49 protein-coding genes, 1 tRNA gene and 2 riboswitches (1 of these 52 cut by a window edge) are annotated in these 57,671 nt (G+C 63.4%); of the genes, 24 read left to right on the forward strand and 26 right to left on the reverse strand.

Features of this window, described 5'->3' with window-relative positions:
• Positions 1-78 precede the first annotated feature (78 nt).
• The 9 genes from gcvT to ABCV34_RS08885 form a co-directional block, all read right to left on the reverse strand.
• Positions 79-1,161, reverse strand: coding sequence for a glycine cleavage system aminomethyltransferase GcvT (gene gcvT, locus ABCV34_RS08845; RefSeq protein ID WP_345795861.1), 1,083 nt, complete (start codon positions 1,159-1,161; stop codon positions 79-81).
• A 41-nt stretch (positions 1,162-1,202) separates the two neighbouring features.
• A riboswitch (glycine riboswitch) is annotated at positions 1,203-1,307 on the reverse strand.
• A gap of 12 nt (positions 1,308-1,319) precedes the next feature.
• A riboswitch (glycine riboswitch) is annotated at positions 1,320-1,415 on the reverse strand.
• A gap of 85 nt (positions 1,416-1,500) precedes the next feature.
• Positions 1,501-2,433: a hydroxymethylglutaryl-CoA lyase gene (locus tag ABCV34_RS08850; protein WP_345795862.1), complete on the reverse strand. Its 933-nt coding sequence runs from the start codon at positions 2,431-2,433 to the stop codon at positions 1,501-1,503.
• 38 nt (positions 2,434-2,471) lie between these two features.
• Complete coding sequence (locus ABCV34_RS08855; protein WP_345795863.1) at positions 2,472-3,662, reverse strand: CoA transferase; 1,191 nt, start codon at positions 3,660-3,662, stop codon at positions 2,472-2,474.
• 11 nt (positions 3,663-3,673) lie between these two features.
• Positions 3,674-4,396, reverse strand: coding sequence for an ABC transporter ATP-binding protein (locus ABCV34_RS08860; RefSeq protein ID WP_345795864.1), 723 nt, complete (start codon positions 4,394-4,396; stop codon positions 3,674-3,676).
• 9 nt (positions 4,397-4,405) lie between these two features.
• Positions 4,406-6,175, reverse strand: a complete 1,770-nt coding sequence (locus tag ABCV34_RS08865) for a branched-chain amino acid ABC transporter ATP-binding protein/permease (RefSeq protein ID WP_345798745.1) — start codon at positions 6,173-6,175, stop codon at positions 4,406-4,408.
• Positions 6,172-7,050 carry a branched-chain amino acid ABC transporter permease gene (locus ABCV34_RS08870; RefSeq protein ID WP_345798746.1) on the reverse strand — a complete coding sequence of 293 codons (879 nt, stop codon included), beginning with the start codon at positions 7,048-7,050 and terminating at the stop codon, positions 6,172-6,174. The genes ABCV34_RS08865 and ABCV34_RS08870 overlap by 4 nt, the downstream gene beginning before the upstream one ends.
• A 113-nt stretch (positions 7,051-7,163) precedes the next feature.
• Positions 7,164-8,372: an ABC transporter substrate-binding protein gene (locus tag ABCV34_RS08875; protein ID WP_345795865.1), complete on the reverse strand. Its 1,209-nt coding sequence runs from the start codon at positions 8,370-8,372 to the stop codon at positions 7,164-7,166.
• 59 nt (positions 8,373-8,431) lie between these two features.
• Positions 8,432-10,036: a GMC family oxidoreductase N-terminal domain-containing protein gene (locus ABCV34_RS08880; RefSeq protein WP_345795866.1), complete on the reverse strand. Its 1,605-nt coding sequence runs from the start codon at positions 10,034-10,036 to the stop codon at positions 8,432-8,434.
• The gene (locus ABCV34_RS08885; RefSeq protein ID WP_345795867.1) at positions 10,033-11,490 is read right to left on the reverse strand and encodes an NAD-dependent succinate-semialdehyde dehydrogenase; all 1,458 of its coding nucleotides are present in this window, start codon (positions 11,488-11,490) and stop codon (positions 10,033-10,035) included. The genes ABCV34_RS08880 and ABCV34_RS08885 overlap by 4 nt, the downstream gene beginning before the upstream one ends.
• 161 nt (positions 11,491-11,651) lie before the next feature.
• On the opposite strand from ABCV34_RS08885, the gene ABCV34_RS08890 reads away from it, so the two are divergent.
• Positions 11,652-12,614: a LysR family transcriptional regulator gene (locus ABCV34_RS08890; protein ID WP_345795868.1), complete on the forward strand. Its 963-nt coding sequence runs from the start codon at positions 11,652-11,654 to the stop codon at positions 12,612-12,614.
• Here the strand turns inward: ABCV34_RS08890 and ABCV34_RS08895 are convergent.
• From ABCV34_RS08895 to apbC, 6 genes are all read right to left on the reverse strand, one after another.
• Positions 12,532-13,770, reverse strand: coding sequence for an NAD(P)/FAD-dependent oxidoreductase (locus tag ABCV34_RS08895; RefSeq protein ID WP_345795869.1), 1,239 nt, complete (start codon positions 13,768-13,770; stop codon positions 12,532-12,534). The genes ABCV34_RS08890 and ABCV34_RS08895 overlap by 83 nt on opposite strands.
• Positions 13,771-13,791: 21 nt before the next feature.
• The gene (locus tag ABCV34_RS08900) at positions 13,792-16,056 is read right to left on the reverse strand and encodes an arginine/lysine/ornithine decarboxylase (RefSeq protein WP_345795870.1); all 2,265 of its coding nucleotides are present in this window, start codon (positions 16,054-16,056) and stop codon (positions 13,792-13,794) included.
• A 113-nt stretch (positions 16,057-16,169) separates the two neighbouring features.
• Complete coding sequence (dcd, locus tag ABCV34_RS08905; protein ID WP_345795871.1) at positions 16,170-16,733, reverse strand: dCTP deaminase; 564 nt, start codon at positions 16,731-16,733, stop codon at positions 16,170-16,172.
• Between the two features lie 96 nt (positions 16,734-16,829).
• The gene (locus tag ABCV34_RS08910) at positions 16,830-20,387 is read right to left on the reverse strand and encodes a translocation/assembly module TamB domain-containing protein (RefSeq protein ID WP_345795872.1); all 3,558 of its coding nucleotides are present in this window, start codon (positions 20,385-20,387) and stop codon (positions 16,830-16,832) included.
• Positions 20,384-22,237 (reverse strand): BamA/TamA family outer membrane protein, encoded by a 1,854-nt coding sequence (locus tag ABCV34_RS08915; protein ID WP_345795873.1) that lies wholly within the window; start codon positions 22,235-22,237, stop codon positions 20,384-20,386. Before ABCV34_RS08915 ends, ABCV34_RS08910 begins: the two co-directional genes overlap by 4 nt.
• 89 nt (positions 22,238-22,326) lie before the next feature.
• Entirely contained in the window at positions 22,327-23,412 is a 1,086-nt protein-coding gene (gene apbC, locus ABCV34_RS08920; RefSeq protein WP_345795874.1) for an iron-sulfur cluster carrier protein ApbC, read from the reverse strand.
• A 168-nt stretch (positions 23,413-23,580) separates the two neighbouring features.
• Here apbC and ABCV34_RS08925 point away from each other — a divergent pair, with 168 nt between their 5' ends.
• The 3 genes from ABCV34_RS08925 (at position 23,581) to ABCV34_RS08935 (ending at position 27,028) form a co-directional block, all read left to right on the forward strand.
• Positions 23,581-23,856: a hypothetical protein gene (locus tag ABCV34_RS08925; protein ID WP_345795875.1), complete on the forward strand. Its 276-nt coding sequence runs from the start codon at positions 23,581-23,583 to the stop codon at positions 23,854-23,856.
• A gap of 165 nt (positions 23,857-24,021) precedes the next feature.
• Positions 24,022-26,091, forward strand: coding sequence for a methionine--tRNA ligase (gene metG / locus ABCV34_RS08930; protein WP_345795876.1), 2,070 nt, complete (start codon positions 24,022-24,024; stop codon positions 26,089-26,091).
• Positions 26,092-26,131: 40 nt separating this feature from the next.
• Positions 26,132-27,028 carry a cation diffusion facilitator family transporter gene (locus tag ABCV34_RS08935; protein WP_345795877.1) on the forward strand — a complete coding sequence of 299 codons (897 nt, stop codon included), beginning with the start codon at positions 26,132-26,134 and terminating at the stop codon, positions 27,026-27,028.
• A gap of 10 nt (positions 27,029-27,038) precedes the next feature.
• On the opposite strand, the gene cadR is transcribed toward ABCV34_RS08935, so the two are convergent.
• The gene (gene cadR / locus ABCV34_RS08940; protein WP_345795878.1) at positions 27,039-27,470 is read right to left on the reverse strand and encodes a Cd(II)/Pb(II)-responsive transcriptional regulator; all 432 of its coding nucleotides are present in this window, start codon (positions 27,468-27,470) and stop codon (positions 27,039-27,041) included.
• Between the two features lie 80 nt (positions 27,471-27,550).
• On the opposite strand from cadR, the gene ABCV34_RS08945 reads away from it, so the two are divergent.
• From ABCV34_RS08945 to ABCV34_RS08975, 7 genes are all read left to right on the forward strand, one after another.
• Positions 27,551-29,716 (forward strand): heavy metal translocating P-type ATPase, encoded by a 2,166-nt coding sequence (locus tag ABCV34_RS08945; RefSeq protein WP_345795879.1) that lies wholly within the window; start codon positions 27,551-27,553, stop codon positions 29,714-29,716.
• A gap of 123 nt (positions 29,717-29,839) precedes the next feature.
• Complete coding sequence (locus ABCV34_RS08950) at positions 29,840-30,268, forward strand: Hsp20/alpha crystallin family protein (RefSeq protein WP_345795880.1); 429 nt, start codon at positions 29,840-29,842, stop codon at positions 30,266-30,268.
• A 63-nt stretch (positions 30,269-30,331) separates the two neighbouring features.
• Positions 30,332-30,817 carry a CBS domain-containing protein gene (locus ABCV34_RS08955; RefSeq protein ID WP_345795881.1) on the forward strand — a complete coding sequence of 162 codons (486 nt, stop codon included), beginning with the start codon at positions 30,332-30,334 and terminating at the stop codon, positions 30,815-30,817.
• Entirely contained in the window at positions 30,814-31,332 is a 519-nt protein-coding gene (locus ABCV34_RS08960; protein ID WP_345795882.1) for a hypothetical protein, read from the forward strand. The genes ABCV34_RS08955 and ABCV34_RS08960 overlap by 4 nt, the downstream gene beginning before the upstream one ends.
• Before the next feature lie 118 nt (positions 31,333-31,450).
• Complete coding sequence (locus ABCV34_RS08965; protein WP_345795883.1) at positions 31,451-32,521, forward strand: PAS domain S-box protein; 1,071 nt, start codon at positions 31,451-31,453, stop codon at positions 32,519-32,521.
• Positions 32,522-32,530: 9 nt separating this feature from the next.
• On the forward strand, positions 32,531-33,175 hold the full coding sequence (locus ABCV34_RS08970; protein WP_345795884.1) for a response regulator transcription factor: 645 nt from the start codon (positions 32,531-32,533) through the stop codon (positions 33,173-33,175).
• Between the two features lie 164 nt (positions 33,176-33,339).
• Entirely contained in the window at positions 33,340-34,128 is a 789-nt protein-coding gene (locus ABCV34_RS08975; RefSeq protein WP_345795885.1) for a helix-turn-helix domain-containing protein, read from the forward strand.
• A 203-nt stretch (positions 34,129-34,331) separates the two neighbouring features.
• On the opposite strand, the gene ABCV34_RS08980 is transcribed toward ABCV34_RS08975, so the two are convergent.
• Complete coding sequence (locus tag ABCV34_RS08980; RefSeq protein ID WP_345795886.1) at positions 34,332-34,784, reverse strand: universal stress protein; 453 nt, start codon at positions 34,782-34,784, stop codon at positions 34,332-34,334.
• 183 nt (positions 34,785-34,967) lie between these two features.
• On the opposite strand from ABCV34_RS08980, the gene ABCV34_RS08985 reads away from it, so the two are divergent.
• Positions 34,968-36,674 carry a SulP family inorganic anion transporter gene (locus ABCV34_RS08985; RefSeq protein WP_345795887.1) on the forward strand — a complete coding sequence of 569 codons (1,707 nt, stop codon included), beginning with the start codon at positions 34,968-34,970 and terminating at the stop codon, positions 36,672-36,674.
• Between the two features lie 110 nt (positions 36,675-36,784).
• Here the strand turns inward: ABCV34_RS08985 and ABCV34_RS08990 are convergent.
• Positions 36,785-36,858: transfer RNA gene (locus ABCV34_RS08990), tRNA-Gly, on the reverse strand.
• Between the two features lie 86 nt (positions 36,859-36,944).
• Between ABCV34_RS08990 and trmB the strand changes: the two genes are divergently transcribed.
• The 3 genes from trmB to thiS are packed head-to-tail and all read left to right on the forward strand — an operon-like array spanning position 36,945 to position 38,843.
• The gene (trmB, locus tag ABCV34_RS08995) at positions 36,945-37,697 is read left to right on the forward strand and encodes a tRNA (guanosine(46)-N7)-methyltransferase TrmB (protein ID WP_345795888.1); all 753 of its coding nucleotides are present in this window, start codon (positions 36,945-36,947) and stop codon (positions 37,695-37,697) included.
• On the forward strand, positions 37,694-38,629 hold the full coding sequence (pip, locus tag ABCV34_RS09000; protein WP_345798747.1) for a prolyl aminopeptidase: 936 nt from the start codon (positions 37,694-37,696) through the stop codon (positions 38,627-38,629). Before trmB ends, pip begins: the two co-directional genes overlap by 4 nt.
• A gap of 7 nt (positions 38,630-38,636) precedes the next feature.
• Complete coding sequence (thiS, locus tag ABCV34_RS09005; protein ID WP_345795889.1) at positions 38,637-38,843, forward strand: sulfur carrier protein ThiS; 207 nt, start codon at positions 38,637-38,639, stop codon at positions 38,841-38,843.
• Position 38,844: 1 nt separating this feature from the next.
• Here thiS and ffh read toward each other — a convergent pair whose 3' ends face one another.
• The gene (ffh, locus tag ABCV34_RS09010; RefSeq protein ID WP_345795890.1) at positions 38,845-40,260 is read right to left on the reverse strand and encodes a signal recognition particle protein; all 1,416 of its coding nucleotides are present in this window, start codon (positions 40,258-40,260) and stop codon (positions 38,845-38,847) included.
• A gap of 95 nt (positions 40,261-40,355) precedes the next feature.
• Between ffh and ccsA the strand changes: the two genes are divergently transcribed.
• The 5 genes from ccsA to ABCV34_RS09035 all read left to right on the forward strand — a co-directional run bounded on the left by ccsA (position 40,356) and on the right by ABCV34_RS09035 (position 43,396).
• Positions 40,356-41,207 (forward strand): cytochrome c biogenesis protein CcsA, encoded by an 852-nt coding sequence (gene ccsA, locus ABCV34_RS09015; protein WP_345795891.1) that lies wholly within the window; start codon positions 40,356-40,358, stop codon positions 41,205-41,207.
• Positions 41,200-41,448, forward strand: a complete 249-nt coding sequence (locus ABCV34_RS09020) for a PP0621 family protein (RefSeq protein ID WP_345795892.1) — start codon at positions 41,200-41,202, stop codon at positions 41,446-41,448. The genes ccsA and ABCV34_RS09020 overlap by 8 nt, the downstream gene beginning before the upstream one ends.
• Complete coding sequence (gene ampD, locus ABCV34_RS09025; RefSeq protein WP_345795893.1) at positions 41,445-42,032, forward strand: 1,6-anhydro-N-acetylmuramyl-L-alanine amidase AmpD; 588 nt, start codon at positions 41,445-41,447, stop codon at positions 42,030-42,032. Before ABCV34_RS09020 ends, ampD begins: the two co-directional genes overlap by 4 nt.
• On the forward strand, positions 41,992-42,414 hold the full coding sequence (locus ABCV34_RS09030) for a VOC family protein (protein WP_345795894.1): 423 nt from the start codon (positions 41,992-41,994) through the stop codon (positions 42,412-42,414). Before ampD ends, ABCV34_RS09030 begins: the two co-directional genes overlap by 41 nt.
• Before the next feature lie 304 nt (positions 42,415-42,718).
• Positions 42,719-43,396: a type 1 glutamine amidotransferase domain-containing protein gene (locus ABCV34_RS09035; protein ID WP_345795895.1), complete on the forward strand. Its 678-nt coding sequence runs from the start codon at positions 42,719-42,721 to the stop codon at positions 43,394-43,396.
• A 294-nt stretch (positions 43,397-43,690) separates the two neighbouring features.
• Here ABCV34_RS09035 and fghA read toward each other — a convergent pair whose 3' ends face one another.
• From fghA to ABCV34_RS09055, 4 genes are all read right to left on the reverse strand, one after another.
• On the reverse strand, positions 43,691-44,533 hold the full coding sequence (gene fghA / locus ABCV34_RS09040) for an S-formylglutathione hydrolase (protein ID WP_345795896.1): 843 nt from the start codon (positions 44,531-44,533) through the stop codon (positions 43,691-43,693).
• Positions 44,520-45,638: an S-(hydroxymethyl)glutathione dehydrogenase/class III alcohol dehydrogenase gene (locus ABCV34_RS09045; protein ID WP_345795897.1), complete on the reverse strand. Its 1,119-nt coding sequence runs from the start codon at positions 45,636-45,638 to the stop codon at positions 44,520-44,522. Before ABCV34_RS09045 ends, fghA begins: the two co-directional genes overlap by 14 nt.
• 155 nt (positions 45,639-45,793) lie before the next feature.
• Positions 45,794-46,984 carry an acetyl-CoA C-acyltransferase gene (locus ABCV34_RS09050; RefSeq protein WP_345795898.1) on the reverse strand — a complete coding sequence of 397 codons (1,191 nt, stop codon included), beginning with the start codon at positions 46,982-46,984 and terminating at the stop codon, positions 45,794-45,796.
• 11 nt (positions 46,985-46,995) lie between these two features.
• Positions 46,996-49,134 carry a 3-hydroxyacyl-CoA dehydrogenase NAD-binding domain-containing protein gene (locus ABCV34_RS09055; RefSeq protein ID WP_345795899.1) on the reverse strand — a complete coding sequence of 713 codons (2,139 nt, stop codon included), beginning with the start codon at positions 49,132-49,134 and terminating at the stop codon, positions 46,996-46,998.
• A 182-nt stretch (positions 49,135-49,316) separates the two neighbouring features.
• On the opposite strand from ABCV34_RS09055, the gene ABCV34_RS09060 reads away from it, so the two are divergent.
• The gene (locus tag ABCV34_RS09060; RefSeq protein WP_345795900.1) at positions 49,317-50,234 is read left to right on the forward strand and encodes a LysR family transcriptional regulator; all 918 of its coding nucleotides are present in this window, start codon (positions 49,317-49,319) and stop codon (positions 50,232-50,234) included.
• Positions 50,235-50,239: 5 nt separating this feature from the next.
• Here the strand turns inward: ABCV34_RS09060 and htpG are convergent, their stop codons facing one another.
• Together htpG and ABCV34_RS09070 are read right to left on the reverse strand one after the other, a co-directional pair.
• Entirely contained in the window at positions 50,240-52,141 is a 1,902-nt protein-coding gene (gene htpG / locus ABCV34_RS09065; RefSeq protein WP_345795901.1) for a molecular chaperone HtpG, read from the reverse strand.
• Between the two features lie 75 nt (positions 52,142-52,216).
• Entirely contained in the window at positions 52,217-53,131 is a 915-nt protein-coding gene (locus ABCV34_RS09070) for a LysR family transcriptional regulator (RefSeq protein ID WP_345795902.1), read from the reverse strand.
• A 104-nt stretch (positions 53,132-53,235) separates the two neighbouring features.
• On the opposite strand from ABCV34_RS09070, the gene ABCV34_RS09075 reads away from it, so the two are divergent.
• From ABCV34_RS09075 to ABCV34_RS09085, 3 genes are all read left to right on the forward strand, one after another.
• The gene (locus ABCV34_RS09075) at positions 53,236-54,597 is read left to right on the forward strand and encodes a nucleobase:cation symporter-2 family protein (RefSeq protein WP_345795903.1); all 1,362 of its coding nucleotides are present in this window, start codon (positions 53,236-53,238) and stop codon (positions 54,595-54,597) included.
• Positions 54,598-54,657: 60 nt separating this feature from the next.
• A complete protein-coding gene (locus ABCV34_RS09080) occupies positions 54,658-55,185 on the forward strand; it encodes a nucleoside deaminase (protein WP_345795904.1) in 528 nt (175 codons plus the stop codon).
• Between the two features lie 230 nt (positions 55,186-55,415).
• Positions 55,416-57,461, forward strand: a complete 2,046-nt coding sequence (locus ABCV34_RS09085; protein WP_345795905.1) for a methyl-accepting chemotaxis protein — start codon at positions 55,416-55,418, stop codon at positions 57,459-57,461.
• Here ABCV34_RS09085 and ABCV34_RS09090 read toward each other — a convergent pair.
• A protein-coding gene (locus tag ABCV34_RS09090) for a thiamine pyrophosphate-binding protein (protein ID WP_345798748.1) crosses the window boundary here: on the reverse strand, positions 57,436-57,671 show its end. It continues 1,426 nt past the right edge of the window; the window shows 236 of its 1,662 coding nt (coding positions 1,427-1,662); its start codon lies beyond the right edge, outside the window — the gene reads right to left on this strand; its stop codon occupies positions 57,436-57,438. The genes ABCV34_RS09085 and ABCV34_RS09090 overlap by 26 nt on opposite strands.

A 57,671-nucleotide genomic window follows, 5' to 3' on the forward strand; every position in this document is an offset into this window, starting at 1 on the left:
GCGGAACCACGCGGGAATCACTATAAAGGATGATGCATGAATGACGCCCGGGAACGGCGGGCGTCATGATCCAATTCGTTACACCAGCGCCTTGCCGTTGCGCACGAACGGCGGGCGCACGATTTCCGCCGGCAGCCACTTGCCGCGGATCTCGACTTCGACGCGGTCGCCCGGCGCGGCGCCGGCCGGCACGCGGGCCAGGCCGATGGAAAAACCCAGCGTAGGGGCCATGGAGCCGCTGGTGAGTTCGCCCTCGCCCTGAGCTGTGCGCACCTTCATGTGGCCCCGCATGATGCCGCGATCCAGCAGCTTCAGACCGACCAATTCGCGAGCATGGGACGCCGATTGCAGCGCTGCGCGACCGATGAAGTCGCGCGCGTCGTCCTTCAGGGACACGGTCCAGGCCAGGCCGGATTCCAGCGGGTGGACGGTTTCGTCCATATCCTGGCCGTACAGATTCATGCCGGCTTCCAGGCGCAGCGTGTCGCGGGCACCCAGGCCACAAGGATGAGCGCCAGCGGCGGCCAATGCATCCCAGAAAGCCTTGACGGCCGTGGCCGGCAGGACGATCTCGAAACCGTCCTCGCCGGTATAGCCCGTGCGCGCCACCAGGGTGTTTTCATCGATCAGCGTACCGGTAAAGGGCTTCAGGTCCTGGGTCGCGGGTTTCCAGTCGGGATGCACGGACCAGACGGTTTCGCGGGCCTTCGGGCCCTGGACGGCCACCATGGCCAGGTCGCGCCGGGGAGTGACCGTGACGCCGAAAGGCTGGGCCTGCTGGCGCATCCAGTCCAGGTCCTTGTCGGCCGTACCGGCATTGACGATGACACGCCAGCGGTCCAGCGCGAAAAAGTAGACGATCAGATCATCGATCACGCCGCCCTCGGGGCGCAGCATGCAGGAATACAGGGCCTTGCCGGGGGTACCGACGATGCGGCCGACGTCGTTGGCCAGCAGATGGCGCAGGAAGTCCTGCGCGCGGGCCCCCAGGACGTCGACGTTGAGCATGTGGGAAACGTCGAACATGCCGACGGACTGCCGCACGGCATGGTGTTCCTCGAGTTGGGAACCATAGGCCAGGGGCATGTCCCAGCCACCGAAATCGACGATTTTCGCGCCGAGGGCGACATGGGTATCAAACAAAGGGGTCTGGGCGGGCATGGAGGGCTCCGGACAAGGAAACAGGGTGGCACGCGTGCCAGTAGCGCCCTTCTGTCCTTTTGCCTGAGAGTTGCCCCACGTAGCGAGGGTTCACCTTCGGCGCCCGCGTCCCCGATTGGGGGGCGGATCTCTCCAGAATGCTGCGATGCGCACGCGGCATCATGCGGATGGTACAGGGTGCCTGAGCGATTCTGGGCGAATTGCGCCTTCGGCGGCCGCCTGATCGTCAAGCGGCGCTCTCCCACCCGCATCGAGTGACAGCAAGGGCAAAATATACCCTGAAATTGGGGTGGACAACAATCGGCTGAGTGTGTCCGTCAAAACTCAGGGGCCAGGCCTTCATGAAAAGCTGGGTGCGGGATGCCGCTTCGAGCGCAACCCTGCTTTCTGGATCTGGCTAGGCGTTTCGTGACCCACCAGCCCCGGGAGCAAGGCGCCTGCGGAGAGGATGCCCTCCATGGAAATACCGGTGTCATAACCCATCAGGTCCAGCATATGCACCAGTTCCTCTGTGCATGCGTTTCCGCTGGCTCCAGGAGCGTACGGGCACCCGCCCAAGCCGCCCAAAGAGGCGTCGAACCGCTCGATCCCCGCATCCAGCGACGCCAGCGTATTGGCCAACGCCATGCCACGCGTGTTATGGAAATGCATCACCAGCTCGAGACCGTCGAACCGCTGCCGGGCACGCGCTGCGATCGAACCGACCTGCGAGGGGTACGCCATCCCGGTGGTATCACACAGGGTGAGGCTTGCAACCCCCTGCGTGGCGAACCGGTCCATCAGGTCAAACATGAATGTCTCGTCGATGTCGCCTTCCATCGGGCAGCCAAAAGCCGTGGAAAGCGATACGTTCACGCGTGTACGCGTGCCACGCAGCATCCGGATTATCTCGCTGAGCTGACTGAAAGACTGCTCGCGGGTCATGCGCATATTGGCGCGATTATGGGTCTCGCTGACAGACATGACCAGATTGACTTCATCCACATCACACGCCGCCGCGCGCTCAGCGCCACGCACGTTCGGGACCAGCACCGTGTAGATGACGGCTGGATTGCGCCGGATGCGACCCATGACCTCTTCCGCATCACGCAAGGCGGGGATAGCCCTGGGGGATGTGAAGGAGGTCGCCTCGATCTTGGCATAGCCGCAATCGGACAGGCGGTCGATCAAGGCGACCTTGTCGTCCGTTTCGATGAACCGGCTTTCGTTCTGAAACCCGTCACGCGGGGCCACTTCCTGTATGTACAGCCGCTTCCCATTACTGCTTTGCATCGTCAATTCCTTATTTGGCCGACCCTGATCCGTGTGTCTCAGATCAACCCTCGTGCACGCCAATCCGCCAGCATGGCGTCATCGAATCCCAGCGCCCCCAGCACCTCTTCGGTATGTTCGCCCAGGCGGGGCGCGGGGCTCCGGATCTCGCCCGGCGTAGCGCTGAGCTTGGGCACGATGCCCGGTACCTTGATGGGCGTGCCGTCGGCAAGGGCCGCATCCAGGATCATGCCCCGATCCAGGTAGTGGGGATCCTTGGCAATGTCACTGATGTCGTAGATTCTGCCCACCGGGATCTGGCTGGCATTGAGGCGGGCGATCACCTCGTCACGCGGCAATTTGGCGGTCCAGGCCGAAATGGCGCTATCGATCTGATCGACCTGCGCGACACGCCCGTCATTGCTCTCAAGTTCAGGGTCGCCGGCCAAATCCTCGCGTCCGATGGCCTGCATCAGACGCTTGAAAATGCTGTCCCCATTACCGGCGATCAGCACATATCGGCCATCCTGGCAGAGATATGCGTTGCTGGGTGCGATCCCCGGCAGGCTGCTGCCGGACGGCTGCCGGACCGCATCGAAGGCGGAATATTCCGGCAACAGGCTTTCCATCATATTGAAGACGGATTCGTACAGAGCCACATCAATCATCTGCCCCGTGCCACCCGGCAAATCCCGCGCACGCAATGCCAGCAACACGCCAATAACCCCGTGCAGGGCCGACAAGGAATCACCGATGGAAACCCCCACCCGGACTGGCGGGCGGCCTGCTTCCCCGCTCAAATGACGCAACCCCCCCATGGCCTCGCCGATCACGCCAAAACCCGGCAGATCGCGATACGGCCCCGTCTGTCCGTAGCCGGATACGCGCAGCATCACCAGGCGGGGATTGACGCCGGAAAGCTCTTCCCACCCCAGGCCCCAACGCTCCAGCGTGCCGGGCTTGAAGTTTTCGACGACGACATCCGCATCCTGCACGAGGCGGCGCACGACGTCCTGGGCTTCGGGCTGACGCAAATCGAGCGTGATGGACTTCTTGTTGCGCGACTGGACTTCCCACCAGACCGAGGTCCCCTGGTGCAACAAGCGCCACTTGCGCAGGGGGTCTCCCTTGACGGGCGGCTCGATCTTGATCACCTCGGCGCCGAACTCGGCCAGCATCTTGGCTGCAAATGGACCGGCAATCAGCTGGCCCATCTCGATGACACGGATTCCCTTCAATGGCTTGATCATCGTTGTCTCACTTACTGCTTCTGTTTGCCCAAATACGCTTCACGAACTTTGTCGCTGAGCAGCAGCTCCTGGCCGCTACCTTCCATGACGATGGATCCGACCTCGAGCACATAGGCCCGGTCGGAAATCGCCAGCGCCTGATTGGCCATCTGTTCGACCAGCAGGATCGTGATCCCCTCGTCGCGCAGAGACTTGATGATCTTGAACACATCAGCCACGATCAGCGGCGCCAGCCCGAGGGAAGGCTCATCCAGCATCAGCAGCTTGGGCCGACTCATCAGCGCCCGGCAGATGGCCAGCATCTGCTGCTCCCCACCCGACAAAGTGCCAGCCGCCTGATGACGGCGTTCACCCAGCCTGGGGAACATCTGGAAATACCGGTCAATCTCACGGGCGAGTTGCTGTGCGCTTTCCTTGCGCAGATAGGCGCCCAGCATCAGGTTGTCGTGCACAGTCTGATCGGGGAACACCTGGCGACCTTCAGGGACGTGCGCAATGCCCTTCCCGACGCGCCGATGCGCGCTCACCGGGCGCATGTCGGCGCCCTCGAAGTGGATCACGCCAGCCGCCGGCACGATTCCCGACAAAGCCCGCATCAATGTGCTCTTGCCGGCGCCATTGCCGCCGATCAGGGTGACGACTTCATGCGTATCCACATGCAGCGACACCCCCTTGAGCGCATGCACAGCGCCGTAATTGACGGAGAGATCCTTGATTTCCAGTAGATGGTTCATTCTCGACTCCTATGCCGGTGCGCCAAGATAGGCTTCGATCACCTTGGGATCGCGCTGGATCTGATCGGGCAGGCCAGCCGCGATCTTGGTACCGTAGTCCAATGCGACGATGTGATCCGAGATCGCCATCACCAGGTCCATATGGTGTTCGATCAGCAAGATAGTGAGGCCGCGCTCCTTGAGCTTGACGATCAGGTGGGTCAGTTCATCGGTCTCGCTGGGATTCAGGCCCGCCGCAGGTTCATCGAGCAGAAGCACCTCGGGCATGGCCGCCACCGCGCGGGCAATTTCCAGCCTGCGCTGCAAGCCATAGGGCAGACTGTTGGCCTCCTCGTGCGCGTACCGTTCCAATTCGCAGAATTTCAGGATCGAGTACGCCCGCGTCCGGATGGCGGCTTCTTCGCGCCGCCGGCTGGGCAAGTTCAAAAGGTTGGACAGGAACCCGGATTTCTGAACCCGGTACAGGCCGACCATCACATTTTCGATCGCGCTCAACCCATGAAATAGCTTGAGGTTCTGGAAGGTGCGCCCCAGACCCAGCGCCGCCACGCGATCAGCCGGCAAGGCCGTGATATCCCGGCCCAGGAACACAATGCGCCCCGCATCGACAGGCACCAAGCCCGACAAAAGGTTCAGCGTCGTGGTCTTGCCTGCGCCGTTGGGCCCGATCAAGGAAGTGATCGTCCCACGCTGCAGCACGAAAGACACCTTGTTGGTGGGCACGACGCCGCCATACGCCTTGTACAGGTCGGTGACCTCCAATAGGGGGCCAGCGGACGCAGACGCGCCGGCATGCGCTGAACGCGACCAGGCATCCGCATCGACATCGCCTGCGTCCTCCACGGAGACCAACCCTCGCCGCCGCTTGAATGCATCCACGACGCCGGCGATGCCATCCGGCATGAAATACAGGGCGAAAAGCAGAATCCCGCCGTAGACGAAGTGCTGCACCTCGGGCCAACGCGCCAAGAACGCATCGATCAGCGCCAGCACCACGGAGCCCATGAAGGCGCCAGCCGGCGTCCGACCGCCAAACAGCACCAGTACCAGCAGAAAGACCGAGAGATTGAAATTCACGAAATCGGAATTGATGTACTGGTTCTGCTGCGCAACCAGCGCTCCAGCCAGACCGCAGGTGACCGCGCTGATCACGAAAGCCAGTGTCTTGAAACGCAGGACGCTGATGCCGACGCTCTGAGCTGCGATTTCCGAAGTCCGGACGGCGGCAAACGCCCGACCGAAACGACTATTGAGCAAACTCGACGTCATGGCATACAACAACAAGCCCAACACGACAACGATGACTACCCACTGCCGGCTATCGAGCGGCATGCCGTCAATCATCGGCACACCAATCCCATAGAAGCCCTGCTGGCCTTTGAAAACATCCGTCCATTCGGCGACGATTTTTTCGATCAGCAAACCGAAGGCGATCGTCACCATGGCCAGGCTCGGACCCTGCACTTTCAAGGCGGGAATCGCCACAACGACCCCGAACGCAGCCGAGACCACCACGGCAGCCACGAGCGACAGCCAAGGATCGACCTGATATTCCACGGTCAAAAGAGCGACGGTGTAAGCCCCCACACCGAACAGACCGGCATGCCCCAACGATTTCTGGCCTGCCTGCCCCACCAGGATATTGAATCCGGTCGCGGCAATGTGATAGACGCCAATATTGAAAATTATCAGCAGATAAAAGTCATTCAGCCCGGAATATGCAAGGCCGATGACCAGCGCCGCAACGCAAAGCGGCAGCAAGATTTTTTTGATCTTCATACTTTTTCCACCTGCACTTTGCCCAAGAGCCCGGCGGGGCGAAAATACAGCACGACGATGATCACGGCGAAGACGGCGATCTCGCGCAGATTCGAATAGAAGAGCCCGATTGTCGATTCCATCAGACCAATCAGGAAGCCGCCGAAAATGCATCCACGCGGATTTTCCAGACCGCCCAGGATCGCCGCGGAAAACGCCTTGAGTGCGAGCAGCGTCCCCACGAAGACCGACGCCGTTGCGATGGGCGCGATCATGACCCCCGCAATTGCCGCCAAAGCGGAACTCAGCACGAACACACCGATGGCAACCGCATTGGCGTTGATTCCCATCAGGCTAGCTGTGGACTTGCTGAAGGCCACAGCACGGACGGCTTTGCCGAATTTCGTGGCATGCAGCGCCCAGTCGAATACCACCATGAGAACCAGCGTGACGCAGAAGACGAAAATTTCCTGCGGCCGCACGCCTGTGCCCAGGATGAAGATCACGTCGTCGCCCAATGGCGAACCCAGTGCAATGGGCGCCGGCCCCCAGATCATCAAAGCGATGTTCTGGACCAGGATGCCGAAGCCGATCGTGCTCATCACCCACGACAAGCCATGTTCACCCACGAAATGCTGGATCGCCGTGACGTACAGCAGATACCCCAGTACGGACAACACGACGATACTGACTGCCAGAGCAAACAAGAACGCACCCCAGCTCATGTCCGAGATCGCCGGCAGACCCGTCAAGCGGCCCTGGCTGTAAAGCAAGACTGCATTGACACCGATCAGGCCCGCAATAGCGAGAAACGCGCCCTGACCGAAATTGAAGGTTTTCGTGGTGGTATACGTGATGCTGAACCCAAAAGCGATCAAGGCATAAACGCTGCCCACGGCCAGACCACTGAAGATGGCTTGCAGGATTTCCATAATGTGCACTCAAAAGGAGGCTTGGCGGCCCCGACAGAGAGACCGCCAGCCGTCGCGAACGTACGCGGTAGCGGCGCTTACTGCTTGAGGTCGGCGGCCGTCAAGGATTGGGTGATCTTGTCATTGACCGACACAACGGTTCCATCCTGCCAACGGACCAAGCGGAAATCCTTGTACGACAACGCCTCGTGATTCTCGTGCGTAAAGGGATGGTCATATTCCTTGATCACGCCCTTGACCTTGTTCAGATTTTCAAGCGCCTGCTGAACTTTTTCGCCATCGGTGGAGTGCGCCTGTTCCATGGCGGCCGCCAGCAGCTTGACCGAATCGTAGGCATGCGCAGCCATCACATAAGTGGGCAGGCGACCGTCATTGGCCTTGAGCAGCGTTTCGTACAGAGCCTTGGATTGCGCCGAGGAATCTTCGGTGATCGATGCCGTGAAAATCATCTTCTTGGCCAGATCAGCGCCCGCGATGCGCACGAACGGAGAGCTCAGGTTGGCCCACGAGGCGAGCGTCGTCGGTGAGTAATCGATCTTCTCGAGGCTGCGCATGACGTGGGCATTGGCGTCGGACAGGGCGTACACGATCAGCGTATCGGCGCCGGCGCTACGGATCTTGTTGAGCTGCGAGGTCATGTCGGTATCGGCCGGGCCGAATTTTTCGACAGCGACAGGCTTGATGCCATGCAAGGCCAACAACTCGACCGCGTCCTTGGCGCCCTGCTGACCATATCCGGTGGTATCGGCAATGATGGCGATCTTGCCCTTGGGGCTGGCCTTGGCTGCATAAGCGGTCAAGAGAGTCAGCTGATCCTTGTCGCGCATGGAGACACGAAAGATGTAGTTCTGGGGCGCCTTGGTGTAGCGCGCCGTAATGTCGGTCGCGGTCGCGACCGGCGAAATCGTCGGGATCTTCTTGTTTTGCACCAGATGCAGCCACGCGAGCATATTGCCCGAATTCACCCCGCCCAGCATTGCCTTGACCCCGATGTTGTTCACCAGCTCATTGGTGTTCTGGATCGCCTTGGGTGGTGAACCGACGTCATCGCGGGTGACCAGTTCCAGCTGCTCGCCCAGCACGCCGCCAGCGGCATTGATTTCACGAATGGCTTCGGTCGCACCCGCCCTGGCCGAGATACCAAAGTCGGCGGAGCCGGTCGCGGACAGGTCGCTGTTCAAGCCGATCTTGATCGTCTCGGCCTGGGACAGCGCCGTCGTTCCCGCTAGGGCGACCCCCAGCAGCAGCTTGGAAAAAAAGACGGTCTTGCGTGTAGATTCAAACATGTTGTCTCCAATATTTGATTTGGTGAAAATTAAAAATATCGTCCAGCACGTTGCCAGGACTAGTCATCCAGGATCATGTCAGCCGCCTTGTTGGCGATCATCATGGTGGCCGCGCAGATATTGGCCGATGGAATCGAGGGCATGACCGACGAATCCACCACGCGCAGGTGATCGATACCATGCACCTTCAATCTGGCATCGACCACCGCCATCGGGTCGCTCGCCGGCCCCATGCGTGCCGTACCATTGAGGTGGTAGGAAGACACACCGACGTGGCGCACGAAATCGAGCAATTCATCCTCGGAACGACACAGATCGCCTGGCAGAGTCTCGCCATCGAAATACCGTTCCAGCGCCTTGGATCGCAACAGCTCCCGCGCGAGACGCACGCCGTTGATCAACACGCGCTGGTCGTCCGAGTCGGACAGGTAATTAGGCTGGACCAGTGGCGCAGCGGCGGCATCGGGGGATTGCAGGCGCACATGCCCGCGGCTGCGTGGCCGATGCTGCCAGACACCGACTGTCATGCCGGGGTAATCATCCAACCGGCCCACATAGCCTTCCTTGTAGCTGGCCGGCGTAAACACGCCCTGCAGATCGGCCCTGTCCAGTCCAGGCTCGGATTTCCAGAACCAGTGCACCAGAGAGGGACTGAGCGCCATGATGCTGGGCTTTTTCGTCGCCCAGTTGAAAATCTGCCGCCCCAGCCGCAGGCCGCGCGACAGTTCGTTCAGGGTATCGCACCCCTTGACGCGCGCCACCAGACGCACGGAATAATGGTCGCTGAGATTCTGACCCACCCCAGCCAGATCACGCACCACCGGCACACCGGTTTCCTGGAGGTGTGCCGCTGGTCCCAGGCCCGACAGCATCAACAGCTTGGGCGTATTGATGGCGCCGCAGGCCACAATGACGCTTTTGGCCGCCAGCACCGTACGGGCCGGCCCGCCCGACGGGTGGTTGTATTGGACACCCCGGGCCTTGCGGTCTTCGATGATGATCCTGGCCGCCTGAGCCGATGTCCTGATCGTCAGGTTGGGACGGCGCCGCACCGGCCGCAGGAAGCAATGCGCGGTGCTCATGCGCCAGCCGCGATCGATCGTCCGCTGGAAATACCCAGCACCTTCCTGCGACTCGCCGTTATAGTCCGCCGTCCGCGGCATTCCCTGCTGCGCCGCACCCTGGATGAAGGCCTCGCACAAAGGGTGAATCCAATCCATGTTACTGACGGGCAGCTCGCCTGAACGTCCCCGATACTCATCGCTACCGCCGCTATGACGCTCCATGGATTTGAAATAAGGCAGTACCTCGCGAAAGGCCCACCCCGGATTACCCAGATCAGCCCAATGATCGTAATCACTCTGCTGACCTCGGTTGTAGACCAGGCCGTTGATCGAAGAGGAACCACCCAGGACGCGCCCCTGGGGAATGGGAATGCGGCGGCCAGCGGTGAGTTCGGTCGGTTCTGTCGTGAACTGCCATGCATACGTGGGATTGAACACGACCTTGATGAAGCCGGCGGGAATATGCAGGAAAGGATGCCAGTCGGATGGACCGGCCTCCAGCAGGCAGACCGTGGAACCATCGGCGCTCAGGCGATTGGCCAGGATTGCCCCAGCGGCGCCTGCGCCCACAATGACATAGTCGAAAGACTCAGTGCTCATGCCGCCGCCATGCAAACATACTTGATTTCGAGGAACTCCTCGATGCCGTACTTCGAGCCCTCGCGGCCCAGGCCCGAGGATTTGACGCCACCAAAAGGGCCAACCTCGTTGGACACGGTACCGGTATTGACTCCCACGATCCCATATTCCAGCTTTTCCAGCATCCGCTGGATCCGCACGCGGTCATCCGTATAGAAATATGCCGCCAGGCCGGATTCACAATTGTTGGCCAGCGACAGGACCTGCGACTCGGTGCTGAACGTCGCCAGCGCCACGACCGGTCCGAAGATTTCTTCATGCGCAATGCGCATGTCCTGCGTCACGCCCTGCAGCACCGTCGGTTCATAGAGCAGCCCGCCTTCGACCGACAGGCGGCCGCCCGCCCGCAGCACAGCGCCCTTGCCGACAGCGTCCTCGACCAATCCGACGACTTTCTTCACGGCGCGCTGATCAATCAGGGGGCCGAGATCCACGCCTTCTTCAAGGCCATTGCCTAGCTTCATCGCCCGCACTCTGGCGGTCAGCTTTTCCGTGAACGCATCGGCGATGCTGTCCTGCAGATAGACCCTATTCGCACAAACGCAGGTCTGACCCGCATTCCGGAATTTCGAGGCCATCAACCCATCCACCGCTTGATCCAGATCGGCATCCTCGAAGACGATGAATGGCGCATTTCCGCCGAGTTCCAGCGACAACTTCTTGATGTTGGAGGCGCTTTGCTGCATCAGGAGCCGCCCGGTATCGGTCGAGCCCGTAAAGGTCAGTTTCCGGACCGAGGGATGCTGCGTCAGTTCGCGCCCGATGGCGGCCGGCGCGCCGGTCAGCACATTGAGCACGCCGGGAGGAAGCCCCGCCTGCTCGGCCAGGGCCACCAGGGCCAAGGCGGTATAGGGCGTCAGCTCTGAGGGCTTCAACACCACGGCGCAGCCGGCGGCCAAGGCAGGCGCAACCTTGCGCGTGACCAACGCGGAGGGAAAATTCCAGGCGATGATGGCGGCACAAACTCCCACAGGCTGTTTGATCGCCATCAGGCGCTGATCCGCGCGGGTGGGCGGAAGCACGTCGCCATATATCCGCTTGGCTTCTTCGGAAAACCACTCGACGAACGACAGCGCGTAGTTCAGTTCGCCACGGGCTTCAGCCAACGGCTTGCCTTGTTCCAGGGTCAGGATCAGCGCCAGGTCATCCGCATTCTGCTCGATCAGGGCCTGCCATTTCCGCAGAATGGCGCCGCGCTCCTTTCCTGTCCTTGTCGCCCACGCCTGCTGGGCCGCCTCGGCGGCCTCGATGGCCCGGATCGTCTCAGCGGCACCCAGATCCGGAATCGTCCCCAGCACCGTACCGTCGTAGGGATTGTGGACTTCGAGTACGCGCCCGGAATCGGCATCGCACCATTTGCCGTTAATATAGGCCTGCTGCTTGAACAGCGAGCCATTGCGCATTCGCGCTTGCATGTTTGTCTCCGTTGATGGCTTGAAGGCACCCGGTCACAAGGCCCGGTAAAGCTGCGTCAGTCTATCAACGCGGATAAAACCGCTGAAGCATTCATTGATGAGGCTGCCATCGCAAAACACGATGACAAACACACAGCGGCCATCGAATCACGGGTCCCAATATGTACTTGAACCCCATATCCCTGAGGCTGTTCATCGCCGTCATCGAGGAAGGCACGATTGCCGCCGCCGCCGAACGCGAGCACATCGCCGCCGCAGCGGTCAGCAAGCGCATCAGCGAACTGGAACAACAACTCAAGACTCTCCTGCTGCAACGGACCAATAAGGGCATCCAACCCACCATGGCAGGCATGGCCTTGCTCAGCATGGCTCGGCGCGCATTGCATGAACTCGACGAAATTTCGGTTCAAATGCACGAGTACGCAAGCGGCGTGCGGGGCTTCGTGCGTGTCTACGCAAACATCTCGGTCATCACCCAGTTTCTCCCCCAGGACATCAAGACCTTTCTGGAGATCTACCCCAACATTCAAGTACACCTGGAGGAAAAAATCAGCTCTTCCGTCATCAAGTCCGTCCAGGAGAACGCCGCCGACGTCGGTCTGTTTTCCGGCACCCACCACGTGGAACACGACGTCGAAGTGCTGCCGTACCGGGAAGACGTCCTGTGCCTGATCGTCCCTAAGGGGCACCCCCTGATCGGAAAACCCGGCTTCCGCTTCACGGATGCCCTGGAATACGACTTCATCGGCTTGCACACCGGCAGCGCGATCAATCACATCGTGGCCAACGCCGCCAGCAGCCGCAATCGGGAAATGAAGATCAAGGTTCAGGTCACCGGGTTCGATGCCCTGTGCTTCATGATCGATTCGGGCCTAGGAATCGGCGTGCTGCCGGCGACGCTCGCCAAACGCTATTCGCGGATATTCAATATTCATACGATCCCTATTCGCGAACCCTGGGCGAGACGGGCGCTGAACATCTGCGTGCGATCGACAGATTCTCTACCAACGGCTGCCCAGCTGTTCGTGAATCACTTGCGGGCTACAGGCGGACCAGCGCCCGCCCGCAAGCCACACCGGACGCCCAGGCCCACTGAAAGTTATAACCACCCAGCCAGCCGGTGACGTCCACGGCTTCGCCGATGACGTACAGCCCCGGACAGCGATGGGCCTGCAGGCTGCGCTGGTCGAGCTCGCCGGTATCCACCCCACCGCTCATGACCTCGGCCTTCTTGTAGCCGGCCGTGCCCGTCGGCCACAAGGTCCAGTCCCGGATGCGATCACCCAGGGCGCGCAGCTGGCGGTCAGGGATGTCGGCCAGACGCCGGCCGCTGTCTTCGGACAGCCAGGCTTCCGCCAGTCGCCGGGGCCAGATGCCGGACAAGGCCGTCAGCAGGGTCTGACGACCGCCCGACTTGGCGGCGATCAGGATATCGGCCACGGCCTGGCCAGGCGCCAGATCGATATGGATCGGGTCGCCCGGCTGCCAATAGCTGGAAATCTGCAGGATGCCAGGGCCCGACAGACCTCGATGCGTGAACAGCAGATCTTCAAAGAATTCGGTGCGAGCCGGGCCGCGGTGCCGCTTCGTCCGCTCCTGCGGACTGGATGCTTCGTGCGACAGACGGACTTCCAGCGCAACACCAGACAGGGCCGCAAAGGGCTGCCAGGCCTGGGCGTCGAACGTCAGCGGCACCAGCGCCGGGCGCGGCTCGACGATCTTCAGACCGAACTGGCGCGCGACGCGCAGGCTGAAGTCGGTGGCGCCCAGCTGGGGGATCGCCATGCCGCCGGTTGCCAGCACGAGTTGCGCGGCACGGATCGTCCCACTCTCGGTGGCCAGCATGAAACCGCCATCCTCACGCGCTACGGACCGCACGGCGCAGGGCATGCGCCAGGCGACACCGCCCGCCTCGCATTCCCGCCGCAGGACATCGATGATCGATTCGCTGGAGTCATCGCAGAACAATTGCCCGCGATGTTTTTCATGCCAGGACACGCCATGCGTGCGCAGCAGATCCAGGAAATCCCGCGGCCCATAGGCGCGCAGGGCCGAGCGGCAGAAATCCGGATTGCGCGACAGGAACTGGGCCGGGCTGGTCCCCAGGTTGGTGAAATTGCAGCGGCCACCCCCGGAAATGCGGATCTTTTCCGCCAGCCGTTCGGCATGATCGATCAGCACCACCCGCAGCCCGCGCTGACCGGCCACCGCCGCCGTCATCATGCCGGCGGCGCCCGCGCCGATCACCGCGACGTCAAAAATACCATCGGAACGCGGCATCGGATATCCGGGTTCGTCCAATCAGTCTTGCTCGCGGATGCAATCCACGTAATAGTGCCGCAGGCCTTGTTCGTCGGTCTCGTAGGCCAGGCCATGAACATCCGTTTCAAAGCCCGGGAACTGCTGGTTGAATTCCTGGGTGAACTTCAGGTAGTCGACGATGTCGCGGTTGAAGCGTTCGCCCGGGATCAGCAGAGGGATGCCCGGCGGGTACGGGGTCAGCAGAACGCCGGTGACGCGGCCTTCCAGGTGTTCGACCCGCACTCGTTCGACCTCGCGGTGCGCCATGCGCGCATAGGCATCGGCCGGGCGCATGGCCGGCACCATGTCGCTGAGATACACCCGCGTGGTCAGGCGCGCGAAATCGTAATGGCGGTAGGCCTCGTGGATCTCCTGGCACAGATCGCGCAGACCCATGCGCTCGTAGCGCTTGTGCGCGCGGTTGAATTCGGGCAGCACGCGCCACAACGGCTGATTGCGGTCGTAGTCGTCCTTGAACTGCTGCAGCGCGGTCAGCAGCGTGTTCCAGCGGCCCTTGGTGATGCCGATGGTGAACAGGATGAAGAAGGAATAGAGGCCAGTCTTTTCGACGACCACGCCGTGTTCCACCAGATAGCGGGACACGAGCGCCGCCGGGATTCCGGAGTCGGCGAACGTCCCCGAAATGTCCAGGCCCGGCGTGACGACAGTGGCCTTGATCGGGTCGAGCATGTTGAAACCCTCGGCCAGATCACCGAAGCCATGCCATTCGTCGCCCGAGCCCAGGATCCAGTCCTCGCGGTTACCGATGCCTTCGGGCACCAGGCGGTTGGGCCCCCAGACCTTGAACCACCAATCGTTCTTGCCGAATTCGGATTCGACCTTGCGCATGGCGCGACGAAAGTCCAGCGCCTCGCGGATGGATTCCTCGACCAGCGCGGTGCCGCCGGGGGGTTCCATCATGGCCGCCGCCACGTCGCAGGACGCAATAATGGCGTACTGCGGCGAGGTCGAGGTGTGCATCAGGAAGGCTTCATTGAAGATGTTGCGATCCAGCTTGCGGGTTTCCGAATCCTGCACCACGATCTGGGACGCCTGCGACAGGCCCGCCAGCAGCTTGTGCGTGGAGTGCGTCGCATAGATCATCGTGTCGTGGCTGCGCGGGCGGTTGGGCCCGATGGCGTGCATGTCCTCGTAAAATTCATGGAACGCGGCATGCGGCAGCCACGCCTCGTCGAAGTGCAGGGTGTCGATGTACGAACCCAGCTTTTCCTTGATCATCTCGACGTTGTAGATCACGCCGTCATAGGTGCTCTGGGTCAGCGACAGGATACGGGGACGCTTGTTGACGGCTTCCCGCGCAAAGGGGTTGGCCTCGATCTTGCGCCGGATGTTTTCCGGATCGAATTCTTCCAGCGGGATCGGCCCGATGATGCCCAGGTGGTTGCGCGTGGGACGCAGAAACACCGGGATCGCACCCGTCATGGTGATGGCGTGCAGGACGGATTTGTGGCAATTGCGGTCCACCACGACCACGTCGCCCGCCGCCACGTTGGCGTGCCAGACGATCTTGTTGGATGTGGACGTGCCATTGGTGACGAAGAAGCAGTGATCCGCATGGAAGATGCGGGCCGCGTTTTTTTCGGATTCGGCCACCGGACCCGTGTGATCCAGCAGCTGTCCCAGTTCGTCGACCGCATTGCAGACGTCGGCGCGCAGCATGTTTTCGCCGAAGAACTGGTGGAACATCTGCCCGACCGGGCTCTTCAGGAAGGCCACCCCGCCCGAGTGCCCAGGGCAGTGCCAGGAATAGGACCCGTCCGAGGCATAGTCCAGCAGTTCGCGGAAAAACGGCGGCGCCAGGCTGTCCAGATAGGCGCGGGCCTCGCGGATGATGTGGCGCGCCACGAATTCCGGCGTGTCCTCGAACATGTGAATGAAGCCGTGCAGTTCGCGCAGGATGTCGTTGGGGATGTGCTGCGAGGTCCGGGTTTCACCATACAGATAGATGGGGATGTCCTCGTTGCGAAAGCGCAGCTCGCCGATGAAGGAACGCAGGTTCTTGATCGCGTTGGCGACATCTTCCGGGGAATCCTCGTCGAATTCCTCGTCGTCGATCGACAGGATGAAGGCGCTGGCGCGGCTTTGCTGCTGCGCAAACGAACTGAGGTCGCCATAACTGGTGACGCCCAGAACCTCCACCCCTTCCGCCTCGATGGCGGACGCCAGGGCCCGGATGCCGAATCCGGAGGCATTCTCGGAACGATAGTCTTCGTCGATGATGACGATGGGAAAGCGAAATTTCATGGCAATCACCGTAAGGGCCGCGGGTGCGACCCGAAACGCCTCGGCGGGCTTTGCAACACCCGCCAAGGACTTTCAGCGTTCAGAACATTCCCGTTCCGCGTGCGGACGGGACACTAGGTGCGCGGCAGCGTCACCCCTTGTTGCCCCTGATATTTGCCGCCCCGATCCGCATACGAGGTCTCGCAGACTTCGTCGCTTTCGAAGAACAGCATCTGGGCGCAACCCTCGCCGGCGTAGATTTTCGCGGGCAGCGGAGTGGTATTGGAAAATTCCAGCGTCACATGGCCTTCCCATTCGGGTTCCAACGGTGTGACGTTGACGATGATGCCGCAGCGGGCATAGGTGCTTTTCCCCAGGCAGACCGTCAGCACGGTGCGCGGGATGCGGAAATATTCGACCGTGCGCGCCAGAGCGAAGGAATTCGGCGGGATCATGCACACATCGCCTTCGAAATCCACAAAGGACCTGGCATCGAAGGCCTTCGGGTCCACAATCGAGGAATTGATGTTCGTGAAGATCTTGAATTCGCGCGCGCAGCGCACGTCGTAGCCATAGCTGCTGGTGCCATAGCTGACGATCTTCTGGCCATTGACCGTGCGCACCTGCCCGGGCTCGAAAGGCTCTATCATGCCGGCCTGCGCCGCGCTGCGGATCCAGCGGTCGTTCTTGATGCTCATGGACACCCTCGATGCAATGTTGCGGTATTTTAAGAGAAAATCCAGGTCCGTCGAACCCGATCCGGCACCGATGTGTGATTCCGGCGACTGATAGGGTCAATCCATCGAGAACCAGCGATACACCAGCGCCAGGCCGCTGACCGTGCCGACCGTCGCCTCCGCCTGCAGGCCGCGCATCAGCCGATAGCTCAGGCGCGCGACGGTTCCCGTCTGCGCCAGCGCCTGTTCCGCACTGATCTTCAGATTCTCGCTCAAGGTCTTGCTGGCGACCACGAAGCGCTGTTCGATGGGGCTCGCCGCGGTATCCAGGCCGCTGACCACGCTTTGCACCGGCAGGATGCTGCCCGTGCTGCCCAGCTCGCCCGTGCGCATGCTCAGCTCATCCAGACCGAAGCGCTTGTAGAACGGCTCGCCGCTCGACAGGAAGGAGCTGCCCACGGAAAAGAGCAGCGACATGTCCCCACCCCCCTCGTCGGGGCCATGCCCCAGCAGCAGCCAGGTAAGCTTTTCGGTTTCGCTGACGACCGGAATCGAGACCAGATCGATGCGCGGCCGCCGCGCGGTGCCGGCCACCTGCACACCCGCCTGCACGGCCACGTCGGTGCGCAAGGCCTGGATGTCCAGCACCGGATTGGCGATGTCGCCCTGGAACGTCACCGTGCCGCGACGCAGCTGCAGATGCTGACCGTAGGCGTCGATCGACCCGCCCCGGGTGCGCAGCGCGCCCAGGGCGGTCAGCTTGCCCTCGCGCAGTCGCAGATCCAGGCGGCCGATCAGGCCGGAATTCACGCCATATCCGGTCAAATAGAAGCGCGGCCCCAGATCGATGGACAGGTCGGCGCGGACGTCCAGCGGTGGCGCAGCCGGCATCGGCGCCTTTTGCCCCGGCTCGAGGATCACCACATCGCTGTCGAGCGAGGGAATGTTGCTGAGCATGTCCAGATCGAACCAGCCCGCGTCAGCCACGATCTTGCCCGTCAGGTCGATCCGCGGCAACGTCGCTCGCACCTGCAGGTCGCCCGTGATCATGGCGTAGCGGTCGGAACGCTGCAGAATCGGGTAGCGGCGAAAGGCGACATTGACCTGCCCCTGCTGCGCGAACAGGTCCCATTGACCAGTGACATCCAGGTCGCCGTTCTGAGCATCGGGATTTTCCGCCACCCAGGTCGCGGTCCGCCACTCTTTGGGTGTCACACGGCGCACCGCCGGAAACCGCAGATGGTCGAGCACCACCTGCATGCCATCGAAATGCGCCTGCAGAGTGCCGTCGAGCAGCCGCACCCCTTGGTCCACCATCAGCAGGCGCAGGTTCTCGCCACGCAGCGGCCCCGTCAGCACCCAGCGGCCATTGGGCTGGCTGCGCCCCTGAATATCGGCATGCACCGTTCCGCCGATCTCGGCGGCCCCGCCCAACAGCAGGTTGACCCAGGACAGGTCCTCGGACTGGGCTTCCAGGTGGACGTGCTTTTCGTCCTGCGGCCGCACGCCCAGTCCCCCGCCCGGCATGCCGTGGATCGGCGTATCGGCGCGCAGGCGCATGCTCCCCATGTCCCGCGTCACGACCTGCAGATCCAGCGCCGCCCGGCTGACTGTGGCCGCCGTCGGCCTGATCGCCACGTCCAGGCGCGCGGTATCCAGTTTCAAGTGGATGGGCACGTCACCCGGCACGATCAGCTCGCCATTCTGGCGCGTCAGATGGATGTCGCCCGCGAGCGCGCCGGCGAATTTCAGGTCCCAGTCCAGCCGCAGGTCCAGCCGGCTGCGTTGCGCCTGCTCCGACAGCGCCGTTCGCACCCCGCCCGTCCGCTGTCCGGCCTTGCCTAGCCAGGACTGGATCCGCATGATGCGTTCGGGCGTCACCGTCAGCGGATCGATCCGGCCTCGGGTATCCCACTTGCCGGCCTGCCCGCCGGATGCCTGATGCCGCACCTGCAACAGCGGTTGTCCGTCCAGTGACAGGTCCAGCAACGCCTGGCCGACCTGCCAACGCAGCGACTCCGGGCGGCTGGTGCCGCTTGCCGATAGGCCGTCAGCAACCATGGCCAGCATCACCGGGATCGCGCCCTCGCTGCGCAGCTGCGCACCGGCATGACGAACCTGCAGCCCCGAGATCCGCCCCTGCCAGCCCTTGTCCGATGACCAGTCCCCCTGAAGCGCCAGTTGCAAATCCACCGGCGCGCTGCCGGGGACGCCAGCGCGCGAGGCGTCCGGCACATAGCGGCCCTGCAGGGACGCCCGATGCCGGGCGGGCGAACCATCGGCATCCAGTTTGAGTTCGGCGCTTCCAGGCAGCCCAGGCCACACAGCCGCCAGCGACGGCAAACCCGCATCGAGCTTCAGCCGGCTGCGATCGGCCGACACATTGCCGTCCAGCCGGATACGATCGCGGCCGAGATCGAGCGCGACATCCAGGCCATCGGCCCGGATCTCCAGCGGATTCAGGGGCGCCCCCGCCGCCACGTCCAACAGCGGCCCCTGCGCCCGGAAGAGTCTGGCCAGCCTCAGATGACCAGCCAGCGGCTGACCGTTCCAGCGGCTGGATTTGTCCACGGCGACCGTCAGCCCGGCGTCCTGAAGCTGGTGGTCGCCCGTCAGGCGCGCCCGCAGCTCGCCCTGCACATCCAGCCTCGACGGCCCGAGTCCCCTGGGCAGCCAGGGGGTGAGGACCAGTTGCCGGGCGTCGAACACGGCCTGTAGCGGCCGCAGACCATCGGCATCCGGCTGTCCGGGCCGGACCTTCAGCGTCAGGCCCGCCTGATCCGGCAGGGTCAGCTCGACCTGGGTGGCCCCGAGCGGAAACGTCTGCGTCGGAAGGATGTCGGCATCCGCCTTGAGCGTCAGGCCCTGACCCTGGGCATTGGCGCGGAGATGAAAGGCATCCGGCGTCCCCGCCAGCCGCAGGTCCAGATCGACGCGGCAGGGTTGGCTGACGGCTTCCGGTCCTTGCGAAATCCGCCGGAAGCACACCGGGGAGTGCGCGCTTCGGTCCTGCGCCGACCCATGCAGATTCAGCTCGAGGGGCCAGGGCTGTGCCAGCCCGCGCAGAGCCAGGTTGCCATTGAAGGACAGCAGCGTGTCGTCGTGCGCCACCCGCAGTTCGTCCAGCATCACGGTGGCCGTCCGCGCATCCAGGGTCAGCGCTGTGGACAAGGACAGCAGATCGACCGGCGGCTTCTCCCCATCGACCGTCAGGCCCAGCCCCCCCAGCGACAAACGGTCCACCCGCAGGCTCAACGGCAGCGCCGGCATGCGAAAGGGGGCGGACGAGGCCGGCGCGGCGGCCGGTGGCGTCCGCACCGCCACGTCCACGCGCACAGCCGACAGGTCGTTGATGTGCAGACGGCGATCCCGGAGTTCCGACCACAGCGTCTTCAGGTGCAGGCCCACGACCCGGATGTCGGCGTCCGGCAAAGACAGCGTCAGGCCTTCGACGTACAGGCCATCGCGGATGGATCCATGCACGCCCTGGACCTGGCCGTCGAACTGGGCGGCCGCCGTGCGCAACAGCCATCGGGTGCCGGGCTGACTGTCGACGCACCACCAGGCAAATCCCAGAAGCAGTACCAGCGCCGCCACCAGCGGCGGCAGTCCCCACAACCCGAAGACCCGCAGGCCCCGCCAGCAACGGCGAAGGATCCATTTCCCGGGGTTCAAAACGCGATCCCCAGCGAGAACTGCAACCGCAGGCGCTGATCCTTCTGGGCCCAGGCGACATCGACGTTGAAGGGCCCGGCCGGGGTGCGCACCGCCAGCCCCACACCATAGCCCAGATGCCAGTCGAAATCCTTGAAGGACGGCGCGGCATCGCCGGCATCGATGAATACGTTGGCCCCGAGCAATTCCGTGAAATAGTGGGTGTATTCGATACCGGCCACCCCCAGCACGGGCGCGCCGATCACCGCATCGCCACGCTGCAGGCCGATGCTGTCGTAGCGATATCCCCGGATGCTGCGCGAACCGCCGGTGCGCCAGGAAAAATCCTGGGGCAGGCGATCGGTATGCGACCAGACCTTGCCGATCTCGCCGCGCACTGTCAGCACGTCACGATCGCCAATCGGCCACCATTGCTGGGCGCGCAGGCTGCTGCGGTAAAAGGCCTTGCCCGTGTCCAGCGTGGTCCCCACCCCCAATCCGAATTCGACCAGATTGCCCTCGCGCGGATCGTATTTCGCGTTGACGTCGCGCCGCAGCCATTGCCAGGTTGCCGCCCAGCTGGGGACCTCGTATTTGTTCGCCCCTGAAATCCGGGTCTTGTCGTAGGCGACCAGCGCCCCCCAGGTCACCTCGTATTCGACCCGGCTGGCGCCCGCCGCCTTGCGCTGCTGGGTGCGTTTCCAGCCCAGCCCGGTGCGGCTGTTTTCCAGCCCCCGGATGTCGGAATGGTCGTACAACACGCCGACGCTGTCCTTGTTGCCATCGCTGCCGGGGGGCAGGTGGACGTCGAAAAACGCCCGCTGGCGGTCGATATCCACACCCGCCCCGGTTTCGATCCAGACCGGCAGGCCATGGACCACGTTCTGGCGGTACAAGCCCTCGACCCGCACGCCATGGTCGCTGTCGGCACCCAGGGACCCGCTGAAATAGCGGGCGGGCGCCTCGGTGACCTGAACACGCACCGGCAGCGTGACCGGCGCGTCTCCCGACGGAGGGGATGTCTGCCCCGGCGTCGGTGTGACAGGCCCGGCACCGGCATGGGGCGCCTGCCCCGCGGCACCCGCCGAGGCCTCACCGGTCGCGCCATTGGCCAGCGTCACGAACGCCCCCCGAAAAAACGTCGTGGACTGCAGCGCCTGCTGCCAGTCCTCCAACTGCCGCTGATCGTAGGGATCGCCCGGTTCATACTGAACATAGCGGCGGATCAGGGATTCGGGAACACGTTTCAGACCGATGACCTGCAGATCCCCCAGACGCACCGGCGGACCGCTGTCCACCGTCACGGAAAGATCAGCCTGCGCCGCTTGCGGGTCGACCGCCGCGCGGGTCGGGTCGAGGCGTCCGTAATAAAAATCGTGTTCGGTCACGGCATCGAGCAGACCCGATTTGGCGCTGCTCCAGTCGTCGTTGATGAAGGGCATGCCAGGCTTGAGCAGCCAGTCTTTCTTCAGCGCCTCGCGGCGTGCCACGTAGGCCGGCCCGGCCAACGCGCCCTGGAAGGACAGCCCGAAATTTCGCACCCGCGCCCGGGTACCGGGATCAATCGTGATCTCCCAGAATTCCCCGCCCCCCGGCGCCCCCCCGGACACGTCCAGCGTGACGGTGGCGCCGAAATACCCCTGAGTCCGCAGTGCGGCCTGCGCGGCTTCCCAGGCGCGCCGCCGCAGACGGGAGACCTCGCGAACATCCTGGTCTTCGGCCAGCCGCGTGATGGCGCCGACCGCCTGAGTGATCGCCTGCAGAACTTTAGGAGGTGCGCCGCCGGGATCGATGATGACCTCGGGGGGCACCGCCAGCGCGGGCCGGCACAGGGCCAGCCCCACCCACAGCACCACCAGGCGCGGATCCATGAACGATGTCCTGACGCGCCACCTGCGTTTGCCGCCCCCTTGGCGGGAAAGCAACGACCGGGCGGACTGGCTCAGGACATCCCGGCGCATCAGGTCTTGCGCGCCACGACCTTGGGGCGTACACCGGAATCATCCAGCGGCTGCCCCGCGACATGAACGGCGAGTTGATGAGCGATCTGATGATAGAGCTGGGCCGCTTTGCCGTCGGGCGAGGCCACGACGCTGGGGCGCCCGGAGTCGGTTTCCTGGCGGATGTCGAGCTGCAGCGGCAAGGCGCCCAACCAGGGCAGGTGGTAGGTGGCGGCCAGCTGGCGGCCGCCGTCCTGCCCGAAGATCGGTTCGACATGCCCGCAATTCGAGCACACATGCACGGACATGTTTTCGACGATACCCAGCACAGGAACATCCACCTTCTGGAACATGATCAGACCCTTGCGGGCGTCGGCCAGGGCCAGATCCTGCGGGGTGGTGACGATCACCGCCCCGGTCAGCGGGACCTTTTGCGCCATGGTGAGCGCAATATCGCCCGTTCCGGGCGGCATGTCCACGATCAGATAATCCAGATTGTTCCAATTCGTGAGCGACAGCAGCTGCGTGAGCGCCTGGGTGACCATCGGGCCGCGCCAGATGGCCGGCCCATCGTCGTCCATCAGGAAACCGATGGAATTGGACTGCAGGCCATGGCCAATCATGGGTTCCATCGTTTTGCCGTCGGCGCTTTTGGGCTTGCCCGACAGCCCCAGCATGATGGGGACGCTGGGACCATAGATGTCGGCATCCAGCAGGCCGACCCGCGCGCCCTGGGCTTGCAGGGCCAGCGCCAGGTTGACGGCCGTGGTGCTTTTGCCCACCCCGCCCTTGCCCGAGGCCACGGCGATGATGTTGCGCACGCTGTCCAGAGGCCGCAAGCCGCGCTGCACCGCATGGGTGGCGATCCGCGTATCGAAGTTCAGGGCCCCCAGCCGGATGCCGGCCGCCGCCAGCGCATCCTGGATCGCCTGGCGCAAAGCCTGCTCGCCATTGAATACCGGGTAGCCGAGGGTTACAGTGATATCAAATGCATCGCCCGCCGCAGCGATCTGCAGATCGGCGTCGGTCACCGCCAGCGTTTTCCGGGTATCGGGATTGATCACCCGCGACAAAGCCGAGCGGATGTCCTGAGAAGTGGTGCTCATGGGGGGTCCGAATGAAAACTATCGATACCAGAAGCATAGCGGATTCCCCTGGAAATCCGTAGATTGACCCCGATATGGACACGACGATGCCGCTGTTGCCCGACAATATCCGGGCTGTGTGAACCGCATCCCGACGCAACTTTTCCCGGCCCCGGGAGTCTTACTATCATGAACATCATCCAACGTACCCTGCGCGCCGTTCTGTTTCTGATCCTGGCTTTCTTCGGCCTGATCATGGCGCTGATTTTCATGGCCTCGACCGCGCTGGCCATCGGTGTGCTGTACATTGTGGCGCGGCTGCAGGGCCGTCCCTTCGGGGTCAAGGCCTATTGGGCCGAACGACGCCGCCCCCCGATGCCGCAGCATCCTGGCGCCCGACCGCGCCACGACGGCACCTCGCGCCACCAGGACGTCACCGACATCGAAATGCGCGAGATCCATTGATTCGCGGGGGATGCCTTTGCCCTGGATCCGGCGTAGCGGCGCCGGTCCGTTGCGCAGGATGACCGGGCATCGGGGTGGCTGCCTGGCCCTGACGCCCGGCCGTTGACGTCGGGCCACGCCGACGGGCTGCTAGAATCAATTCTTTTCGCCCATTCTTCGCCCGTCATGCCGCGCACGATCTTCGTCACCACTGCCCTACCCTACGCCAACGGTTCCTTTCACATCGGCCACATCATGGAATACATCCAGGCCGATACCTGGGTGCGGGCCATGCGCATGGCGGGCCACACGGTGCATTTCGTCGGCGCCGATGACGCCCACGGCGCGCCCATCATGCTCAAGGCCGAAGCCGAAGGCATCACCCCCCAGGCACTGGTGGCCCGCTATGCCGACGAACGGCCCAGATACCTGAATGGCTTCCATGTCCGCTTCGACCACTGGCACTCCACCGATTCTCCGGAAAACGTCGAACTATCCCAGGATATCTACCGTGCCCTGAAATCAGCCGGTTTCATCGACAGCCGCGAGATCGAGCAGTTCTACGATCCAGTCAAGGGCATGTTCCTGCCCGATCGCTACATCAAGGGCGAATGCCCGCGCTGCCACGCGAAGGACCAATATGGCGATTCCTGCGAGGTCTGCGGCGCCGTCTACAGTCCCACCGAACTGATCGAACCGTATTCGACCCTGACCAAGGCGCGGCCGGTGCTGCGCAGCTCCGAACATTTCTTCTTCCGCCTGTCCGACCCGCGCTGCGTGGCTTTCCTGCAGGAATGGACCAACGGTCGACGCGCCGACGGCACACCCCGGCTGCAATCCGAGGTCCTGGGCAAGACCCGCGAATGGCTGGGCACCACGGAAGGCGCCGAGGCGAATCTGGCCGACTGGGATATTTCCCGCGATGAACCCTATTTCGGCATTCCCATCCCGGATGCGCCGGGCAAATATTTCTACGTCTGGCTGGACGCCCCGGTGGGCTATCTGGCGTCCCTGAAGGCATACTGCCGCAAACAGGGCCTGGACTACGATGCCCTGCTGGCCCCTGACGGCACGACCGAACAGGTGCACTTCATCGGCAAGGACATCGTCTACTTCCACGCGCTGTTCTGGCCCGCTACGCTGAAATTTTCCGGACGCAAGGTGCCGGACATGTTGCACGTGCATGGCTTCATCACGGTCAGTGGCGAAAAAATGTCGAAAAGCCGCGGTACCGGCATTTCGCCGCTGCGCTATCTGGACATCGGCATGGATGCCGAATGGCTGCGCTACTACATTGCCGCGAAGCTGAACGCACACGTGGAAGACCTGGACTTCAACCCGGATGACTTCATCGCCCGCGTCAACAGCGACCTGATCGGCAAATACGTGAACATCGCCAGCCGGGCGGCCACCTTCATCACCCGCCATTTCGACGGCGCGCTGGCGTACACAGGCGACACCGATGCGCTGCGCGCCGAACTGCGTGCAGTGACGGCCGAAGTCCAGGCCGATTTCGAAGCCCGCGAATACGGCCGTGCCATCCGCCGCATCATGGCGCAGGCCGACCGCATCAATCAGACCTTCGACGCGGCCCAGCCCTGGGTGCTGGCCAAGGGCTTCGCCCAGGCCGAGCCGGCACAACAGGCGGCGCTGCAGGATATCTGCTCGCGCGCCCTGGCCGGTTTCCAGACGCTGTCAGTGATGCTGGCGCCTGTGCTGCCGGCGCTCACCGAACGCGTCGCCCGTGAACTGTTCGGCCGTGCGCAGTCCTACGTCTGGGCCGACGCCGACGATCTGCCCACCCGGATCGCCGCCTTCAAGCACCTGATGCAACGCGTGGACCCGTCTCAGCTCGACGCCCTGTTCGAGCCCCCCGAGGAACCAGCCGCCATTCCGGGCGGCGAACCCATCGCCGACATGATCGACATCAAGGATTTCGGTCGCATCGACCTGCGCATCGCCCGCATCGTGGAATGCGCCGAGGTCGACGGATCCGACAAGCTGCTGCGCCTGTCGCTGGACGTCGGCGAAGGCCGGCTGCGCCAGGTCTTTTCGGGCATCAAATCCATGTACAAACCCGCGGATCTGACGGGAAAACTGACGGTGATGGTCGCCAATCTGGCCCCTCGCAAGATGCGCTTCGGGGTATCCGAGGGCATGGTGCTGGCCGCCAGCCACGCCGACGAAGGCACGAATCCCGGGATCTACATTCTGGAACCCTGGGAAGGCGCCCAGCCGGGCATGCGGATCCACTAACCCCGCAAAGCGGCTTCTGATCGCTCGTATACTGGCACCCATGCCTTCCAACCAGCCTTCCCCCACCGTCGAAACACCCGAACGCCAGGCTGCTGCCCGCCGCAGCACCTGGGTCAGTGTCTGGGTCAACCTGGTGCTGACCGGCGTCCAGCTGGTGATCGGCCTGTTCGCCCACTCCCAGGCGTTGGTGGCCGACGCCATCCACTCATTGTCCGATCTGGTGTCCGACGGCATCGTGCTGGTCGCCAACAAGCACAGCGGCAAGGCCCCCGATGCCGACCACCCCTACGGGCACCTGCGCTTCGAAACCGCGGCCACACTGGGCATCGGCGTGTTGCTGGCCGCTGTGGGCATCGGCATGCTGTGGCGCAGTTTTGAACGCCTGCAGGCCCCTGACCTGATTCCGGTCGTCCATCCCATCGCCTTCTACGTCGCCCTGCTGGCCCTGCTGTCCAAGGAACTGCTGTTTCGGTACATGCTGCGTGTGGCCCACCGAGTACGCTCCACCCTGTTGGTGGCCAACGCCTGGCACGCGCGCTCGGATGCTGCCTCGTCCCTCGTGGTCGCCCTGGGGATCAGCGCCAACCTGGCGGGTCTGCCGCTGGCCGATCCGTTGGCCGCCGTGGTCGTCGGGCTGATGATCATCCGCATGGGCTGGAAGTTCGCCTGGCACGCCTTCAACGATCTGGTGGACCGGGCCGCCGACGCGGAAACCGAACAGGCCATTCGCGAACGTATCCTGGGCACCCCGGGGGTGCGTGGCATCCACGATCTGCGCACGCGCAAGATGGGCGATCTGATCTGGGTCGAAGTCGATATCGAAATGGACGGTCAGCTGACGATCGAGGCCGGCCATGCCATCGCCGTCGAAGCCCGTCTGCGGGTGATGGCCGACCTGCCGGTGCTGGACGTCATGACGCACTTCGATCCGGTATAAGGATCCCGGTTCATCCAATATGCGTGTTGTGGACGGGGCCTTCGGCCGTTTCCATGCGGTTCAGGCCTTGGACGATGCCGCAGGCATCGACAGCCTGTTCGCTGCCGCACTGTTCCCGCAGGCCCACCAAGTGACGGCGCAGATCCTGCAGTTCTCGTAGACGCACCTGCACATGGGCAATGTGCTCGTCCAGCAGATGATTGATGGCCCCGCAGTCGCGCGCCGGGTGATCGATCATGCCCAGCAGGGCGCGGATTTCGTCGTGCGCCATATCCAGCCCCCGGCAGTTGCGGATGAACCGCAGGCGCTCCAGGTGCTGCGGGCCGTACTGCCGGTAATTGCCCCCGCTGCGTTCGGGCTCGGGGAGCAGACCCGCCTTTTCATAGAAGCGGATGGTTTCCGTGGAACAGCGTGCGGCGCAGGCCAGTTCGCCGATTTTCATGAGTGTCCCCCTGATGCCTTGACCTTGTAGTAACTACAAGGTGTCTACTGCCATCATAGATCGCTCTCCGGAAAATCGCCATGGCGCACACCACGCGCACGACACCCGCCCGACTCGCCCCGACCGTCGTCGAAGGCACCGATCGGCGCACTCAGCTGCATATCCTGCAAATGGACTGCCCGACCGAGGAGACGCTGATCCGTCAGGCACTGGGCCGCCTGCCTCAGGTGCGGCACCTGGAATTCAACCTGATGCAGCGCGTGCTGACCATCATCCATACCCCGGACGCGCTGGATACTGTCCTGCGGACCATCCGGGAACTGGGCTTTACCCCGGAACAAGCGTCGGCGGAAACCCCGCCCGTCGCGGAACCGCCAGCCTCCTGGTGGCCGCTGGCCGTCGCCGGCACCGCCGCACTGGCCGCCGAGGCGGCCCACTGGGTGAATACCCCTTGGCCCGTCCCCGCCATTCTGGCAGTGCTGGCCGTGGCAAGCTGCGGACTGGGCACCTACCGCAAAGGCTGGACCGCCCTGCGGCACGGCCAACTGAACATCAACGCCCTCATGAGCATCGCAGTGACTGGCGCCCTGGTCCTGGGACAATGGGCCGAGGCGGCCATGGTCATGGTGCTCTACACGCTGGCCGAACGGATCGAGGCGCGCTCGCTGGACCGCGCCCGCAGCGCCGTCCAGGGTCTGATGCGGCTGACGCCGGATCTGGCGACGGTACGCCAGCCCGACGGGCATTGGCGGGAAATGCCCGCCAATGCCATACCGGTGGGCGCACAGGTCCGCACGCGCCCCGGCGAACGCATCGCTCTGGACGGGTGGATCGAATCCGGCTGCTCGACCGTGGACCAGTCCCCCATCACCGGCGAAAGCCTGCCGATCGACAAGACTGTGGGCGATCCGGTGTACGCCGGCACCATCAATGGTGCCGGCACGCTGGAATACCGGGTATCGGCCGTCGCCGGCGAATCCACCCTGGCGCGCATCGTCCGCGCGATCGAATCGGCGCAATCGGCCCGTGCGCCCACGCAGCGATTCGTCGACCGCTTTGCCCGCGTCTACACGCCGCTGGTCGTACTGTTGGCCCTGGGCATCGCCATCATCCCGCCGATACTGGGGATGGGCGGATGGCACGACTGGGTCTACAAGGCGCTGGTCCTGCTGGTCATCGCTTGCCCCTGCGCTCTGGTGATTTCGACTCCGGTGTCCATCGTCAGCGGCCTGACGGCCGCCGCGCGCCAGGGGGTTCTGATCAAGGGTGGCACTCACCTGGAACAGGGGCGGCTGTTGCGCTGGATCGCACTGGACAAGACCGGAACCCTCACACAGGGGCGTCCGGTGCTGACCGACCGGCAGATTCTGGGCAACCAGGAAGCCGCACGCTGCCACGCCCTGGCAGTCAGCCTGGCCGTTCATTCCGACCATCCGGTCTCGCAGGCCATCGCCCAGGGGCTGACCGCAGCCGGCAACCTGTCTTCGGCACGCCCGGTCACGGACTTCGCCGCACTGCCAGGGCGCGGCACACAAGGCTGCATCGACGAGGAACACTACCATCTGGGCAATCACCGCCTGATCCACGAGCGGGGGTTGTGCTCCCCCGCATTGGAAACACGCCTGAAAGCCCTGGAACAGGCCGGCAAGACCGTGGTCCTGCTGGCCGACCAGAGACAAGTCCTGTCCCTGTACGCGGTCGCCGACACGGTGAAACCCGAGAGCGCCACGGCCATCCGGGCCTTGCATGCGCAAGGCGTGCGCACGGCCATGCTCTCGGGCGACAACCCGCACACGGCCGCCGCCATCGCCGCGCAGGTCGGGATCGACCGGGCGGAGGGCAACCTGCTGCCGGAAGACAAGCTGCGGGCTGTGGAGCAACTGGCATCCGACGGCACCGGGGTCGGCATGGTGGGCGATGGCATCAACGATGCCCCCGCACTGGCCCGGGCGGACATCGGCTTCGCCATGGGTGCCATGGGCACCGATACCGCCATCGAAACCGCCGACGTCGCCCTGATGGACGACGATCTGCGCAAGATCCCATGGTTCATCGGGCTGTCCCGGGCCACGCACCGGATCCTGGTCCAGAACATTACCCTGGCGCTGGGCATCAAGGTCGTCTTCCTGGCCCTGACGGTCGCTGGCGTGGGCACCATGTGGATGGCCGTATTCGCCGACGTCGGCGCCAGCCTGCTGGTGGTGGGCAACGGGTTGCGGCTGCTGCGGCACCACACCGGAGAATGACCGCCGGAAGCGATCAGCCACCAAAGCACGGTATTTGACGGAAGTCAACTTGCTCCGCGCCCAGGCGATCAACATATGAAGCACGACAGGCAATTGCCTGAGTCGCAACATGAGGAGATTTCCATGCGAAGCTTAATGCCATATCCGCTGTCATTTTCGTCCGAATCCTTGCCCGACGTGTTTCAGGCCCTCCTCAGGCCCATCCGCTCGCAGATGGAGGACGGTGTCGCCGGCATGGACCTCGACATCACCGAAGCCGATCATGAGTATGTCCTGAAGGCCGAGATCCCCGGCGTCTCGAAAGAAGATCTCACGGTAGAGGTCGACGGCAACACGGTCACGATCCGGGCCAACAAGGAACAGAACAAAGAAGTCAAGGACGAAGGACGCGTCATTCGCCAGGAACGATTCTGGGGCCAGCTCGAACGGACGGTCGCGCTGGGATGCCCCATCGACGAATCGAAGACCCGGGCGACCTACGAAAACGGTCTGCTCACGCTGACCTTGCCGAAAACCGAAGGTCACGAGAACAAGAAAATCCTGATCGAATGACCCACGCTCTCACTGCCCGAAACCTTCGGATCACGAGAGATCCCGGTGTTCCGGAGAAAACTCATGCTTGCACGCGATCTGATGACGCTCAGCCCGCTGTGCGTCCATGTCGGCACGCCCGTATCGGGGATCATCCGCGCGATGCTGGACCGGAACATCAGCGCGGTCATGGTCACGGCCGACGATGGCGCGCTGATCGGTCTGGTCAGCGAGGGCGATCTGATACGGCGCAAGGGCAGCGGCCATCAAAAGAGACTGGATCGCTGGCTCGATCTGCTGGCCGAAGGCGAACCGCTGAATCTGGAATTTCTGCACAGCCTGCAGCTCGGCGAGATGAGGGCCGCATCCGTCATGACGACTCCGGTCATCACGCTGGATGAGCAGACAGACCTCGCCGATATCGCGGACGTGCTGCTGCGGCACAGCATCAAACGCGTGCCGATCACCCGGAACGGCAGGCTGGTGGGCATCGTCAGCCGACGCGACATCCTGTATGCCTTGATGAATCAGGAATCCGGCGCCAATCTGATCGACAAGGGGGGATCATGAATCGGATCGGCATTGTCTACTATTCCCGTTCCGGTACCGGACGGGCAGCGGCGGAGCGGCTGGCTGAGATCTCGCACTGGCCAGTCTACGAAATACGGGACCGACACCCGAGAACGGGACTGGGCGGGGACATGCGCTGCATGATGGACGCACTGGCCCGCCGATCCCCCGACATTCAGTACGAGGGCCCCAGTCTCGGGGGCTTCGACCACGTCGTTCTGATCACGCCGGTGTGGCTGCGGTCGGTGGCGGCACCCATGCGAACATTCCTGCAGCGGCACGGTTCCGAGATCGCGAGCTACTCAGTCGCGTGCGTTCTCTCGGGCTACGGTGGACTGCGCGCCGTGGACGATATCGCAACGATCATCGGCGCGAAGCCCAGATTCATCCTGCTCCTGAAACAATACGACGTCATCGCCGAAGAATCCGACGACGCGCTCTACAAACTGACGGAACAGCTCAAGGCAGGCACGGCCTTCGACGAGGCCCCTGCCGAAATCTCCACCATCGGCTGATCGCAGTAGACCACCTGGCCCGAAACGGGATATTGAGCAGCCTCCCGAAGGGGCGTATGCTGGGGCAGATTCAAGGGCCCGGTCTGCCGGAGGGCAGGCCACGCATGGGATGCATGCAATGCAGCATTCACCCCCTCCTCCTCTGCTCGATATCATCCAGTCCGCCACCGAACCGATCATCACGATCGACTCGACGCAAAGGATCGTGATGTTCAATCCGGCGGCGGAGAAAGTCTTTCTGTACACTGCGGAACAGGCGATCGGAGCAAGCGTGGATATCCTCATCCCCCCCCGCTTTCGCCAGGTCCACGCGGAACACATCCTACGTTTTGAGCGCACCGGCCATTCGAAGCGCCAGATGGGAACCGGCATGCCACTCTGGGGACTGAAAGCGAACGGCGAGGAATTCCCCATGGAAGCCTCGATTTCTCAGGTCCGGACACCGACGAAAATCTACTGCTCCATTTTTCTCCGTGACATCACCGAGCGGCAGCAGATCGACCAGGCGCTGCGCGCCTCGCGCGACGAGCTGACGCGGCTGTCCAATGCGCTGCTCCACGAGCGGGAACAGGAAAAGCGACATATCGCGCGCGAACTGCACGACGATATCGGACAGAGCCTGACGGCCCTCACGATGGAACTCTCCCAGCTCGAGGCCTCTCTGCCTTCAAATCCTGCGGACGCATCCGGCCATGTTGCCGCCATGCGCACCCTGATCAAAAGTTCTTTCACGTCCCTTCGCCGCATCGCATCCGATCTGCGCCCCGTCATGCTCGACGACCTCGGTCTGCCCGCCGCAGTCGAATGGCTGATCTCGGATTTCAGTTCCCGCTATGGCATCGATGCAGAGATCCACGTCGACGTCGGGCCGAGGTGCCTGTCGACCCTGGTGAGCACCACGCTGTTTCGCGTCGCTCAGGAGGCGCTGACGAACATCGTGAAACATGCGAACGCGACGCACGTCCTTCTCGACCTGCACTGCACCAACACCAAATGCACGCTGATCGTGCAGGACAACGGCAGGGGCACGACACCGGAACACCTGGCCAGCGCATTGCCAAAGCGCCTCGGCCTGCTGGGAATACGCGAGCGTGTGCGCCTGCTGAACGGTACGGTATCAATCCACACGCGCCCCGATCAGGGGCTTCGCCTGGAGGTCGTCGTGCCGCTCGACCAGCCCACTCCATAGGAGACGGTCATGATTGAGCTATTGCTCGCCGACGACCACACGCTGCTGCGCGAAGGCCTCAAGCGCGTGCTCCACCAGACCAGCGACATCCTGGTGGAGGGCGAAGCGGGCAACGGCCAGGAAGCGCTCACCCTGCTGTCCCAACGGCACTGGGACGCGCTGGTGCTCGACCTGTCCATGCCGGGGCGCGATGGCATCGACCTGATCCGCCAGATCAGGAACGACTATCCGAAGGTTCCCATTCTGGTGCTGACAATGCACGGCGAACAACAATATGTGACCCGGGCGATCAAGGCGGGCGCGGCAGGCTACCTGACCAAGGACAGCGCCGCGGAGGAGCTGGTTCAGGCAGTGCGCAAAGTGGCCATAGGAGGGCGTTTCCTCAGCCGGACGCTGGCGGAGAACGTTGCATTCGAGAAGCATGGCAATCATGAGGATCTGCCGCATCTCCTGCTGTCCGACCGCGAATTCTCCGTGTTCAGACTTCTAGCGGCCGGTCTGAACAACTCCGAGATCGCGCAGCACCTGTTCATCAGCGTCAAAACGGTCAGTACATACAAGGCCCGGCTGCTCTTCAAGATGCAGCTGCGCAGCCAGACGGATCTGGTGCGCTATGCGATCAAGCACCACCTGATCGACGAATCGGACGCATAGATGCTGCCGCGATCGACGGCCATCGTAGGCACATTCCGACAACCGTCAGCCATTTCGACGAAAACTCACCCAGAAACACCGATAGCGCGCGCGACCGTTCATGACGACACTAGCGTGACCATCGCCATGAAAGCGACAGCGATCCACATCCCACGAGGCACGCGATGAACACCGACCATCCGTCAGCCGGCACCCGAGAACCGCGCGATCCCTATATTTCTTCCCACCGGCACACCGTCGGCACCCCAGCGCCCGACCCATGCCGGCTGGCCGCCACGGGCGCATGTCCGGTATCGGATTTGTGCCCGACCAGACCCGATGCATTCCACCAGCTATTCCAGAGCTCAACGGTCCTGCGCCGTGTGATACACCGGGGACATACGCTGTATCGCGCCGGCGACCCGCTCGTCAATCTCTACGAGCTTTACGCCGGATCCGTGAAATTGCGCAGCACCAGTCGCGCGGGCCTCGAGCAAATCGTCTCCTTTCCCATGGCCGGCTCCTTGCTGGGCCTCGACGGCATAGAAAAGGGAACCTATGAATGCGACGCCATCGCGCTGGAGGACTCACTGGTGTGCGTCCTGCCCCTATCCGAACTGGCGGCCAGGTCCGGTAGCGACGCGGCCGCTGCGCTGAGCCTAAACCGGGCGATCGCCCACGAAACAAGCCACTACAGACAATTGCTGATGGCCATGGCATGCCTGAACAGCGAAGAACGCGTCGCCCATTTTCTCGTGGAAATCTCGGAGAAGATGGCAGTCAACGGCTATTCTCCACGCGAATTCATGCTGAAAATGACGCGCGAGGACATCGCCCGCCATCTTGGCATGCAGCTCGAGACCGTGAGCCGGATCTTCACGCACCTGAGGGCTACTCACGTGCTGGACGTACGCAGGCGGCACATACGCATCCGCAGCCCCGAGGCGCTCAGAAGCATCGGCGCCACCCATTGACCCCCGCCACGCGCGGCACACAAAGGCAGCATCGCACACGGCCCGCGGGCCGATCAGCGACACAGTGGAACGGGCGCTGGATTTCGAGCCCAGTATCGATTCCGCGGATCAGTGTGGTCGACCGGCTGGTAGTCGGCTAACGCGGGGACATCATCCGGACCGTCCGGGGCCACCCGGATAATGTCCGGATCGCCGCGTTCGGATCAATGCGATCCGGCGGGAATCAGCATGACGGGCACCGGGGACCGGCGCACGAACGCCTCGGCCACGCTACCCAGCATCAGGCGCTGAAAGCCCCGCCGCCCATGGGTGCCCATGACGACCAGGTCGGCCCCCAGGGTCTTCACGGCATCCTCGAGTTCGTCGGCCACGCTGTTGCCGATGTTGCCGGAGTCGATCATCTTGACCTCGCCCTGCACACCGGCCTGGCTCAACCGGGCCTTCGCCTTGTCGAGCACCGTCTTGGCCTCGTCGAGCATCGCCTGGTAAAACGGCCCCACGTCGAAGGCCTCCGACGCATACACGGTCCTCGGATACTCGACGATATAGATCACGAGCAGTTTCGCGCCGACCTGCTGCGCCAGGCCAATGGCATGTTCGAATGCCTGATTGGCGACCTCACTGCCATCCACTGCGACGAGAATTTGACGGTACATATGTGTCTCCATAGCCGCACAGGCGATCAATTCACTGATGCACCCACGATAGCAGGCCAGTTGCGCGCCTTGTTGATTTCAATCAACAAGAATCCAGTTGATTTGCAGGGGGTCCGCATGGTAGTTGGATGTATCATACTTGCTTGCCGCGACGCTGGCAGCGCGGCAGATGAAAGGATTGACATGAATATGGCATCGACCGCGAAACCGGGGTTCCGCGAACTGTTTACGCCCAAAATCGTCACCGTACTCAAGCAGGGTTACGGTCTGGCCAGCCTGAAGGCGGATGCCATCTCCGGGCTGACGGTCGCCATCGTCGCACTGCCGCTGTCCATGGCAATCGCGATCGCATCGGGCGTCTCCCCCGACCGCGGGCTCTACACGTCGATCATCGGCGGGTTCATCGTTTCGGCCTTCGGGGGCAGCCGCTTCCAGATCGGCGGGCCGGCGGGCGCCTTCATCGTGCTGGTTGCGGCATCCGTTGCGCAGCATGGCGTGGAAGGCCTCCTGCTGGCGACCCTGCTCTCCGGGCTGATGCTTGCCGCCATCGGGCTCCTGCGCCTGGGCACCTTCATCAAGTACATTCCCTATCCGGTGACCGTGGGCTTCACCGCCGGTATCGCGATCATCATCTTCGCCAGCCAGATCAAGGATCTGTTCGGCCTGCAGCTCGATCACGAGCCAGGCCCCCTGCTGCCGAAATTGCAGGCGATCGCCGGCGCCCTGCCAACCACAAGCCCCATGGCGGTTCTCGTTGCCGCCATCACCATCGGTGTCATCGCCGCCGTCCGGCGGTACCGCCCACATTGGCCCTCATTCCTGATCGCGATCACGGTGGCTTCCGTGGGCGCGGCACTGCTCGGCCTGCCGGTGGAAACGATCGGCACCCGGTTTGGCGGTATTCCCCAGGCCCTGCCCGCTCCTCATCTGCCCGAGATCACCTATGCGAAAGTGATCGCCGTACTGCCCGACGCCTTGTCGTTCACCTTGCTCGGCTGTATCGAGAGCCTGCTGTCCGCCGTCGTGGCCGATTCCATGACAGGGCGGCGGCATCGCTCCAACTGCGAACTGGTAGCCCAGGGGCTGGCCAATATCGCTTCGCCGTTGTTTGGCGGCATCTGCGTGACCGGCAACATCGCCCGGACCGCAACCAATATCCGTTCCGGCGCGCGCGGGCCGATTTCGGGCATGCTGCATGCCGTCTTTCTGCTGCTGTTCGTTCTGATCGCGGCACCGGCCGCATCCTACATTCCGCTGGCCGCATTGGCCGGCGTGCTGGCGGTCGTGGCCTGGAACATGGTCGAGAAACACGCATTCGCGCTACTGCTGCGCGCGTCCTGGGGCGATGCGGTCGTGCTGCTCGTCACCTTCCTGCTGGTCATCTTCCGCGACCTCAGCGAGGGCATCATCATCGGCTTCACCTTGAGTGCGCTGCTGTTCCTGCACCGCATGGCCCAGACGGTGGAAGTCGAACACATCAGCCCCCGTGTGGAAGACGACAGCGCCGACGATGTCACGGACAGCGCCCTGAAGGACGCCGAGTTGGCGACAGAAACCGACCCGAATATTGCCGTCATCCGCGTGACTGGGGCGTTTTTCTTCGGTGCGACGTCCGCGGTCGAGGCGGCGCTGGATCGTATCGGCGATCAGCGCAAGGCCTATGTCATCGATCTGTCCGCCGTCTCCATGCTGGATTCGACTGGCGTCGCCACCATCGAAGGCTTTGCCCAGAAGGCGAGCCGCCGGGGTGCGGCCGTTTATATCGCTGCGGCAACCCGCGCGGTACGGCATACGCTGCTAAGCCACGGGATCCGGGAAACCTCGGCACGATTCCGCAAAGATGTGAAAAGCGCCATCGAATCGGCCCGGCAGAAAACCAGCATGGCATAGATCCCGGAGGGATGCGTCTCGAATGCACGGCGCGGGCATGGGCTCAGGCATCCGGCGGCGTTTCGAAGAAGAGGCGCTCTGGCGGCCTAACGATTTCTGGGAAGTCGAAGTGGAGCGGGTGATGGGAATCGAACCCACGACGTAAGCTTGGGAAGCTCAAGTTTTACCATTAAACTACACCCGCAATCGATGCAATCGATTGATGCACAAGGATTTGTGGGTAAAATTGAAGGCCACGGAAATCCCTGAAGCCTTGTATTTTACCTCATTTTGAATCTTCCCAAAGCCCCCCCACCCATCGTCACGGCGCAATCCCCGTCGGGCAGCACGCATATCCGCAGCTTCGTCCACCGCCGCGCCCACATCACCCCCAGCCAGGAACAGGCGATCGCGGAATGGCTGCCGCGCTGGTCCATCCCCTATCAGAATGCGCAAATCGATCTGGCCGCCGCGTTTGGCCGGCAGGCGCCAACGATTCTGGAAATCGGCTTCGGCATGGGCGAAACCACCCAGCAGATCGCGCAAGCCCGGCCAGGCGACAATTTTCTGGGGGTCGAGGTCTTCAACGCCGGTGTGGGTGCGCTGCTCAAGCGCATCCATGACCACTCGCTGGACAACGTCCGCATCATCCAGCATGACGCGGTCGAGGTGCTGCGCGACATGATCGCGCCGGGCTCGCTGGCGGGAGTACACATCTATTTTCCCGACCCCTGGCCAAAAAAACGCCATCACAAGCGCCGCCTGATCCAGCCGGCGCTCATCGAACTGCTGGTCAGCCGCATGGCGCCCGGCGCCTATTTGCATTGCGCGACCGACTGGGAGCACTATGCTCAGCAGATGCTGGAAGTCCTGTCGGCCGAACCGGGCCTGCAAAACACCTGCGCCGACTATGCGCCGCGCCCCGACTACCGGCCACTCACGAAGTTCGAGAACCGCGGCCTGCGCCTGGGGCATGGCGTCTGGGACTTGATCTTTACACGGCGCATGCCAGCTGACGCCGCGCACGACACAGAGGCAAACTGATGTACCCGGAAATCGAACCTTACGACCAGGGCATCCTGGACGTCGGCCACGGCCATCGCGTGTACTGGGAACTATGCGGCAATCCGCACGGCACGCCGGCCGTCTTCCTGCACGGCGGTCCCGGCGCGGGCTGTTCCACCGCGCATCGCCGCCTGTTCGACCCCAGCCGCTACAACATCCTGCTGTTCGATCAGCGCGGCTGCGGTCGATCCACACCATCGGCCTGCCTGGAACACAACACGACCTGGGACCTGGTGGCCGACATCGAGCGGCTGCGCACCGAGGTGCTGAAGACGGACGCCATGGTGGTGTTTGGCGGCTCCTGGGGCTCGACCCTGGCGCTGGCCTATGCCGAGACCCATCCCGCCCAGGTGCGGGCCCTGATCGTGCGCGGCATCTTCCTGCTGCGCGCGGCCGAGCTGCGCTGGTTCTACCAGGAAGGCGCGTCCTGGATGTTCCCGGATCTGTGGGAAAGCTACCTGGCCCCCATCCCGGAACCCGAACGCGGCGACCTGATCATGGCCTACCACCGCCGCCTGACCGGCAAGGACCGCGAGGCGCAGCTGCGGGCGGCGCATGCCTGGACCCAGTGGGAAAGCCACACGATCAGCCTGCTGCCCAATCCCGCGCACCATCAGTCCCACGCATCCGACCAGGCGGCACTGGCGTTCGCTGGAATCGAAAACCACTATTTCGTGAACAAGGGCTTCATGGACGAGGCCCAGCTGCTGCGGGATGCGCACAAATTGGCGGACATCCCGGGGGTCATCGTGCAGGGGCGTTACGACGCCTGCACCCCGGTTCGATCCGCCTGGGAACTGCACCGCGCCTGGCCCAAGGCCGAATTCCATCTGGTGCCGGATGCCGGCCACGCCTTTGACGAGCCCGGGATCCTGGCGCAGCTGCTGGCGGCCACGGACCATTACGCTTAATACCATCATGAACCTGACCATCCGTTTGAATGGCCACGACACGCATCTGGACGACGTGCGCACCGTCCAGGATCTGGTGGCCCACCTGGGCTACCAGGGCAAGCGCATCGCCGTCGAACGCAACGGCGACATCGTGCCCCGCAGCCAGCATGGTGACACCCTGCTGACCGACGGCGACCGCCTGGAAATCGTCGTCGCCGTGGGGGGTGGGTGATTTACCTGAACCCGCCCCGCCCAAACCCGCCCAGGCCTTTGAGCCCACCCATGGCGCGCATCATCTTTGCCATGCCGCCCTTTTTCATCTGCTTCATCATGCCCTGCATCTGCTCGAACTGCTTGAGCAGGCGGTTGACTTCTTGGACGGGGACGCCGGAACCGGCCGCGATCCGACGTTTACGCGAGGCCTTGATGAGTTCGGGCTTGGCGCGCTCCAGCGCGGTCATGGAATTCAGGATGCCTTCGGTGCGAGCCAGCTGCTTTTCCGCCTGACCGCCCTGCACCTGCGCGGCCGCCTGGGCGAACTGGGCCGGCAGCTTTTCCAGCAGCGATCCCATGTCGCCCATTTTCTTGACCTGCTGCAGCTGATCGCGAAAATCGTTCAGATCGAACCGGTCGCCGGATTTCAGCCGGGCAGCGAGCTTCTGCGCCTCGGCGATGTCGATGTTTTTCTGTGCCTGCTCGACCAGCGAGACGATGTCGCCCATGCCCAGGATGCGCTGGGCCATGCGTTCCGGATAGAAGGGTTCCAGACCGTCGAGCTTTTCGGACATGCCGACGAATTTCAGCGGCTTGCCGGTGATCTGGCGCACCGACAGCGCCGCGCCGCCACGCGCATCGCCGTCGAGTTTGGTCATGACCACGCCGGTCAGGGGCAAGGCATCCGAGAACGCGCGCGCCACGTTGACCGCATCCTGACCCTGCATGGCATCGACCACGAACAGGGTTTCGATCGGATCGAGCAGGCGATGCAGGTCGCGGATCTCGTCCATCATCGCCTGATCGATGCCCAGACGGCCGGCGGTATCGACCATCAGCACGTCGTAGTGATGGCGGCGGGCGTGATCCAGGGCCTGCAGCGCGATGTCCTGCGGCTTCTGCGAGGATTCGGTGGGCAGGAAGTCGACACCCACCTGCGCAGCCACGGTGCGCAACTGATCGATGGCGGCCGGACGATAGACGTCGGCGCTGACCACCAGGACCTTTTTTCGGCCGGTCTTGCGGCCATGCTGGACGTGATTGCCCTCGGACAACCATTTGGCGAGCTTGCCGGTGGTAGTGGTTTTCCCCGCCCCCTGCAGGCCTGCCATCAGGATCACTGCGGGCGGCTGCGTGGCCAGGGACAGTTCCCCTGCCTCGGCCCCCAGATCGCCGCCCATCAAGGCGGTGAGTTCCTTATGCACGATCCCGACCAGTGCCTGGCCCGGATTCAGGCTGCCAATGACATCCTGACCCAGCGCCGCTGTCTTGACGCGCGCCACGAAGTCGCGCACCACGGGCAGCGCGACGTCGGCTTCCAGCAGCGCCAGGCGAACCTCGCGCAGCATGTCCTGGGTATTGGACTCGGTCAGGCGAGCCTCGCCCCGCATGGTCTTGACGACACGCGACAGACGGGAGGTCAGGTTATCGAGCATGATGGCGTATCCGTAAAACTGGTTGATCTGTCGGCCTGCGCATAAAATGGATGCTTTTGGGGCGCAGGCTGTGTGCGCCGGATACCGACAGGACTATGTCAGTCAGCATTGTATTTCACTTGCTTGCCGCACTGGCTTATGCCGTGCTGGGCCTGGCCCTATGGCGCCCGATCGTACGCGCGAAACCGGTACGGACCACCGGCACGATCGGCCGCAGCTGCCTGCTGGGCGCCATCGCCCTGCACGGCATCGGGCTGGTCAGCGCCGTCATTGTGCCCACAGGCCTGCAACTGGGCTGGGTCCTGGCCCTGTCCACCGCCATGTGGCTGGGCATGATCGTCTTCTGGATCGAAAATTTCCTGCTACGCCTGGATAGCCTGCTGCTGGTGCTGCTGCCCGCCGCCGCGCTGATCAGCCTGCTGACTGCGATCTTTCCGCAGGGGTACCTGGTACCGCACGCCAACAGCGACTGGCTGCGCGTCCATCTGCTGATCGCCATGGTGGCCTATGGCCTGATCACGGTGGCCGCCCTGCACGCCATGCTGATGACGACGCTGGACCGCCACCTGCACCGTCCCATCGCGTCCGAAGGCGAACAGGGCGTGATCGCCCGCGCCATGAGCGCCATGCCGCCGCTGCTGACCCTGGAACAGCTGCTGTTTCGCCTGATCGGCATCGGCTTCGCCGTCCTGACGCTGACCATCATCACCGGCATCATCGTATCGCTGCGCCTGGGCGGCAACGCCCTGCCCATGGACCACAAGACGATCTTCACCCTGCTGTCCTGGGTGATTTTCGGCGTGCTGCTGGCCGGGCGCTACATCCAGGGCTGGCGCGGGCGCATCGCCCTGCGCTGGACGCTGGTCGGTTTTGCGTTCCTGCTGCTGTCCTATACCGGCAGCCGGTTCGTCCTGGAAGTCATCCTTCAACGAGGCAGTCTTGGGTAAATTCCTGCTGTGGGCGATCATCATCCTGGCCGTCCTGTTCGTCTCCCGCATCCTTAGCCACCAGAAGGCGCAGGCCCGCCGGGCCGCCGACCGCCGCCAGAACGCCGCATCGCGCGACGCGGCGGAATCCATGGTGCGCTGCGCGCATTGCCAGATTTATCTGCCCCGATCCGAAGCCTACATGAGCCAGGGCAAGACCTGGTGCTGCGCGGAACACGCCAAGCTGGGGCTGAAGCAGTGAAGATCGGCCCGGATGGCTGGCTGCCCCCCGGGTCAGGCGTCCTGCACCGCCCATCCCCCAACCACGACCAGCGCCCCGACGACGAAGACCCCTACCTGCTGGTGATCCACAACATCAGCCTGCCACCTGGCGTGTTCCAGGGCGACGCCATCATCGATTTCTTCCAGAACCGCCTGGACATCGGCGCCGACCCCTGGTTCGAGAACATCCGAGATCTGCGGGTGTCCGCGCACTTCCTGATCCGACGTGACGGCACGATCGTGCAGTTCGTGCCGACGATTCTGCGCGCCTGGCATGCGGGCGTATCCTGCTTCGAGGGCCGCGAACGCTGCAACGATTTTTCCATTGGCATCGAACTGGAAGGCACGGACACGCTGGCGTACACGGATGCGCAGTATGCGCGACTGGACGCGCTGGCCGCCGCGATCCGCGCGCGGCATCCGATCCGGGCAATACAGGGACACGAACATATCGCGCCGGGGCGGAAGACGGATCCCGGCATGGCGTTCGATTGGGCACGGTTCCAGCGAGGGGAAAACAGTCATGAAACCACGCATCACAGTCATCACCCTGGGAGTCGATGACCTGGAACGGTCCCTGCGGTTCTACCGGGACGGCCTAGGGCTGGCGACCGAAGGTATCATCGGCGAACAATTCGAAAATGGCGCCGTCGCTTTTTTCGATCTGCAGCCCGGGCTGAAGCTGGCCATCTGGCCGCGCAAAAGCCTGGCGAAGGACTCGGGTCTGCCACTGGGCTCGGCCTGCGCCACGGAACTCAGTCTTGGGCACAATGTCTCGTCCAGGGCCGAGGTGGATGAGGTCATGGCCCAGGCACGAGCGGCCGGCGCGGTGATCGTGAAGCCGGCGCTGGATACGTTCTGGGGCGGATATGCGGGGTACTTCCAGGACCCGGATGGGCATCTTTGGGAGGTGGTTTGGAATCCGGAGATGCTGCCTGCGCAGTGAAGGATTGCCAGGACTTCTAATGGCTGGTGTCGGCAGTCGAAAGCGGTCCTTCACGAATGCCCAGTTTCATAAACTGGCCAAACGTGAAATAAAGGTAAGCGGCTGGGGAACTACATTCCCTTTCCTATCTGAGGCAGCGATTTTTTCAGAAACATCGTCGACGGTCTCAAGCAGACGCCGCAGGCCTTCATTGGCATGCTAAACGGCAGCGATTTTAGTAAGCTGGTGGTTCGCGTCGCCAGCGAATGAGGCCTCGTCAGCAAGACCCCTCGCTTTCCCATCCCCCATTCAAAGAAGACAATTCATGAAAATTCTGATGATTCTCACTTCGCACGATCGACTGGGTGACACCGGCAAGAAGACGGGTTTCTGGCTGGAAGAATTCGTCGCGCCTTACTACGTGTTCAAGGACGCTGGCGCACAGATCACAGTGGCCTCGCCGCATGGCGGGCAGCCGCCGCTGGATCCGAAGAGCGACGATCCGTCGGCGCAGACCGATGCCACTCGCCGTTTCAAGGATGACCCGGCGGCTCGGACCGTACTGGCTAGCACGCAGAAGCTGAAGGATGTCTCGGCCGCCGACTTCGACGCAGTGTTCTATCCGGGCGGCCACGGTCCGCTGTGGGATCTGGCCGAAGACGCCACATCGATCGCGCTGATCGAAGCCACGCTGGCCGCCGGCAAGCCGGTCGCTGCCGTATGCCACGCACCCGGCGTGCTGCGCCACGTTAAGTCGGCCGATGGCAAACCGCTGGTCCAAGGCAAGTCGGTCACCGGTTTTACCAATACCGAGGAAGAGGCCGTCGGCCTGACCAAAGTGGTGCCGTTCCTGGTGGAAGACATGCTGAAAAAGAACGGCAGCAATTACAGCAAAGGCGGTGACTGGCAGCCGTACGTGGTCAGCGACGGCCTGCTGATCACCGGTCAGAATCCAGCGTCATCCGAGCCCGCCGCCAAGGCGTTGCTGAAGATGCTGGACTGAGCAAACCTCGTCAACGATGCTGTCTGCGGCATCGTTGACGCAGCTGTTCTCTCTGCTTCGTCGTGCGTATCAGTGGTGAGCGAGGATTCGGCACGCACAGTGAATATGTCCGGGAACTGATCCGCAAGGATCAGGAACGCACCCAATTGCGCGATGCGCTGCTGGCTGGCGCCAAATCTCCTCCTGGCGCTCCCGCGGATAAGATCTACTTCGATACGCTACGCCAGCGCATACATCAGCAAGCTGACAATCACTGCTGACCCGCAGGCCGATTATCCTACACGCGCTTGCGACCTATCCCTTCAACGCCGCCGCATGAAACGCCACATGATCGCCAATGAAGCTGGCGATGAAGTAATAGCTATGATCATGCCCGGCCTGCCTGCGCAGAGTCAGCGGGTAGTTGGCGTCGTGGCAGGCGGACTCCAGCAGGTCGGGGCGCAGTTGCACGTCCAGGAATTCATCCGCCAGACCCTGGTCCACCAATAAGGGCAGGCGTTCGGCATCGGCGGGCAACGAACGGATCCGTTCGACCGCATCCCACTGGGCCCATGCCGCCCGATCCCCCCCCAGGTACGCGGCAAACGCCTTCTGGCCCCAAGGCACCTGAGACGGCGCGACGATGGGCGAAAAGGCGGACACGCTGCGGTAGCGCCCCGGATGGCGCAAGGCTGTGACCAGCGCGCCGTGTCCGCCCATGGAATGGCCCGATATGCTGCGCGCGCCGGAAGCCGGGAAGTGCTGCTCGATCAGGTCGGGCAGTTCCTGCGCAACGTAATCCTGCATGCGGTAATGCGCGGCCCACGGTGCCTGGGTGGCATTCAGGTAGAAGCCCGCGCCCTGCCCCAGGTCGTAGGCGGAGTCGTCGGCCACGCCCTCGCCGCGCGGGCTGGTGTCCGGCGCTACCAGGATCAGGCCGTGCAGGGCGGCATAGGCCTGGGCTCCGGCCTTGGTGATGAAGTTCTGCTCCGTGCAGGTCAGGCCCGACAGCCAGTACAGCACGGGGCAGGGTTCACCGCGCACGGCGGCTGCGGGCAGGTAAATGCCAAAGCGCATGGCACAGCCGAGCACGGCGGATTCATGCCACCAGACCTCCTGGCGACCGCCGAAGCTGGTATGGCGCTCAGTGATTTCCATAATGCACCACCGACCGGATCGACTTGCCCTCGTGCATCAGGTCGAAGGCATCATTGATGCCGTCCAGCCCCATGGTGTGAGTGACGAAGGGCGCCAGGTCGATGTCGCCGCGCATGGCTTCCTGGACCATGCCAGGCAGTTGGGACCGCCCCTTGACGCCGCCAAACGCCGTGCCGCGCCAGGACCGGCCGGTGACCAGTTGGAAAGGCCGGGTGGAGATTTCCTGTCCGGCCCCGGCCACGCCGATGATGATGGACTGCCCCCAGCCCCGGTGGGCGGATTCCAGCGCGGCGCGCATGACGTTGACGTTGCCGATGCACTCGAAGCTGTGGTCCACGCCCCAGCCGGTCATGCCGACGATGACCTGCTGGATGGGTTCGGCATGGTCCTTGGGGTTGACGCAGTCGGTGGCGCCGAAGACCTTCGCCAGGGCGAACTTGTCGGGATTGGTGTCCACCGCGATGATGCGTCCGGCGCCCGCTTGGCGCGCGCCCTGCACCACGGCCAGGCCGATGCCGCCCAGGCCGAACACGGCGACCGTGTCGCCCGGCTGCACCTTGGCCGTGTTGCGCACGGCGCCGATGCCGGTGGTCACGCCGCAACCCAGCAGGCAGACCTGTTCGGGGTTGGCCTTGGGGTCGATCTTCGCCAGAGAGACTTCCGCCACGACGGTGTATTCGCTGAAGGTGGAACACCCCATGTAGTGGTAGATCGGCTTGCCCTGGTAGGAAAAGCGCGTGGTACCGTCGGGCATCAGGCCCTTGCCCTGAGTGGCGCGCACGGCCACGCACAGATTGGTCTTGCCGGATTTGCAGAACAGGCACTCGCCACATTCGGCGGTGTACAGGGGGATGACGTGATCGCCGGGCGCGACGCTGGTGACGCCTTCGCCCACCTGCACCACCACGCCGGCGCCTTCGTGTCCCAGGACGGCCGGGAAAACGCCCTCGGGGTCGTCGCCGCTCAGGGTGAAAGCATCGGTGTGGCAGACGCCCGTGTGGGTGATTTTGATCAGGACTTCGCCCTTGCGGGGCGGTTCGACGTCGATTTCGACGATCTGCAGGGGTTTGCCAGCCTCGAAGGCCACGGCGGCGCGGGATTTCATCAATCGGTCTCCAGTCGGTTCGATGCTGTGGATGGCCCGTCATCGGACGGGACATCCACGGCAGGGATCAGGCCGATTATGGCCAGAACCGGGCCGGAAGACAAACCAGAGGGGCGGCCGGGCCTGCCAGACAGCCAGGGCTGTCCGGCATGAACTCAGTAAATTTCGAACAGCCCCGCCGCCCCCATGCCGCCGCCGATGCACATGGTGGCGACGGCATACTTCACACCGCGCCGCCGGCCTTCCAGCAGGAGATGACCCGCCAGCCGCGCGCCAGTCATGCCGAAGGGATGGCCGATGGAAATGGCGCCGCCATTGACGTTCAACCGCTCGTGCGGGATGCCCAGGGTCTGCTGGCAGTACAGGGCCTGCGAGGCAAAGGCCTCGTTCAGTTCCCATAATCCGATGTCGTCGGCCTTCAGGCCGCAGCGTTCCAGCAGGCGTGGCACGGCGAACACCGGGCCGATGCCCATTTCATCGGGCTCGCAGCCAGCGACCGCCAGCCCCCGGAAGGCTCCCAGGGGCTCGAGGCCCAGACGTTCGGCTTCCCGCGCTTCCATCAGAACGCAAGCCGAGGCGCCATCGGACAGCTGGGACGCATTGCCCGCCGTGACAAACTGGTCCGGCCCCATGATCGGAGCCAGCTTCGCCAGGCTTTCATAGGTGGTGCTGGGACGGTTGCAGGTGTCCTGATCCACCGTGACCTCGACCTGTGAGACGGCGCCGGTTTCCTTGTCCTTGACCGCCATGGTGGTCGTGCAGGGGATGATTTCGTCGCGGAACACGCCGGTTTCCTGGGCCAGCGCCGTGCGGCGCTGGCTCTCGGCGGAGAACCGGTCCTGCGCATCGCGCGCGATCCCGTAGCGCCGGGCGACGATGTCGGCCGTCTGGATCATCGACAGGTAGAGTTCGGGCTTGTGCTCGGCGATCCACGGGTCGATCCCAGTGGTCCCGGCATCAGTGGCGCTGCGTCCCTGGATCTGCGAGCAGCTTTCCACGCCGCCCGCGATCATGGCGGGCACGCCTTCCAGCACGATGCGTCCGGCCGCCATGGCAATGGCCTGCAGACCCGACGCACAGAAGCGGTTGACGGTCGTGCCTGCCGTGGTGACTGGAAGCCCCGCGCGAATCACGGTCTGGCGCGCCACATTGCGCCCCGTCGTGCCTTCCGGATAGCCGCAACCCAGGATCATGTCCTCAAAGCGGACGGGATCGATACCCGAACGCTCGACGGCCGCGCGCACGGCAAACGCCGCCAAGGTCGGTCCCGGCGTGATGTTGAATTCGCCCCGGTGCGCCTTGGTCAGCGGCGTCCGGGCCGTCGAAACAATGACTGCCTCTCGCATGTGGTGTCTCCTCAGATTTTTTTGAGCTGGTTCAGGTCTTTGAAATGTCCGCCCCGCCCGGCCAGATCGACCAGCAGAGGCGACGGCTTCCAGAAATGGGGATCCTCCGCCGCAAACGCACGGATGTCGGCCAGCACGACGTCCAGCCCCACCTGATCGGCATAGTGCATCGGGCCGCCACGGTGACGCGGGAAACCGTAGCCGTACAGCATGGCGACATCGACATCCAGCGGCCGTAATGCGATACCTTCATGCACGACGTTGGCACCCTCGTTGATCATGGCCGCCATGTAGCGGCGAATGATGTCATCATCGGTGAAGCTGCGTTGCACGGCGCCCATCTTGTTCCGTTCCTCGGCCACAATCGCCTGGACCTCGGGGTCTTCCTGCCCCGTGCGGCTGCCTTCCGGATACCGGTACCAGCCACGTCCGGTCTTCTGTCCGAACCAGCCGCGTTCGCACAGACGATCGGCAATAGGGACATAGCGCAGTTGCGGATCCCGCGTCGCGGCCCGGCGTTTGCGGGTCGCCCAGCTGATGTCGCCGCCCGCCAGATCCGTGACCTGGAACGGCCCCATGGGAAAGCCGAAATCGCGCACGGCGCGGTCGATCTGATACAGCGATGCGCCATCGGCCATCATATAGTCGGCCGCCTGACGATACACCGCCAGGATGCGGTTGCCGATGAACCCGTCGCACACGCCAGCCCGCACGGCCACCTTCTTCAGCCGTCTGGCCAGCGCAAAGCCGGTGGCCACGACGTCGTCGGCGACCGCGCCCGGCACCACGATTTCCAGCAGCTTCATGATGTTGGCGGGCGAAAAGAAATGCAGGCCGATGACATCCCGCGGCCGGGAAACCGTTGCCGCGATCCGATCGATGTCCAGATACGAGGTATTGGTGGCCAGAACCGCCCCGGGTTTGCAGACCCGGTCCAGCTCGGCAAAGACGGCGGACTTGACACCCAGGTCCTCGAACACGGCCTCGACCACCAGATCCACCGCCGACAAAGCCATGTAATCCGTGGCACCGGAAAAGCCGCCCAGGCGCCGGTCACGTTCGGCCGGATCCAGCCGGCCGCGCGACACCAGGCTGTCATAGACCTTGGCGACGTTGGCACGGCCACGATCCAGGCTCTCGACATCCCGCTCGACCATGACAACCGACAGGCCCGCGTCCAGCATGGCGACGGCAATACCCGCCCCCATGGTGCCGCCGCCCACAATGCCGATGCGATCGACGGGACGTGGCTGCGCGCGGCTGGCTTCAGGAATCTTGGCCGCTTCACGCTCGGCAAAGAACGCATGGACCAGCGCCTGCCGCTGCGGGGTACCCAGGCACTGCAGGAAATATTCACGCTCCAGGCGCAGGCCGGCGGCGAACGGTTGATCCAGCACCGCCTCGACGGCATCGATGATCCGGGCCGGGGAAAACAGACCGTGATATTTCTTGTTCAATGCGGCACGCGCCGCAGCAATCGCCTGACGCGCCGCATCGACATCGGACGCGGCAATCCGCCGATCCCGGGTGGGTCGCGCGAGCGCGCCGGCTGCCAGCAATTCCTGCGTATATGCCAGCCCTTCCTGCAAGGCGTCGGCGGTCGATCCCAGTCGGTCGACCAGACCCAGTGTCAATGCCTGGGGCGCGCCCATTGGCTTGCCATCCAGCATCAGGGTCAATGCCGCCTGGATACCGATCAGGCGCGGTGCGCGCTGCGTGCCGCCGGCCCCGGGCAGCAATCCCAGCGTGACCTCGGGCAAACCGAATTTCGCGCCCGGCAACGCCAGCCGGTAATGCGCGGCCAACGCAACTTCCAGGCCGCCGCCGAGTGCGGCACCCTGGATGGCGACGACCACCGGTTTGGTGCAGGCCTCGATACGGTTGCAGACGTCCGTCAACAAAGGCGCCTGCGGCGGCTGGCCGAATTCACGGATGTCAGCGCCGGCGATGAAATTGCGTCCGGCCCCCAGCAACAGTACGGCCTGGGTGCTTGCGTCAGCCTCTGCCGCCTCGATGGCCGCCAGCAACCCGCGCCGAACCTCGACACCCAGCGCATTGACAGGCGGATGATCGATGGTCACGACCAGCACCGGGCCTTCACGCCGCCAGCTCACGACCGTCTGTGTCGGCAAGGTCTGGGAAAGGGTCATGTCAGGGTCTCCTTCAACGAGCACTCCGGTGCTTCGAACGTCGACCATTCTTCCATCGATCAAGGCGCTTTACAATGACATTGATTGTTGACACACTGTCAAATAAAGCTTTCCTTACGTTGAACAAACGTCTGGACCATTCAGGATCGGCCTTCTCCGGACGGCCTTGATTGACAGCCCCCATGAACGCGGAATCCCTGATCGTCCTGGTCGAAATCCTGGACGCCGGCAACCTCAGCGCAGCCGCCCGGCGTCTGAAAATGACCCGTGCCAATGTCAGCTATCACCTGAACCGGCTGGAACGCTCGCTGGGTCAGCAACTGGTGCGCCGCACCACCCGGCGCATCGAACCGACGGAAGTCGGCCTGCGACTGTATGAGCACGGGCGAAAGATCCAGACCGAACTGGCGATTGCCCGGGATTCGGTCAGCGAACTGGGGGATATGTTGCGAGGGCGCATCCGTCTGAGCATCCCCAGCGGCTTCGGTCAGGTTGTCATGTCAGGCTGGCTGATCGATTTCAAACGCCTGTACCCGGGAATCGTACTAGACGTCATGTTCGAGAATCACATCCTGGACATGCTGCACGACGAGGTGGACATCGCCGTGCGCGTTACATCCAACCCGCCGCAAAACCTCGTGGCCAGATCCCTGGGGCCGGTCAGGCATATCGCCTGTGCTTCGACGGCCTACCTGCACCAGCACGGGCTGCCTGAAACCCTGGAAGACCTGCCAAAAGCCCCGATCATCACGTCGGGTGTGGCCGGGCGGCAACTGCGTCTGTCAGCCTATCAGGAACAGTATCGCCAGGAGGTCCTGCTGGAACCCACCCTGATGTCAGAGAACTTTCTGTTTCTGCACCAGGCGATACTCGCCGGCCTTGGGGTTGGCGTGGTGCCCGACTACCTGGTCCAGGATGAAATCCGGCGCGGCGACATCGCGACGACTCTGGACGCGTGGTACCTGAGCATCTTCGGCACGGAAATGTTCATGCTCTACATGCCCAACCGCTACCACACGCGATCGACATCGACCTTCATCGAATACATCCTGGCCCGGGCGCAGGCCAGGATACCGCCCGAAGTGGCGGCCCCGGCCTGATCCGATCACGCCAGCAGCAGCGCGTTCATCCGCTTCACGAACGACGCCGGGTCCTTCAGCGCCGCGCCTTCGGCGAGCATGGCCTGATCCAGCAACAGTTCGGCCCAATCGCCAAAGGTGGCATCCGGCTGCGCTTCCAGGCGCTTGACCAGGGCGTGCTGCGGGTTGACCTCGAGGATCGGCTTGACCTCGGGGGCTTCCTGACCGGCGGCCTTCAGCATGCGCATCAGGTGCGGGCTGAGTTCGTTTTCATCGACCACCACGCAGGCGGGCGAGTCCACCAGCCGGACGGTGGCGCGGACTTCCTTGACCCGCCCGTCCAACGCCGCCTTCAGGCGCTCGATCGTTGGCTTGAAGGCTTCGGCGACTTCAGCCTGCTGCTTCTTTTCCGCCTCGTCGGCCAGCGCGTCCAGATCGAGACCGCCCTTGGCGACCGACGCCAGGGACTTGCCTTCGAATTCGCGCAGGTAGGACAGCATCCATTCGTCGACACGATCGGACAGCAGCAGGACTTCCAGACCCTTGCGACGGAAGACTTCCAGATGCGGGCTGTGCGCGGCGGCGGCGTAGGAATCCGCCGTCAGATAGTAGATCTTGTCCTGGCCTTCCTTCATGCGGCCGATGTAATCGGCCAGCGAGACGGTCTGTGCGGGGCTGTCGGACTGGGTCGAAGCAAAGCGCATCAGGCCGGCAATGCGGTCCTTGTTGGCGGGGTCCTCGCCCGCGCCTTCCTTGAGCACCTGGCCGAACTGCGTCCAGAACTCGGCGTATTCTTCGGGCTTGTCCTTGGACAGGTCTTCCAGCAGACCCAGGATGCGCTTGGCGCAGCCCTCGCGGATCGAGCGCACGTCGCGGCTTTCCTGCAAGATCTCGCGCGAGACGTTCAGCGGCAGATCGGCGGAATCGACCACGCCGCGCACGAACCGCAGATAGGTGGGCAGCAGCTGTTCCGCATCGTCCATGATGAAGACGCGTTTGATGTAGAGCTTCACGCCCCGGCGCGCGTCGCGGTCGTACAGGTCGAAGGGCGCGCGTTTAGGCACATACAGCAGCTGGGTGTATTCGCTGCGGCCCTCGACGCGGTTGTGCGTCCAGGCCAGTGGATTCTCGGGGTCGTGCGCGATGTGCTTGTAAAATTCCTGGTACTGCTCGTCGGTGATGTCGGATTTCGACCGGGTCCACAGGGCGTTGGCCTGATTGACGGTTTCCCATTCGTCCCGGGTGACCTGTTCGGACTTTTCCGCATCCCATTCTTCCTTCTTCATCTGGATGGGCAAAGAGATGTGATCCGAATAGCGGCGCAGCACCTCGCGCAGTTTCCAGCCCGACAGGAAATCGTCCTCGTCGGCGCGCAGGGTCAGCGTCACGGACGTGCCACGCGCAGCCTGTTCGATGGCGGAGACGGAAAATTCGCCCTGACCATCGGATTCCCACAGGACGCCTTCGGCGGCCGGCAGATCGGCGCGGCGGCTGCGCACGGACACCTTGTCCGCGACGATGAAGGACGAATAAAAGCCCACGCCGAACTGGCCGATCAGTTGGGCATCCTTTTGCTTGTCGCCGGTCAGCTGGGAAAAGAATTCCCTCGTGCCGGATCGTGCGATCGTGCCCAGGTTGGCGATCGCCTCGTCGCGCGACAGGCCAATGCCGTTGTCGGTGATCGTGATGGTGCGCGCCGCCTTGTCGAATTCGACCCGGATGTGCAATTCGCCATCGCCCTCCAGCCATTCCGGATGGTCGATCGCCTCGAAGCGCAGTTTGTCGCAGGCATCGGACGCGTTCGACACGAGTTCGCGCAGGAAGATTTCCTTGTTGCTGTACAAGGAATGGATCATCAGGTGCAGCAGCTGTTTGACTTCGGCCTGAAAGCCCAGTGTTTCGGCCGTTTGGGTATCTGTTTGGCTCATGGTTGCGGTGATGAAGGATTTTTCGGAACTGTGGAAGTACGTGGGGACAGTAAACCGGGTTTTCAAGACCCGGTGCTACCAGGTCGTCGGGTGTCCCATCCGATCTTTTTCATAGATTTTGTGCCCACGCAGGCGCTGCAGCAGCCAGACCCCCGCCCGGCCCATGGTGTGGGATTTCTGCCAGACCAGATCGATCCCCACCACCCAGTCCGTATGCGGATATGCCGCCAGGGGCAATTCCACCAGCTCGCCCGTCTCCAGCTCACGCCGGATCAGCCGACGCGGCAGCGTCGTCCAGCCCAGACCTGCGCGCACCATCTCCAGCAGCGCTGGATAGTTTTCGGCCCGCCAGCACTGGGTGGACTCTAGATATTCCGTCGACGGCAGGCGCTCATTGTGCGCCAGGAACATCAAGCGCCGGTGCCCGCGCAACTCCACGAAGTCGATTTTCGGCAGCCCCGCCAGAGGATGGTCGTGGCGCACGACGTGCACCAGGATCAGCTTGCCCATCTGAGTGAACGCCAGTTCCCGGGGGTAGTCCCGCTGGGCAAACGCAATGCCCATCGCCACCTCACCCCGCTGAACCAGACCTGACACGTCACCATCGAAAGCATGACGAACGTCCAGATCCACATAGGGAAACTGAGCGGCGAAATCCGTCAAGGGCTCCATCAGCGTGTTGTGGGGAACATCAATAGCCAGACGCACGCGGGTTTCCGTGGCTTCCGTGAGATTCCGCGCATGAGCATCCAGATCCAGACACCGTTCCAGCACCAGTTCGGCCTGGCGCAACAGCCTGGCACCGGCATCTGTCGGTACCGGCCACTTGCGGCTGCGATCGAACAACTCGACACCCAGGTCGATTTCCAGATTCGAGATGGCCGCGCTGACCGTGGACTGGGTCTTGCCCAGGCGCCTGGCAGCCGCGGAGAAAGACCCTGCCCTGACGACGGCGACGAACGTCTCCAACTGATCCAACGTGTAATGCACATGGCCTCCGATGTATCGCCTAAATCGATGGATGATGATTTGTATCCTATATCACTCCGGGTAGATCATCAGCACACTATCCAAATAAAACCCAGGAGACACACATGGCCCGATCAGAAGCCGTCCACCCCGTGGACGAAATCCTGCCCCTGAAACAACTTTTCACCTTCGGCCTGCAGCATGTGCTGGTTATGTACGCCGGTGCCGTCGCCGTGCCGCTGATCCTGGGCAGTGCCCTGGGGCTGAGCCAACACGACATGGTGCTGCTGATCAACGCCAATCTGCTGACCTCGGGCATCGCCACCCTGATCCAGACCATTGGCTGCTGGAAATTCGGGGCGCGTCTGCCGCTGATCCAGGGGTGTTCCTTCATCGCCATCGCGCCGATGATCATGATCGGCAAGCAATATGGCATCAGCCACCTGTTCGGATCAGTGATCGCCTGCGGCCTCATCACCATCCTGATCGCTCCGATCTTCAGCCGTCTGCTGAGGTTCTTCCCGCCCGTGGTGATCGGCAGCCTGATCACCATCATCGGTGTCTCCCTGATGCCGGCCGCCGCGATCTGGCTGGGCGGCGGCAACCCGGACGCGGCCGACTTCGGTTCCGGACCCAATCTGTTGCTGGGCCTGGCGACCGTGGCCATCACCCTGTTCATCTATGCCCGCTACAAGGGCTTCATCGGCAACCTGTCGGTACTGATCGGCCTGTTCGCGGGTACCGCCATCGCCGCAGCCTTCGGCATGACCAGTTTCGCTCATGTCGGCGAGGCCGCCTGGTTCGAAATCAGCCCGCCCTTCGCCTTCGGACTGCCCAAATTCGCGGTGGCTCCGATCCTGATCATGACCTTGGCTATGCTGGTCATCATGGCCGAAACCACCGGCAACGTGCTGGCCATCGGCACCATCGTCGGCCGCCCCTCGTCCCAGGAGACCCTGGGCAACGCCTTCCGCTCCGACGGTCTGGCAACCATGCTGGGTGGCATATTCAACAGTTTCCCCTACAACGCCTTCACCCAGAACACCGGTCTGATCGCCCTGTCCAACGTCAAGAGCCGCTACGTCGTGGCCGCCTCAGGGGTCATCATGATGCTCATGGGCATGTTCCCGACGCTGGGGGCGATCATCGCATCCATCCCGCGTCCGGTCCTGGGCGGCTGCGCCATCGTGATGTTCGGTATGACTACCGTCGCCGGAATCCAGGAACTGTCCCGCGTACGGTTCGACGGTACCTGCAACGGCATCATCGTGGCAGTCTCCGTCAGCGTCGGCGTCCTGCCCATGTCCTTTCCCGCCCTGTTTGGCCAGGTCGAAGGCCCGCTGCGCCTGATCCTCGACAGCGGCATCTTCCTGGGTGCCATCACCGCCGTCGTTCTGAACATCCTGCTCAATGGCACGAGTGCCCAGTCGCACACCCAGAACCAGAGTCAGCCCGCCGATGCGCCTCAAAGCGCCCTGGAAACCTAATCTTCCTCTCCAACTGCCGCCATCCCGGCGGCGGCCCAACCTGAAATCAAGGAGCACGCCATGAATACATCCACCCGCCCAGCCGCACCCAAACTGTCGCAATTGGACATGGATCTGCTGCGGGAGGTCATCTCCCTGGCCGACCAGTCCCGGTCCAATGGCCACCACCCCTTCGCCGCCCTGGTGGCGGACAAGGAAGGTCGAATCATCGCCATTGCGGAAAACAATTCCCTGCCACCCGCAGGCGACCCGACCCAGCACGCCGAACTCGCTGCGGCAGCCGCCGCCGCCAAAAAGCTGACCCCCGAAGAACTGCTGGACTGCACGCTCTATACCAGCGCGGAACCGTGCTGCATGTGTGCCGGGGCGATCTACTGGTGCAATATTGGTCGGGTCGTCTATGCGCTATCCGAGCACCGCCTGCTGTCCCTGACCGGTGATCACCCGGAAAATCCGACCTTTTCACTGCCCTGCCGCGAGGTATTCCTGCGCGGCCAGCGCGCGATCGAAGTCCACGGCCCCCTGCTCGAGGACGAAGCCGCAGGATCGCACCACGGCTTCTGGAACACGGCGGAAGAACGCGTCTGACAGGGGAACGTCGTCCGGGCAGCGAACGACACGCGCGGCCCGGACGGCCAGTGATACGCCCAAGGCCGGCCTTAAGTGCCCGGACACTCATACGCGGCTCGAAATAGACTGTATTTCAGATTGACGATCCCTGATCGCCACCGGACATGTATCGTTATGCTACGGGGACAAGTGAACATCGCATGCCGCCGTCCTGCCAATCAAAATACATTGCAGTCCGGAGACTACCCATGTTCAAGCGACGTCGCGGCACCAGCCGCATGTCCCATGCCACCCTCGGTACGCAGCTGTTCGTGGCCGCCACGCTCATGACCGTTCTGGTCATAGTGGCCCTGGCGTCCATCGTCACCTGGCAAAGCCGCCAGACAGCCATCGCCAACGTCGGCGCAACCAACCGGATGGGCCTGGAAGACTACGATCGCATCCTCCAGCTGATCTACAACATCGGCAAAGAACGCAGCAAATCCCTCTATCCCGTCCTGATCCGCTACCTGGGCGGCGTTCCCGAACCCACGGGCCAGACCGAAAACGGCATGCCGGTCCTCGCCGCCGGGGGCAAATCATTCAACGGCAATCGCGCGCTGATGCGCAGCGTCACCGGCATGACGACCGAACTGTATGCCCGCACCCAAAAGGGCTGGATGCGAATCGCCAGCGCATACCAGGACGAGCCCGACCATGCTCTGGGACAGATCCTGAATCCCGCCGATCCCATTGCCCAGGCACTGGATCACGGCGTCACCGTGGACGTACCCGATCTGGTGGACCGGAAATGGCACCTGGTGACCACCAACCCGCTCAAGAGCACGGATGGAACCATCTATGGCGGCATCGTCGACCGCCTGGACATCAGCGCGCAAATCGACCCCGTCCTGAAAGACCTGACCGCCGCCCTGCTGGCGGACCATGGACAGCTCTTCGTTATCCGTCCCACGCTGGACAAGACGGACTGGGTCCGGGTTGCCGGCCAGTTCGGCAAGCCCGGCGACCTGCTCAGCGTCGGCAATCCACCCGACGATTTTGCCACCATGAACCAGGCTTTCCGCAGCGCACCCATCGGCGCCCAGGAGGTCTACGTCACGAGACAACCGATCTTCCTGTCCTGGAAAACCATCCCCAACTGGAACTGGGTGATCTACGGCTTCGGCCCGGTCGACGATTACCTGGCCGACAGCAACCGCCAGATGTGGGTTCAGCTGGGCCTGATGCTGGCCGGTACGCTGCTGATCGCCCTGTCGATCTTCTGGCTGGCCCGCCGCACACTGCGGCCTGTGCATGAGGTCGTCACCGGCATGCAACGACTGGGCAATGGCGATCTCGGTCAAGCCGTCCCCGACAGCCCACCGGATAGCCACAACGAAGCGCATCTGTTGCTCAACAGCCTGCGCAGCACCCAGGATGCCTTGCGGCGGATGATCCGCCAGGTGCGCCACAGCGTCGGCGAGATCCATACCGGGGCCCAGGAAATCGCGGCCGGCAACACGGATCTGTCGAGCCGCACGGAAGAGCAGGCGGCATCCCTGCAGGAAACCGCCGCCAGCATGGAACAGCTGGCGGCGGCCGTACGTCAGAACGCCGACCATGCCCGCCAGGCCGACCAGCTCGCGACGGGGGCCTCGGCCACCGCGCAGCGGGGCGAACTGGCGGTCGATGGCATGGTCGCCACCATGCGGCGCATCACCGAAAGCTCCGCGCGCATCACCGACATCATCGGGGTCATCGACGGAATCGCCTTCCAGACCAATATCCTGGCACTGAATGCGGCCGTTGAAGCCGCCCGCGCCGGCGAACAGGGCAAAGGCTTTGCCGTCGTGGCCAGCGAAGTCCGCGCACTCGCCCAGCGTTCGGCCGAGGCAGCACGCGAAATCAAGCAGCTGATTGAAACCACCTCGCAGGAAATCCAGTCCGGCTCGCAGCAGGCGGGCCAGGCCGGTACCACGATGCAGGAAGTCCTCACCGCGGTGGAACGCGTCACCCACATCATGGGCGAAATTGCCTCGGCATCGCACGAACAGTCCACCGGCATCGACCAGGTGAATCTGGCCATCACCCAGATGGACCAGGTGACCCAGCAAAACGCGGTGCTGGTGGAAGAAGCGGCTGCCGCAGCCGATTCGTTGAGCGGCCAGGCCGACCACCTGGCCGACACCGTGGCGGTCTTCAGGACTGGGGATGGCGATACCCTGGCGTCCCTGCCTGTGCTGCCGTCCGCCGCGCCAGACCGCGCCGTCCCCAAAATGGACCCGGCGTTCAGCCGCCTGCCCGCAGCTTGCTGAGCGTCGTCGTCGGGGTGACGGCCTCGGGATCCAGCAGGCAGTGCAGGATCGACGGCAGGCCACTGTCGAAGGCCCGCTGCAGGGCCGGGGCGAATTCGGCGGTCGTCTCGACGCGTTCGCCATGCCCGCCGAAGGCGCGCGCATAGGCGGCGAAATCCGGGTTGCGCAGCGTCGTAGCCGATACCCGCCCTGGATAGCGCCGTTCCTGGT

It is taken from the genome of Castellaniella sp. MT123 (assembly GCF_039614765.1).
GTDB lineage: Bacteria > Pseudomonadota > Gammaproteobacteria > Burkholderiales > Burkholderiaceae_B > Castellaniella.

Bases quoted from the DNA above. Each gene is read 5' to 3' on its own strand.
- ABCV34_RS08885 (WP_345795867.1), bottom strand. From the start codon at position 11,490: ATGCAAGCGCGAATGCGCAATGGCTCGCTGTTCAAGCAGCAGGCCTAT.
- ABCV34_RS08850 (WP_345795862.1), bottom strand. From the start codon at position 2,433: ATGCAAAGCAGTAATGGGAAGCGGCTGTACATACAGGAAGTGGCCCCG.
- ABCV34_RS09080 (WP_345795904.1), top strand. From the start codon at position 54,658: ATGAATACATCCACCCGCCCAGCCGCACCCAAACTGTCGCAATTGGAC.
- cadR (WP_345795878.1), bottom strand. From the start codon at position 27,470: ATGAAAATCGGCGAACTGGCCTGCGCCGCACGCTGTTCCACGGAAACC.
- dcd (WP_345795871.1), bottom strand. From the start codon at position 16,733: ATGAGCATCAAGAACGACCGCTGGATCCGCAGCGCGGCGCAGGCCGGC.
- ffh (WP_345795890.1), bottom strand. From the start codon at position 40,260: ATGCTCGATAACCTGACCTCCCGTCTGTCGCGTGTCGTCAAGACCATG.
- ABCV34_RS08965 (WP_345795883.1), top strand. From the start codon at position 31,451: ATGCAGCATTCACCCCCTCCTCCTCTGCTCGATATCATCCAGTCCGCC.
- ABCV34_RS08980 (WP_345795886.1), bottom strand. From the start codon at position 34,784: ATGTACCGTCAAATTCTCGTCGCAGTGGATGGCAGTGAGGTCGCCAAT.
- ABCV34_RS08880 (WP_345795866.1), bottom strand. From the start codon at position 10,036: ATGAGCACTGAGTCTTTCGACTATGTCATTGTGGGCGCAGGCGCCGCT.
- ABCV34_RS08960 (WP_345795882.1), top strand. From the start codon at position 30,814: ATGAATCGGATCGGCATTGTCTACTATTCCCGTTCCGGTACCGGACGG.
- ABCV34_RS09075 (WP_345795903.1), top strand. From the start codon at position 53,236: ATGGCCCGATCAGAAGCCGTCCACCCCGTGGACGAAATCCTGCCCCTG.
- ABCV34_RS08925 (WP_345795875.1), top strand. From the start codon at position 23,581: ATGAACATCATCCAACGTACCCTGCGCGCCGTTCTGTTTCTGATCCTG.
- htpG (WP_345795901.1), bottom strand. From the start codon at position 52,141: ATGAGCCAAACAGATACCCAAACGGCCGAAACACTGGGCTTTCAGGCC.
- ABCV34_RS09035 (WP_345795895.1), top strand. From the start codon at position 42,719: ATGAAAATTCTGATGATTCTCACTTCGCACGATCGACTGGGTGACACC.
- ABCV34_RS08895 (WP_345795869.1), bottom strand. From the start codon at position 13,770: ATGCCGCGTTCCGATGGTATTTTTGACGTCGCGGTGATCGGCGCGGGC.
- ABCV34_RS08970 (WP_345795884.1), top strand. From the start codon at position 32,531: ATGATTGAGCTATTGCTCGCCGACGACCACACGCTGCTGCGCGAAGGC.
- ABCV34_RS08935 (WP_345795877.1), top strand. From the start codon at position 26,132: ATGCCTTCCAACCAGCCTTCCCCCACCGTCGAAACACCCGAACGCCAG.
- thiS (WP_345795889.1), top strand. From the start codon at position 38,637: ATGAACCTGACCATCCGTTTGAATGGCCACGACACGCATCTGGACGAC.
- ABCV34_RS08950 (WP_345795880.1), top strand. From the start codon at position 29,840: ATGCGAAGCTTAATGCCATATCCGCTGTCATTTTCGTCCGAATCCTTG.
- ABCV34_RS08975 (WP_345795885.1), top strand. From the start codon at position 33,340: ATGAACACCGACCATCCGTCAGCCGGCACCCGAGAACCGCGCGATCCC.
- ABCV34_RS09085 (WP_345795905.1), top strand. From the start codon at position 55,416: ATGTTCAAGCGACGTCGCGGCACCAGCCGCATGTCCCATGCCACCCTC.
- ABCV34_RS08855 (WP_345795863.1), bottom strand. From the start codon at position 3,662: ATGATCAAGCCATTGAAGGGAATCCGTGTCATCGAGATGGGCCAGCTG.
- ABCV34_RS08875 (WP_345795865.1), bottom strand. From the start codon at position 8,372: ATGTTTGAATCTACACGCAAGACCGTCTTTTTTTCCAAGCTGCTGCTG.
- ABCV34_RS09055 (WP_345795899.1), bottom strand. From the start codon at position 49,134: ATGACCCTTTCCCAGACCTTGCCGACACAGACGGTCGTGAGCTGGCGG.
- ABCV34_RS08890 (WP_345795868.1), top strand. From the start codon at position 11,652: ATGTACTTGAACCCCATATCCCTGAGGCTGTTCATCGCCGTCATCGAG.
- ABCV34_RS08900 (WP_345795870.1), bottom strand. From the start codon at position 16,056: ATGAAATTTCGCTTTCCCATCGTCATCATCGACGAAGACTATCGTTCC.
- ABCV34_RS08985 (WP_345795887.1), top strand. From the start codon at position 34,968: ATGAATATGGCATCGACCGCGAAACCGGGGTTCCGCGAACTGTTTACG.
- ABCV34_RS09045 (WP_345795897.1), bottom strand. From the start codon at position 45,638: ATGAAATCCCGCGCCGCCGTGGCCTTCGAGGCTGGCAAACCCCTGCAG.
- ABCV34_RS08955 (WP_345795881.1), top strand. From the start codon at position 30,332: ATGCTTGCACGCGATCTGATGACGCTCAGCCCGCTGTGCGTCCATGTC.
- ABCV34_RS08945 (WP_345795879.1), top strand. From the start codon at position 27,551: ATGGCGCACACCACGCGCACGACACCCGCCCGACTCGCCCCGACCGTC.
- gcvT (WP_345795861.1), bottom strand. From the start codon at position 1,161: ATGCCCGCCCAGACCCCTTTGTTTGATACCCATGTCGCCCTCGGCGCG.
- ABCV34_RS08865 (WP_345798745.1), bottom strand. From the start codon at position 6,175: ATGAAGATCAAAAAAATCTTGCTGCCGCTTTGCGTTGCGGCGCTGGTC.
- ccsA (WP_345795891.1), top strand. From the start codon at position 40,356: ATGTCAGTCAGCATTGTATTTCACTTGCTTGCCGCACTGGCTTATGCC.
- ABCV34_RS08915 (WP_345795873.1), bottom strand. From the start codon at position 22,237: ATGGATCCGCGCCTGGTGGTGCTGTGGGTGGGGCTGGCCCTGTGCCGG.
- ABCV34_RS09050 (WP_345795898.1), bottom strand. From the start codon at position 46,984: ATGCGAGAGGCAGTCATTGTTTCGACGGCCCGGACGCCGCTGACCAAG.
- ABCV34_RS08860 (WP_345795864.1), bottom strand. From the start codon at position 4,396: ATGAACCATCTACTGGAAATCAAGGATCTCTCCGTCAATTACGGCGCT.
- apbC (WP_345795874.1), bottom strand. From the start codon at position 23,412: ATGAGCACCACTTCTCAGGACATCCGCTCGGCTTTGTCGCGGGTGATC.
- ABCV34_RS09030 (WP_345795894.1), top strand. From the start codon at position 41,992: ATGAAACCACGCATCACAGTCATCACCCTGGGAGTCGATGACCTGGAA.
- ABCV34_RS09060 (WP_345795900.1), top strand. From the start codon at position 49,317: ATGAACGCGGAATCCCTGATCGTCCTGGTCGAAATCCTGGACGCCGGC.
- fghA (WP_345795896.1), bottom strand. From the start codon at position 44,533: ATGGAAATCACTGAGCGCCATACCAGCTTCGGCGGTCGCCAGGAGGTC.
- metG (WP_345795876.1), top strand. From the start codon at position 24,022: ATGCCGCGCACGATCTTCGTCACCACTGCCCTACCCTACGCCAACGGT.